Raw genomic sequence first — 55,977 nt, forward strand, 5'->3', positions numbered from 1 at the left:
CCAGGTAGTCGCGCTTGGTCATGCCTACGCCGTGCTCCGCGGAGATCGAGCCGTCATAGCGCTGCACGATCTCGAACACCCACTTGTTGACCTTGGCACAGGAGGCGAAGAAATCATCCTTGCTCATAGAGTCGGGCTTGAGGATGTTCAGGTGCAGGTTGCCGTCGCCGATGTGGCCATACCAGACCACTTCGTAGTCCGGGTAGTGCTCGGCGACAATGGCGTCGATGTCACGCAGGAAAGCCGGCACTTTCGAAACGGTGACCGAGATGTCGTTCTTGTACGGCGTCCAGTGGGAGATGGTCTCGGACAGGTACTCGCGTAGCTTCCACAGGTTCTTGAGCTGGGTCTCGCTCTGGCTCATCACCCCATCCAGCACCCAGCCCTGCTCGACGCAATGCTCGAAAGTGGCCAGGGCCTCGTTGGCGACGTCCTCGGTGCTGGCCTCGAATTCCAGCAGGGCATAGAACGGGCAGTCGGTCTCGAACGGTGCCGGAACATCGCCTCGTGCCATGATCTTGGCCAGGCCCTTGTCGGAGAAGAACTCGAAGGCGGTCAGGTCCAGCCTGGCCTGGAAGGCATGCAGCACTGGCATGATCGAGTCGAAGTCCGGTGTGCCCAGCACCATGGCAGTAAGGTTGCGCGCAGCGCGATCCAGGCGCATGGTGGCCTCGACCACGAAGCCCAGCGTACCTTCGGCACCGATGAACAGCTGGCGAAGGTCATAGCCTGTGGCGTTCTTGATCAGGTCCTTGTTCAATTCGAGCAGTTCACCCTTGCCAGTGACCACCTTGAGGCCCGCGACCCAGTTGCGGGTCATGCCGTAGCGAATGACCTTGATCCCACCGGCATTGGTGCCGATATTGCCGCCAATCTGACTGGAGCCGGAGGAAGCGAAGTCCACCGGGTAATACAAGCCATGTTCTTCAGCAAACAATTGCAGTTGGCGGGTGATGACACCCGGCTGACAGACCACGGTGCGGTCGAAGGCATTGAAGTCGAGAATCTGGTTCATGTAGTCGAAAGCGACGACGACTTCGCCGTTGGCCGCCACGGCGCCGGCAGAAAGCCCGGTCCGCCCGCCAGAAGGCACCAGCGCGACCTTGTGGCAATTGGCCCAGCGGACGATGGCCTGTACCTGCTCGACCGTCTTGGGAAAGACGATGGCCGAGGGTGCTGGGGGAAAATGCTTGGTCCAGTCCTTGCCGTATGTATCAAGGGAAGCCGCGTCGGTCAGCACCCGGCCAGGGTCGACCAGGGTCTTCAGTTCATCAATTACCGCCGGGTGGGTCATCGCCGGAACTCTCGACTTATTCATAGTCACCCTGAGCACTCTTCACCTGTCGGGATAAGCTCAGATTGTGTCGCGTATGCTAGCATAGCCCCCCTGCTGTTCGTGCTAAGGCCGACACCGCGCCGCTTTACCCCCTCGCCATTTTTTCTCCGGGATACAGGTTTACGCAGATGAGCAAGACTTCTCTCGACAAGAGCAAGATCAGGTTCCTTCTTCTTGAAGGTGTGCACCAGAACGCGGTGGATACCCTCAAGGCTGCCGGGTACACCAATATCGAGTACCACACTGGCTCGCTGCCAGAGGCGGAACTCAAGGAAAAGATCGCTGATGCCCACTTCATCGGCATCCGCTCGCGTACCCAGCTGACCGAAGAGATCTTCGACAGTGCCAAGAAACTGGTCGCTGTCGGCTGCTTCTGCATCGGTACCAACCAGGTCGACCTGAACGCTGCCCGCGAGCGCGGCATCGCCGTGTTCAACGCCCCGTACTCCAACACCCGTTCGGTGGCCGAACTGGTACTGGCTGAAGCCATCCTGCTGCTGCGCGGCATCCCTGAGAAAAACGCCTCGTGCCACCGTGGCGGCTGGATCAAGAGCGCGGCCAACTCGTTCGAAATCCGTGGCAAGAAACTGGGCATCGTCGGCTACGGCTCGATCGGTACCCAGCTGTCGGTCCTGGCCGAAAGCCTGGGCATGCAGGTCTACTTCTACGACCCGCTGACCAAGCTGCCGCTGGGTAACGCCACCCAGGTCACCAGCCTGCACGAACTGCTGGGCCTGGCCGACATCGTCTCGCTGCACGTTCCTGAGCTGCCCTCCACCCAGTGGATGATTGGCGAGAAGGAAATCCGTGCGATGAAGAAGGGCTCGATCCTGATCAACGCCGCCCGTGGCACCGTGGTCGAACTGGATCACCTGGCCGCCGCCATCAAGGACAAGCACCTGATCGGCGCCGCCATCGACGTATTCCCGGTCGAGCCTCGCTCCAACGACGAGCAGTTCGAAAGCCCGCTGCGTGGCCTGGACAACGTGATCCTGACCCCGCACATCGGTGGTTCCACCGCCGAAGCGCAGGCCAACATCGGCCTGGAAGTGGCCGAGAAGCTGGTCAAGTACAGCGACAACGGTACCTCGGTATCGTCGGTCAACTTCCCGGAAGTGGCCCTGCCAGCGCACCCAGGCAAGCATCGCCTGCTGCACATCCACGAAAACATCCCTGGCGTACTCAGCGAGATCAACAAGGTCTTCGCCGAAAACGGCATCAACATCTCCGGTCAGTTCCTGCAGACCGACGAGAAAGTGGGTTACGTGGTAATCGACGTGGACGCCGAGTACTCGGACCTGGCGCAAGAGAAACTGCAGCACGTCAAGGGCACCATCCGTTCCCGCGTACTGTTCTGAGTTTCCACCGCTAACGAAAAAGGCGACCTTCGATGAAGGTCGCCTTTTTTATTGCCTGTGTCCCGGCTCTTTCGCGAATGAACCCGCTCCGGCAGCTTCAGCATGCGAAAGGAGCAGCAATCATTTCACGGTTACCGTGATTTTCTTCGACTCGACGCTCGGCTTGAACGGCACGTGATACTGGTCGCCCAGCACCAGCTGCAAGGTGTGCTTGCCTGGGGTCAGGGTAATGGTCGCTTCGGTCTGCGCCTTGCCGAAGTGCAGCACTTGCGGGCCGGCCGGCAGCGGCGCGTTGTTCTCCGGCATCAGGCTGGTTGGCAATGGCTGATCGGCAGCCGGTGCTGTGTCGACATCCACCAACAGGTGGTGATGGCCGGTGTGCGGGGTCTGGTCGCCAGCGGGCTTGAGCGCCATGCCTTCGATACCGAACTTGACGGTAAAGGTCTTGTCGACCGTGGCACCATCGGCGGGGGAAACGATGAAGACCTTGGCATCCTGGGGCGGTTCCTGGCTCTTGAGCGCATCCGCAGCGCCGGCGAACACCGATACCCCCATCAGCAAACCGGCGACGGCAGCACGCGAAAATAGGCTGTTCATTCACTTCTCCTGTGATTCACTTATTGGCCGCCCCCAGTAAAACGAATGGCGGCGGTAATTCACCATAGCCCACAAAGAGAATTTTTTCAGTTAGGGTTAAACCTCGCCAAGGCTTCAAGGTCATAGGCTGCGCTCGACCGTGACGAGGAAGAAAGTCGCGGCGAAGGTTATTCATCTGCCAAATAAAAGGGGCATTCATGCGTTCGACCATAGGCGTACTGCTGGCAGTACTGATCACTCCATTGGCTCAGGCCGAGCTGATAGATGAAATCAACGACCGCGGCGAACTGCGCATTGTCGTGCAGGCTGATAACAAGCCTTACGCCTTCAAGGAAAACGACCGCCTGACCGGCTTTCAGGTCGAGTTTGGCCAGGACCTTGCCCGTGAGCTGGACCTGCGCGCCGAGTTCATCGAGGCGCCTGCTGCCGATGTGCTACCAGGCGTAGAAAGCGGGAAGTACGACGTCGCACTGACGGCGGAGCAAGCACAGACCGCCGCCAACGGCACCTTGGATGTCAGCCAGCCTTATGGCGAGAAGCAGCTGGTCATTCCGTTCCAGAAGGACAACCCGGCCTTCCAAAGCGCGCTGAACAATGCCCTTCAGCGCCTGAAGGACAGTGGCCGTACCGCACAACTCGAACAGAAGTGGTTCAAGGCGATTCAGACAGCCGAGCCAGCGCCCGCTGCGCTTGCTCCAACTCCAGCTCACTGAACACCAGCACGCCCTCGCGCCGCAGCAATGCCGCCGTGACGCCCTCCCCCGGCACCTTCACCGCGCTGAAGGTGCCATCGTAGGTCAAACGGTTGCCACACGAGGGGCTGCCGGCTTTGAGCACCGCCACGCCGATCGCGTGCTGGCGCACCAACGCCAGCGCCTGCCGCGCCCCAGCCAGAAAGGCACCGCTGACATCCTCCCCGGTGACTGTCAGCACCTGCGCCATGCCATCGAGTACCTGTCCGCCTTGCCCGCCCGGAATCTCCGCAGGAGGACGCGGCGTCGGCAAGCCGCCGGCCACTTCCGGACACAACGGCACTACACGGCCTTCGGCCTGCCAGCGCTGCAACTGATCGTGGTGCCCGCTGGCCCGGCCGTCGTAGCGCACCGGTTGCCCCAGCAGGCAGGCGCTGACCAGGACCTTCGGCAAGTCAGAAGGGTTCGTTGCCACGGCGGCGGAACCAGCCCGTCAGCGACAAGCGCTCGCGCCCGGCCGGCAAGACTTCATGGGGAACATCACCCGAGAGGAATACCACCAGGCTACCGGCCAACGGCAGGACGTCGTGCTCGACTTCGTCGGCCAGGAACATGCGCAACTGGCCGCCGTCCTGGGGCTGCCAGTCTTCATTGAGGTAGAACACCGCCGAAACGCTGCGGCGATCATCGTCGCGGAAACGATCCAGGTGCCGGCGATAGAATGCACCCGGTGGATACAGGGCGAAATGGCATTCGAAGTCCTCGAGCCCCAGGAACAGGCTACGGTTGATGGCCTGACGCAAGCAGTCCATGGCTTCGAGATAGCGATCGCAGGCGTCGGCCTGACCGGGGTCGATCCACTGGATCTGGTCGCCGCGAATGGCCTCGCGCACTTCCTGGGAAGCGCCCCGTCCAACCCCGGCAGGGTTGAGTTCGCCTTCGGCATGACGGCGCCGACACTCGGCCGCCAGGGCGCGCACCAGGTCCGCAGGCAAGAAAAGGGCCTGCTGCGACCAGCCACGGGTGGCGAGGTCATCGACGACGGCCGACAGCATAGGGTGTTCAGGAGAGATGTGCATGGCGCGCATCATATCCATTAGCCATGACCACGGACAGCGCCACTTGGCTGAGAACCACTCTGATATCTCGACAAAATACCGCCGAGCCAAGGACAATAGCCGCCTGCCGACAGGAGTCCTGAATGCGCCGTCTGTTTTCCCTGCTTCTGCTGATGATCTGCACCATGCCTGTCTGGGCAGACAGCCTCGATCAACTGTACAAGGCCGCCGGCTGGCCCGACCAGCGCGCCCATTTCAACGATGCCCTGACCGCTGCCCAGCAGCGCTACCGCAACAGTTTGCCGCCTGCCGTCTACCAGGCCCTGGTCAACAACAGCAACCAGCGCTTCCAGGCCCAGGCCATGGACCGCCGTGCCCAGGCGCAACTGCGCGCTACCCTGCCCAACCCTTCGCCAGCGCTGGCCTTTTTCCAGTCGCCACTGGGGCGCAAGGTGGTGGCGGCTGAACTTCAAGCTACCCGCAAGGACCAGTTGGCCAAGAATGCCAAGGGCCTGCCAAAGGTCCAGGCCAGCGACGACCGCCTGCTGATCATCGGCCACCTGGCCCAGGCCTTGCCGGCACGCGAGGCCGGAGCCGAAGTGAGCCTGGCGATCGCCGGCGTGGCCGCCGACAGCCTCAGCTCGATGATCCCCGGCCTGTTCGGGGGCGGGCAGGCCCAGGGCATGCTCGACGGCCAGCGCCAGCGCCTGATGTCGCAAATCGGCGAAGACCTGAACAACACGCTGCTGTATGTCTATCGCGACTTGTCCGATGCCGAGCTGGAGCAATTCGCCACCTTCGCCGAGTCGCCTGAAGGCAAGGCGTACTACCAGGCAGCCCTTGCCGCTGTGCGTGCGGGGCTGGCGGTGGGGCAAAGTACCGAGGATCTCAAGTAGTCACGCCCAGCCGCTGGTCGATGAATGCGAAGTAGCGCTGGCGGATGCCAGGCAACTCGTTGGCCAGGTGGTGTCGTGCTTCCGGCAGCATCAGAATCTGTGGTTCGCGGAATTTGGCCTTGAGCACCTTGAGGTTATGCTGCCAATCCACCGTGCCGTCTGCCTCGCCCTGCACGATCAGCGGTTGCCGCGTGCTGCGCGGCGCCGCCTCGATCCGCTTGACCCAAGCCGCCAACGCCCCGACCCAGGCCGTGGGCAGGCGCCGAGGTTGGAGCGGGTCCGCTTCGAGAAAGGGCAAGAAAGCAGGGTCGTTGGTGTTCTCGCTGAAGCGCCGCTCGATGCCATTGACGAAGTGGCGCAACACACAATAGCTCAACTTCGACCAGCGCCACCCCCTTGGCCGCACCAACGGCGCCAACAGAATCACTTGGCCATCGGACGGGCTATGCTCGCCCTTGCTCAACAGGTGGTCGATCACGATTGCCCCACCCGTGCTTTGCCCACACAGGTGCCATGGACGAGGTAGCTCAAGCATGCGCGCCTGCTCGAACAACGCATCGAGCACCTGCTGGTACAGCGCAAAATCCTTGATGCTGGCGCGCTCGCCGCTAGACAGGCCGTGGCCTGGCAGGTCGCAACTGATGACCGCATAACCCAGGCCCAGGGCCCATTCGATCACATGTCGGTACAGGCCCATGTGGTCGTAGTAACCGTGCATCAGAAATAGCGTTGCCGTCGGCTCCCTGGGTAGCCACACCTGGCCGACCACCTCGAAACCCGCTGCCTGGAAGCGGCCAAGCCAACTGCGGGCCGGCAGGTCCAGGCCGTAGAAGCGCTGGTATTGCTGGGCCTGCGCCGACAAACGCTCACAGGCTGTCAGCGGTGCAAGGCTGGTACGCAGGTGGTTGGGGTCGAAAACAGCGGGCATCAGGTGCATCCACGGTAGAGCAAGTATTGATCTGGGATATTCAGCTCTGCCTGGCGTCATGGCAAGCTTGCTGACCTTCGAACGCACTGCACTGCCGCTCGCACAAGGCTCCGGAAACCCCATGAACGCCCACATCATCAAGCCTGCAATCACCCTACTGGCACTTGCACTCTGCGCCGCCGGGCTGTGGTGGGCCTACGATAGTTTCCAGTCCCGTTACCTGCGCTCGTTCGACAACCAGGCCACCCTGTTCGACGGCAGCCAACTGCGCCTGCCTGCAGAGCTGGCGGGCCCCGGGCCGATCCGGGTGGTGCACTTCTGGGACCCAGCTTGCCCCTGCAACGTCGGCAACCAGCAGCACCTGGGTGACCTGGTCAGCCACTTTGCCGACCAAGGCGTCACCTTCTTCGTCGTGCACAAGCCAGGCAGCCACGGCCAGTTGCCAGCCAACCTCAGCAGCCTGAAACCTATCACCCGTCTTCCCGGCAGCGAGCAGCTGCCAGCCTCACCTGCCGTGGCGATCTGGGACCGCCAGGGCCGCCTGGCCTACTTCGGCCCCTATAGCGAAGGCGCGGTGTGCAATGCCAGCAACAGCTTCATTGAACCCATCCTCAAGGCGTTGCTCGACGGCCGCCCAGTCACGGCCTCCAACACCTTGGCCGTCGGCTGCTATTGCACTTGGGCCGGGTGACGCTCGCGCGCAGGGTTACCCACCACCACAGCACCCGCAGGCACATCGCGCGTGACCACGCTGCCCGCGCCGATCACGGCATCGTCACCGATGGTCACGCCTGGCAAGATGATCGCCGCCCCACCGATCCACACGTTGTTACCGATAGTCACCGGCCGACCACTTTCAAGGCCGGTTCGCCGCAGTGCCGGGTCGAGGGGATGGTCGGCGGTATAGATCTGCACGGCGGGTCCGACCTGGCAGTCGTCGCCGATCCGCACAGGCAGCACATCCAGAATCACGCAGTTGAAATTCATGAAGCTGTTGCGGCCGATGCTGATGTTGTAGCCATAGTCGCAATAGAACGGCGGCCGGATTACCGCACCTTCGCCAGCATGACCGAAGTGTTCGGCGAGCAGGCCATGGCGCTGTTCGTTGAGCAATTCGAAGCTGTTGTTGTATCGCTGCATCCAGTGTTTGTTGGCGATCTGCTCGGCCTGGAGTTCAGGACAACTGGCGTGGTAAAGCTGGCCACTGAGCATCTTCTGTTTTTCGCTGAGGGACATGGGTACGGCTCTCCAAGGGCTATGCTCTGTTCGCGAATCCGTCGATGATCGGACCACAGTTTTGGCGTTCATGCACGCAAGGAGTATCGATGAAGCGCAGCTTGACCGTGTTGGCCCTCGTCATGGCGGTGGCCGCGGGAGCCGGTTACTGGTACGTGCAAGGCAAGTTGCCGCGACGCGAGGGCGAGGTTGCCTTGGCCGGCCTGCAAGCGCCGGTCAGCGTGCGCTACGACGCCCGGGGGGTGCCGCACCTGCAGGCACGGAACGAGCAAGACCTGTACCGCGCCCTGGGTTATGTGCACGCCCAGGATCGGCTGTTCCAGATGGAAATCATGCGCCGGCTGGCCCAGGGTGAACTGGCCGAAGTGCTGGGCAGCAAGCTGGTGCCCACAGACACCCTGTTCCGCAGCTTGCGCATCCGCGAGCAGGCTGCGCTCATGGCGCGCCGCCAAGACCACAGCGCGCCGGCCTGGCAAGCCCTGCAAGCTTATCTCGATGGCGTCAACGCCTGGCAGAGCAGCCACCCCAAGCCCATGGAGTTCGACCTGCTAGGCATCACGCCGCGCCCGTTCACCGCCGAGGACACCCTGAGCATCGCAGGCTACCTGGCCTATAGCTTTGCCGCTGCGTTCCGGACCGAGCCTGCGCTGACCTACATTCGCGATCAACTCGGCCCACAGTACCTGACTCTGTTCGATCTGGACTGGAAGCCCCAGGGTGACTTGAATGCCCCCCTGGCGGCTGCCGACTGGACCAGCCTGGAAACCCTCGCCCGGCTCAGCCAAGAAGCGCTGGGCGATGCGGGCATCCCGCAGTTCGAGGGCAGCAACGCCTGGGCCATAGCCGGTAGCCGCACCCGCAGCGGCCTGCCCCTGCTGGCCGGCGACCCGCACATCAGCTTTGCGGTGCCGGCGGTGTGGTATGAAGCCGAGCTTTCAGCCCCCGGCTTCAACTTGTATGGGTATTTTCAGGCACTCAACCCCTTCGCCATGCTCGGGCACAACCGCGACTTCGGCTGGAGCCTGACCATGTTCCAGAACGACGATGTCGATCTGATCGCGGAGCGGACCAATCCGGCCAATGCCGAACACGTGATGGTCGATGGCAAGTGGCGCCCCCTCGAAAAGACAGAGCAGAAGATTGCAGTCAAAGGTGAAGCGCCAGTCACCCTCACCCTGCGCCGCTCCCCCCACGGCCCGATCGTCAACGATGTGCTCGGTGCCACCGCCAGCACCACGCCCATTGCCATGTGGTGGGCGTTCCTCGAAACCGAGAACCCAATCCTGGAAGGCTTCTACCAGCTCAACCGTGCGGACACCCTGGGCAAGATGCGCGAGGCGGTGGCCAAGGTGCAGGCGCCCGGCCTGAACTTCGTCTGGGCCAACGCGCGCGGCGACATCGGCTGGTGGGCGGCGGCGAAGCTGCCGATACGCCCCGATGGCGTGAACCCAACCTTCATCCTCGACGGCGCCAGCGCGCAGGCGAACAAGCTGGGCTTCTACCCGTTCAGCGTCAACCCACAGCAGGAAAACCCAGCCAGCGGCTACATCGTGTCAGCCAACTTCCAGCCACCCGCCACGGTGCCCGTACCGGGCTATTACAACTTGCCGGATCGGGGCCGCCAACTCGACCGCCGGCTGGCCGACCCTGATATCAAGTGGGACACCCGCAACAGCCAGTCCCTGCAATTGGACACCAGCAACGATTATGGCCCTCGCACCCTGGCACCACTGCTGTCGACCCTGCGTGCGGTGGCCCAGGGCGACGAGGAAAAAGAGCTGGTCGAACAGCTGGCCGCCTGGCGCGGCGATTACCCGCTGGACTCGATCAGTGCCACGCTGTTCAACCAGTTTCTCTATGAGCTGGCGTTCGCGGCCTTGCATGACGAACTGGGTGATACCTGGTTCCCGGTGTTGATCAGCACCCGTGCCATCGACGCCGCCCTCCCACGCCTGGCCGCCGACCCACAGTCGCCCTGGTGGAACCTGCGCGGCGGCAATGAACGCACCGACCGGACGGCCATCGTGCGCATGGCCTGGCAAAAGAGCCTTGTGCACCTGCGGGATACCTTCGGCAAGGACCCGGCGAGCTGGCAATGGGGCAAGGCCCACACCCTCACCCACAACCACCCGCTGGGAGCGAAGAAGCCGCTGAACCTGTTGTTCAATGTCGGTCCATTCGCGGCGCCCGGCACCCATGAGGTACCGAACAACCTCTCGGCGAAGATCGGCCCGGCGCCCTGGCCGGTCACCTACGGGCCTTCGACGCGGCGGTTGATCGACTTCGCAGACGCCTCGCAAGCGCTGACCAGCAACCCGGTCGGGCAGAGTGGCGTGCTGTTCGACACCCATTACGCCGACCAGGCCGAGGACTACATCGACGGCCGCTACGCCAAAGCGCAAATGGGCGTCATACCGGCCCAAGGCACGCTACGATTGAACCCGGCACATTAACCAGCAAGGCACCCCCATGCAGAAACACTTCATCGAAATCGACGGCGCCCGCATGAGCTACGTCGACCAAGGCCAGGGCTTCCCGGTCCTGCTGGGCCACAGCTACCTGTGGTCGGCCCAGATGTGGCAACCGCAGATCGAGGCGCTGTCACAACACTTCCGAGTCATCGTCCCCGAGCTGTGGGGCCATGGCGACTCCGACGCGCCACCGGCCACCACTACCGACATGGGCGCCCTGACTCGCCAGCACCTGGCGTTGCTGGATGCCCTGGATATTCCCAAGTGCCACCTGGTAGGCCTGTCGGTCGGCGGCATGTGGGGCGCACAGTTGGCCATCGAGCACCCAACGCGCATCGACCGCCTGGTGCTGATGGACACTTACCTGGGTGCCGAACCTGAAGCGACCCGGCTGAAGTACTTCGGCCTGCTGGATGCCGCCAGTGCAGCAGGCTGTTTCCCGGAGCCGCTGCTGGATATCGTCGTGCCGATTTTCTTCCATGCCGAAGGCCAGACGGTGCCAGCGGTTCGCGAGCGTTTCCGCGCGGACCTGAAGGCCAGCACCGCGCAGGCCATTCGCAACAGCCTGGACCCCATGGGCCGGGTGATCTTCGGACGCCCCGACCTGCTGGCGCGGCTGGGTGAACTGGCGGCGCACAGGACCATCGTCCTCTGTGGCGACCAGGACATCCCCCGGCCGCCGGCCGAGTCTGGCGAAATGGCAAGGATCATCGGCTGCCTGGCGGCGCAGATCCCGTTTGCAGGACACATCTCCAGCCTTGAGAACCCGCAGGTGGTGAATGATTTCCTGCTGAGCTGGTTGCCGCGCAGCGCCTGAGAAGAACGGCGCGCTCCTATCGGCCGAAAACGAAAACGCCGACACACAGGTGTCGGCGTTTTCACATCAGGCAACGCGTTAACGGCGCATCAGAACGCCGGCAACACTGCACCCTGGTACTTCTTGGTGATGAATGCCTTCACCTCGGGGCTGGTCAGGGCCTTGGCCAGCTTCTGGATGGCTTCGCTGTCCTTGTTGTCCGGACGCGCCACCAGGAAGTTCACATACGGCGAGTCGCTGCCCTCGATCACCAAGGCATCCTTGGCAGGGTTCAGGCCGGCTTCCAGCGCGTAGTTGGTGTTGATCATGTCCAGGTCGACCTGGTCCAGCACACGCGGCAGCATGGCCGATTCCAGCTCACGGAACTTGAGCTTCTTGGGGTTCTCGGCGATGTCTTTCGGCGTGGCCAGCGCGTTCTTCGGATCTTTCAGGGTAATCAGGCCAGCCTTCTGCAGGAGCAGCAGGGCACGGCCGCTGTTGCTGCCCTCGTTAGGGATCGCAATGGTGGCGCCTTCTTTGAGCTCGGCCAGGGACTTGACCTTCTTCGAATAGCCACCGAACGGCTCGACGTGCACGCCGATCACGGTTTCCAGGTGGGTACCCTTGCCTTCGTTGAAGTTCTGCAGGTACGGCAAGGTCTGGAAGTAGTTGGCGTCCAGGCGCTTCTGGTCGACCTGCACGTTGGGCTGGACGTAGTCGGTGAAGACCTTGATCTGCAGGTCGACACCTTCCTTGGCCAGGGTCGGCTTGATCAGCTCCAGGATCTCGGCATGCGGTACGGGGGTCGCTGCAACTACCAGTTTCTCGGCGGCGCAGGCCAGGCCGGCGAACGACAGCGCAGCGGCCAGGGCAGTGGTCAACAGAGTCTTCTTCATGGTGTTCCTTGTTATGAACCTGGGCCATCGGTGATGGCAAAGTCGGGTGCCCAACCGTTCTAGCGGGGGGGCGTGAGGCGGACAATACCGAGATTTTTTATACCGTAACAATATCTTTTAATTAGCTGCTTATTCCAAAATCAAAAAGCCATCACCCACTTTGCTTATGAGCCCTGTTGCCCGCCGTCTAGCGCGGGATATTCAGCAGGTCCAGGTGCTCCGGCAGGATCTCTTCACCGTCACAGACCAGCAACGCGAAGTGGATGACATTTTCCAACTCGCGGGTATTTCCAGGCCAGGCGTGGGCTTCGAGCGCGTGCTGCGCAGCCTCGCTGATCAGCGGCACAGCGCGCTGTTGCCGCACGCTGTAGATGCCGACGAAATACTCGGCCAGCGGCAGGATATCGCCACGCCTTTGGCGCAGCGGCGGCAGGTCCAGCGCGCCTTCGCGCAGGTACAGGTAAAGCCTCTCGTTGAATCGACCGGCCTTCACCACTCGCGCCAGATCGACGCTGGAGGCAGCGACCAGGCGTACATCAACCGCCTGCGGTTGCTGGGCGCCGACCCGGGTGACTTCACGGGTCTCGAGGGCGGCAAGCAGCTTGCCCTGAACAGCCAGCGGCAAGTCGGCTATCTCGTCCAGGTACAAGGTGCCGCCATTGGCCGACCCGAACCAACCGGCTCGACTGCTGGCGGTTCCACCATGGGCGCCGGCGCTGTAGCCGAACAGTTCGGCATCGGCATAGGTGGGACTGATGGCCGCGCAGTTGACCGACACGAACAGCCCGCTGCGATCACTGGCCCGATGGACCTGACGCGCCAGCAATTCCTTGCCGGTGCCGGTTTCACCCCGTATCAACACTGGCAGCGGTTGGGGGGCCAGTCGCTCCAGCGCCTGACGCAAGGCCTGCGAACGAGGGTCGATGAACACCAGCGCCTTGGCACGGATGCTCAGGGGGCTTTTGTCCAGTTCAGGAAAGGTCAGCAGCGGCTGGCCAAATGGGTTTTGAAGGGTCATGACGAACTCCCGCCCCAGACCTGCGATGGCCGGGCGTCAGGTGCAGCGGTAATCGGTAGGGTCGCTCAGGCGCGGCGCAGTGCGCGCTGTTCGACCCGGCTTTGCAGGCGGTACAGGTAGGCGAAGCCCTGCTCCCAGCGCTCATGTCCGGACTTCACGTTGATATGTCCGGCGTTGGCCAACAACCCCGCTTCGGCACCCCAGGCGCGAGCCAAGTACAGCGCACGGGGCACGCTCACCGCCGGGTCATTGTCGGAGCTGACCACCTGGCTGGGGAACGGCAGTGCCTGCAGCGGGATAGGCGCAAAGTTGCGCAGTGCCGGCGCACAGGTAGGGCGCTCGACATCGGCGGGCGCCACGAGCAATGCACCGCGCACTCGACGTAGCAGGGACGGGCTGGCGTGTGCAGCCCAATGGGCCACGGTAATGCAACCCAGGCTATGGGCAATGAGAATCACCGGCGAGCGTTCAGCGGCGATGGCCTGCTCCAGTGCTTGAACCCAATCATGGCGTTGCGGGGTCAGCCAGTCGTGCTGTTCGACCCGGGCACTGTTGGGCAAGGTACGCTGCCAGTGACTCTGCCAGTGGTTGTCTGGCGATCCTTGCCAGCCCGGCACAATCAGGTAACGAATCGACTCATTGCGCATGGGGACGCCTCCAGTAAGTTTGCGTGCTTGGAGACCAGTATAGGGAGGGAGTTATATTCGTAAAGGAATAAGAAGCTATTTATTAATAACCAAAATTACTGCCGTCCGTGAATGCAAAAAACCCGGGACATGCCCGGGTTCTTTGTTTCTGGCGGCTCAGATATCCGCCACCTTCTGCCAAACCTTCGGCCGGAAGAACAAGGTCTCCCCACGGGCCAATCCGGTAAGGCTGTCGTGATCCTTGACCACCTCTGCCTCGATCAGCTCGCTCTGCCCCTCCACCTTCAAGGTCACCCGGGTCGTGGCGCCCAATGGGCGAATGTCCCGCACCTCTGCCGCGTGATGTCCTTCCGTCTCGTGCCGCGACAGCGACACCTCGTGCGGGCGGAACAGCACATGGTGGCCTTCGCTCAAGCTCAGGCGGTTGGAGTCACCCAGGAAGTGATAGACGAAATCGTTGGCCGGCTTTTCGTACACCTCACCTGGCGAGCCAATCTGCTCGATCACGCCCTTGTTCATCACCACGATGCGGTCAGCCACTTCCATGGCCTCTTCCTGGTCATGGGTGACGAACACCGAGGTCAGGTTGATGTCCTCGTGCAGGCGCGCCAACCAGCGGCGCAGCTCTTTACGGACCTTGGCGTCCAGGGCGCCAAATGGTTCATCGAGCAACAGCACCTTGGGCTCTACCGCCAGTGCGCGCGCCAGGGCGATACGCTGGCGCTGGCCACCGGACAACTGCTCGGGGTAACGGTCGGCCAGCCAGTCGAGCTGAACCATGTTCAGCAGCTCGTGCACCTTGTCGGCAATCTTGCTTTCGCTCGGACGCTCGCCCTTTGGCTTCATGCGCAGGCCGAAGGCAACGTTGTCGAACACACTCATATGGCGGAACAGCGCGTAGTGCTGGAACACAAAACCCACGTTACGGTCGCGCACATCGTGGCCGGATACGTCCTCGCCGTGAAACACGATGCTGCCCTGATCCGGGGTTTCCAGGCCAGCGATGATGCGCAGCAGCGTGGTCTTGCCGCAGCCGGACGGGCCGAGCAAAGCCACCAGCTCACCGCTGTGGATATCCAGGTTGATGTTGTCCAGGGCCTGGAAGCTGTTGAAGCGCTTGCTGACGTTACGAACTTCGATCGACATGAATTATTCCTCCGCTGCGCTTTGGCGCAGGCGGTTAATACGGTTCTCGCTCCACTGCTTGAGCAGCAGGATGAAGAGCGCCAGGATCAGCAGCAGGCTGGCCACGCTGAAGGCCGCGACGTGGTTGTACTCGTTGTAGAGGATCTCCACGTGCAGCGGCAAGGTATTGGTGACGCCGCGAATATGGCCAGAGACCACCGACACCGCGCCGAACTCGCCCATGGCCCGGGCGGTGCACAGCACCACGCCGTAGATCAGGCCCCACTTGATGTTCGGCAAGGTCACGTGCCAGAACATCTGCCAGCCGTTGGCACCGAGCAGGCGTGCTGCTTCTTCTTCCTGGGTCCCCTGCTCCTGCATCAGCGGGATCAGTTCACGGGCCACGAAGGGCACGGTAACGAAAATGGTCGCCAGGACGATGCCCGGAAGGGCGAACACGATCTGGATATCATGGTCCTGCAACCAAGGCCCGAACAGGCCCTGTGCACCGAACATCAGCACATAGACCAGACCTGCGATGACCGGCGAGACCGAGAACGGCAAGTCGATCAGGGTGACCAGCAGGCTTTTGCCGCGGAAGGTGTACTTGCTCACGCACCATGCGGCGCTGACACCGAATACAAGGTTCAGCGGCACAGAGATGAACACCGCCAGCAGGGTGAGCTTGAGCGCCGACAGTGCGTCTGGCTCGAAGATTGCCTCGAAGAACGTACCGAAGCCATTCTTGAGTGCCTGCGACACCACGATGAACAACGGCAACAACAGGAACAGCGTGAAGACCAGCCAAGCCAGACCGATCAGTACCCGTCGCGAAGTAGCACTGCCACGACGGGCGGCGTTGGCGGCGGCAGCGGCGCCAATGGATGAACTAGACATGAGCCACGGCCTCCTTCAAGGGGTTTCGATGCGGCGCTGCAGCAGGTTGATCAGCAGCAGCAGGATGAAGGAAACCACCAGCATCAGCACGCCGATGGCCGTGGCGCCGGTGTAGTCGTACTGGTCGAGCTTGACCATGATCAGCAACGGCAGGATCTCGGTCTTCATCGGCATGTTGCCGGCAATGAAGATCACCGAACCGTACTCACCCACGCCACGGGCAAAAGCCAGGGCGAAACCGGTCAGCCAGGCGGGCAGCAGCGCTGGCGCCAGGATGTGGCGAAACACTTGTAGCGGCTTGGCACCCAGGCAGGCAGCGGCTTCTTCGACTTCACGCGGGATATCCGCCAGCACCGGCTGCACGGTGCGCACCACGAACGGCAGGGTGACGAAGGTCAGCGCAAGCGTGATGCCCAGCGGAGTGTAGGCGATCTTGAAGCCCAGATCGGTGGCGAACTGCCCTACCCAGCCGGCCGGTGCATACAAGGCCGTCAGGGCGATACCCGCCACCGCGGTGGGCAGGGCGAACGGCAGGTCGATCATCGCATCGATGATCTTGCGTCCCGGGAAGGTGTAGCGCACCAGCACCCAGGCCAACAAGGTGCCGATCACGCCATTGATGATGGCGGCGAACAGCGCAGTGCCGAAACTCAGCTTGAGCGCGGCAAGCACTCGCGGCGCGCTGACGATGTTCCAGAACTGTTCCCAGGTGAGCTGTGCGGCATGCACGAACATGGCGGCCAGTGGTATCAGCACTATCAGACTGAGGTACACCAAGGTGTAGCCCAGTGTCAGCCCGAAGCCGGGTATGACGGGGGAAATGCGACGCGACATAAATATCCCTGGTTTAACGCACTTGGCCCGGCAATTCTGCCGGGCCGGTGCAAGCTTCTGAATCACGCGGCCGCCGCCACAGGAGATCGCGATTCCTAATGGCAGCGGCCTCGTGTCGCGAAAGGGCTGCATAGCGGCCCCCGCGCTTTTTCATGACCCTTACTGTGCCTGATAGATCTGGTCGAATACACCGCCGTCATTGAAGAACTTAGGTTGTGCAGTCTTCCAGCCGCCGAAGTCCTTGTCGATCGTCACCAGTTCCAGTTTCGGGAACTGCTTGCCGAATTCGGCGGCCACCTTCGCGTCACGCGGACGGTAGAAGTTCTCTGCGGCGATCTTCTGGCCTGCAGGGCTATACAGATGCTTGAGGTACTCCTCGGCGATCTTCTCGTTACCCTTCTTCTGGGCGTTCTTGTCGACCACGGCCACCGGCGGCTCGGCCAGAATCGACAGCGAAGGCACGACGATCTCGAACTTGTCGCTACCGCCATCTTCCTTCAACGCCAGGAAAGCTTCGTTTTCCCAGGCCAGCAGAACATCGCCCTGACCATTGTTGACGAAGGTGATGGTCGAGCCGCGGGCGCCGGTATCCAACACTGGCACGTGCTTGAACAGCTCCTGCACATAGGCCTTGGCCTTGTCTTCACTGCCACCGGTTTTCAGGCCGTAGGCCCAGGCGGCCAGGAAGTTCCAGCGGGCGCCACCAGAGGTTTTCGGGTTGGGGGTGATGACCGAGACATCCTGCTTGATCAGGTCGCCCCAGTCCTTGATGCCTTTCGGGTTGCCCTTGCGCACCAGGAACACGATTGTCGAGGTGTACGGGGTGCTGGCATCCGGCAGGCGCTTCTGCCAGTCCTCGGGCAGCGACTTGCCAAGCTTGGCGACTTCGTCGATGTCTCCGGCCAGGGCCAGGGTCACCACGTCAGCGCGCAAGCCATCGATCACCGCGCGGGCCTGCTTGCCCGAGCCGCCATGGGATTGCTGGATCTTCACCTTGTCGTCCGGGTGAGCCTGCTGCCAGTGCTTGATGAATTCGGCGTTGTACTGCTGGTACAGCTCACGGGTCGGGTCGTAGGACACGTTCAACAGTTCGTAGTCCTTGGCGATGGCGGAACCGGCAAAAACAGCACTGGCCAGGGCGGCGAGCGCATAACGGCGGATGGACATGGTGAAGCTCCCGATTGGCATTTTTCTAGTTTTGAATGTGAATCGCGATCAGCCGGACTTGTTGCCAGGCTGCTGCAGGCGGAACTTCTCCTTGCGCTCGATCTGTACGACCTGCGCGTTGTGCACGGTTATCTCCACCGCACCGAAACGCAGATCGCGCAAGGCGCTCTGGATCTCACGCAGAATGGTGGCTTCGTCCTGACCGTCGATGCTACGCAGAGATGCACTCATGCTCGTTCTCCTTGGAGTGAGGTGCCGGGCAGAGGTTTGAAGGGGATGTACGCCTGGCTTGAGTGCAATAGTAGTGAGGTGGGTTTATTCTTAAAAATACTGTTTAAGAATTTTTATATAACCAAAATTAAATCGCGATTTTACACGCGACAAAAAGCCTCGGTGGGAGCGGGCGTGCCCGCGAATGCGGCAGTGAATCCACCATCGCATTCGTGGGCATGCCCGCTCCCACAGGGTTTAATGTTGGGTTTTAGTGCTGTGTTCAGGCTCGCGGATCTTGTACCAGGCCACATACAACGCCGGCAGGAACAACAGCGTCAGCAGGGTAGCCACGATGATCCCACCAATCATGGCGTAGGCCATCGGCCCCCAGAACACTTCGCGGGCAATCGGGATCATGCCAAGGCTCGCCGCTGCCGCCGTCAGCAGAATCGGCCGGCGCCGGTGGTTGGTGGCCTCCACCACGGCATCCCAGGGCGAGAAGCCCTGCGCCTCGAACTCGTCGATCTGGGTCACCAGAATCACCGAGTTGCGAATGATGATCCCGGCCAGGGCCAGAATCCCCAGGATTGCCACGAAGCCCATGGGCGTGCCGGTGGGCACAAGGGCGATGATGACACCGATCAATCCCAGCGGTGCCACGCTCACCACCAGGAACAGCTTCTGCACACTGTGCAGCTGGATCATCAGGAAGGTCGCCATGAGGAACAGCATCAGCGGAATGACTTTGCGGATCGGCCCCTGCGCCTTGGCGCTTTCCTCCACGGTACCGCCGGTGGCCACCTCGTAGCCGGTCGGCAGTTTGCTGATGAATTCGTCAATGCTCGGTTTGAGCTGGGTCACCAGGTCGGTGGGCTGTATGTCGCCGGTCACCGAGGACTTGATGGTGATGGTCGGCTTGCGGTCACGACGCCACACCAGCGGTTGCTCCAGCTCATAGCGCACGGTGGCGAAGGCCAGCAGCGGAATGGAAGTCCCGTTGGGGCTGACGATTTGCAGGTTCTGCAGGGTATCGGGCGAGCCTCGTTCGCTGTCTTCGGCGCGCGCGACCACGTTCACCAGGTAGATGTTGTCGTTGACCTGGGTGATCTGCACGCCGCTGACGATGCTGTTCATCACATTGGCTACATCCTCGGACGAAAGCCCAAGCTGGCGTGCCTTGTCCTGGGCAATTTCGATGCGCATCACCTTACCGGGCTCGTTCCAGTCATAGATCATTTCACCGATATGCTCGTTGCGGTCGAGCAAGGTCGCCAGTTCGATGGCGTGCTTGCGCACCTGGTCGATGTCCGGGCCGCTGATCCGGTACTGAATCGGCCGCCCTACCGGTGGGCCCATTTCCAGCGACTGGACGTTGGTACCGATGCCGACGAACTCCTCGCGCAGTAGCTTTTGCAGGCGGTCCATCATGGCCTGGCGCTCTTCGAATCCTTTGCTGACGATCACCAGCTGGGCGTAGTAAGGGTTCTGCAGTTGCTGATCGAGCGGCAGGTAGAAGCGAATGGCGCCCTGGCCGATATAGGTGCTCCAGTGCACCAGGTCCGGATCGTCCTTGATCTTGGCTTCCAGCCGGTCGACTACCTTGCGGGTCTCTTCGATCGAGGCATTTTGCGGCAGGTTCAGGTCGACCAGGATTTCCGGTCGGTCCGAGGAGGGGAAAAACTGGTTCTGCACGAAACGCTCGCAGAAGATGGCCAGGACGAACAGCAGCACGGTGCCGATGATGGTCAGCCAGCGGTTGCGCATGCACCACAGCAAGCCATTTTCGAAGGCCTTGCCCACCCGCCCCGGCTCGGCTTCATGGGGCTTCACCTGACTGCTGAGAATGTGCACACCCAACACCGGCGCAAAGAACACCGCCACCACCCATGACACCATCAGCGCGACGGCGATCACGGCAAACAAGGTGTAGGTATATTCACCGGCGGAACTGGCATTGAGCCCGATGGGCACGAAGCCCGCCACGGTCACCAAGGTGCCGGTCAGCATAGGAAAAGCGGTGGAGGTGTAGGCGAAAGTGGCTGCCTGCTCCTTGCTCTCGCCCATCTCGAGCCGCGTGACCATGACCTCCACGGTGATCATCGCATCGTCCACCAGCAGGCCCAGGGCGATGATCAGTGCACCCAGGGAAATCCGCTGCATGGTGATGCCGCTGTATTCCATGAACACGAACACCATCGCCAGCACCAATGGAATCGAACAGGCCACCACCAGGCCGGCACGCACCCCAAGGCTGACGAAGCTCACCCCCAGCACGATCACCACCGCCTCGAACAGGGCACTGGTGAAGCCACCGACAGCCTGCTTGACCACCACCGCCTGGTCGGAAACAGTGTGCACTCCGACCCCTATCGGCAAGTCTTCGACCACCTGATCCATGCGCTTTTTCAGCGCCGCACCAAACACCTGGATATTGCCACCGGCCTTCATGCCGATGGCCAGGCCGATGGCGGTTTGGCCGTTGTAGCGGAACATGGGCGATGGTGGGTCGACGTAACCGCGCTCGATGTCGGCAATGTCCGCCAGGCGGAAGAACCGGTCGTTGATGCGCAGGTTGACGGTTTCCAAGTCTTTCTCAGAGGCGAATTGCCCGGTGGTCCGCAGCGAAATGCGCTCCGGACCCGCCTCGATCACGCCCGCCGGCGTGACGGCGTTCTGCGATTGCAGGGCCTGCATGACCTGCCGCTGGTCTATGCCCAGCGCCGCCAGTTTGCGGGTCGAGAAGTTCAGGTACAGCACTTCGTCCTGGGTGCCGACCAGCTCGATCTTGCCGATATTGGGCACATCACGGACCTCGGCCCTGGCCTGCTCCACATAGTCACGCAATTGGCGCAGGGTGAGGCCATCGGCGGTGAAGGCGTAGATCGAACCGAACACATCGCCGAACTCGTCGTTGAAACCAGGGCCCTGGATACCCTGGGGGAACTGACCGCGTATGTCCTGGATCTTCTTGCGCACCTGGTACCAGATGTCCGGGATGTCCTTGGCCTTGGTGGTATCGCGAAGATAGACATAGACCGTGGACTCGCCGGGGCGGGTATAGCTCTTGGTGTAATCGAGCGAGTCGAGCTCCTCAAGCTTTTTCTCGATGCGGTCGGTGACCTGGTACAGCGTCTCGTCCTGAGTCGCCCCTGGCCAACGGGTCTGGATCACCATGGTCTTGATGGAGAAGGAAGGGTCTTCCTCACGCCCCAGGTTGAAGTACGAAAAGATCCCCATCAGCAAACCGACGAACATCAGGTACCAGACGAAGGACTGATGCCGGAGCGCCCATTCGGACAGGTTGAAGCTTCCTTTCATTGCGCGTCCTCATCGAAGGCGACCTTCTGGCCAGGCTTGAGACTGTTCACACCCGCCGTGACGACCCGCTCGCCGGGCTGAACGCCTGAGGCCAGAACGATGCTGTCGTGGGTGCGCTCGATCAGCTTCACGTCGCGGACAGCCACAGTCTTTTGCTGCGGATCGATCACCCAGACCTGCGGCTTGCCATCACGCTCGAGCAATGCGCTCAGGGGAAGTTCGCTGCGTGGCGTGATCGCCGAGCTCAGGGTCACGCTGATGGCAGTACCCAAATGGAAAGCCGCGGGCGTACTCGCCAAGGTCAGGCGTGCACGTCGTGTGCGGGTCGTGGCATCCGCCTGGGGCTCCAGTTCCCGTAGGGTGGCAGTGGTGCTGATAGTGGGATCGAGCTGAGAGGCCACGGTGAAGGTAACGCCCTTGCCGAGCTGGTCGGCCAGGCTGATCGGCAAGTCGATGACCGCCTCCTTGACGTCCGGGCGGGCCAGGGTGACCACGGCCTGACCGGCAGTGATGGTCTGCCCGGCTTCGGCCTGCCAAGCGGTGATGACTGCCGCGTGATCGGTGCGCAAGGTGCTGTAGTCGAGCTGGTCGCGAGCCTGGCTGACTGCCGAGCGCGCCTGCTCGAGCGCAGCGCCAGTCGTCTTGAGGTTGGTCTGGGCGATGTCCAACTGGGCCTGGGCGCCGACACCGCGATCATACAATTGCTGCTGGCGGCGGGCGTCGGCCTGGGCATTGATCCACTGCGCCTGCACCTTCGCCAGGTCGCCCTCGGCGGCACGCAACTGGTTTTGCTGGTCGGTCGGGTCGAGCGTGGCCAAGGTATCGCCTGGTTTCACCTGGGCGCCAACGTCCAGCCAGCGCCGGGCGATGCGACCGGAAACACGAAAGCCCAGGGTGCTTTCGAAGCGCGCCTGGATGCTCCCGGCAAAGCGCCCGAGCTGGGATTGTTCCAGCGGCTCGACCTTGACCGACAGTACTGGCCGGATCGGTTCAGCCACCTGTTGCTCATCGCCGCATCCGGCAAGCAGCAGGCCGGCCAATGGCAACAGCAGCAGGCGCTTCATAGCTCACCTCCTTCGGCCTTGGCGTCGATCTTCTCCACTTGCATGCCCGGGTGCAGCAGCTGCCCACCATTGACCACGACGGTCTCGCCGCTCTTGAGGCCGCTGGCGACCACGATCTTGCCGGTGAGGTAGCGGGTGACTTCGACCTTGCGCAGCTCGACCTTGTCGCCCTCGCCCACCACCCAGACCGCTGGCTCGTGCAGGGCTTTGGTCAGCGCGGCCCAGGGCAGCTCGATGCTCGGCCGGCCTTCGGCATTGGTGGTGGCGGTGACGGGTGCGCCCAGCTGCATGCCGGGCGGCACATCGCGCAGGCCTACCTTGACCTGTACCGTGCCGCTCTGCGCGGAGACGGTCGGGGTGATTTCCCGAACGAAGCCCCGCGCCTTCACCTTCGGGTTATCCAGCAGACTGACGATGACACCTGCATCGCTGGGCGGCGCTACCAGCAAAGATTCATAGACGTTGAACACTGCATCACGGTCGCCATCCTGGGCGAGGCTGAAAATCGGCATGGTCGCCTGCACCACCTGTCCGACCTCGGCCTGGCGCTCGGTGATGACGCCATCGGCTTCGGACACCAACGCGGTGTAGCTCAGTTGTTCGTTGGCGTTGGCCAGTTGCGCCTGGGCGGCCTTCAGCGCGCTCTGGTTGCTGCGCAGGGCGGCTTCGGCGGAGTCGTATTCGCTCTGGCTGGTATAGCCCTTGGGCAGCAGCTTCTGTTGCCGGACGAACGCCGCGCTGGTCTGCGTGACCCGAGCCTGGGCAGCGAACACCTCGGCCTTGGCCGAGTCGACGTTGTTCTGCAAGTCTTTCGGATCCAGCCTCGCCAGCACCTGGTTGGCCTTGACGTGATCCCCCACATCGACGCTACGCGAGATGATCTTGCCGCCGACCCGAAACGACAGGTCAGTCTGCACCCGCGCCTGTACATCACCGGTCAGCGTGACCCTGGCGGCGAAATCGGTTGGTTGGACCTCCAGTACCCCCACCCGAGGCAGTACCTCAGGCGTTTCTTCCTTGCTACAGCCCGTGAGCATGTACAACAGCCCCAGGCAGACGACCGACAGCAGACGCGTCACCGTCATGCAGGCCTCCTGGCTTGCGCGCGAACGATTCTTGGGATGCGACTGTTAGCGTAGATCAGGCTTTGGGAAACGGCACTGATGGCAGGAAGGTGGGGAAATCATGGCGGCTTCGAGGGCGCCTTCGCGGGGAAACCTGCGCTTGCAGATTCCGCATGAGCCCATCGCTACAGAAAACCTGCCCATGATTGGCCTGTGCGGCGGGAGAAACGTTTGGCGCATGTTGCGTCAGCGACCCAACCCCTCTGGGATGCGGCTTGGCTTTGAGTCCCTGGTGAGGTCTTCGCGGGTGAACCCGCTCCCACAGGCTCAGTGCAGCCTGCATGAGACCTGTGGGAGCGGGTCACCCGCGAAGAGGCCGGTCAGGCCGACGCAGTGGCCGGAGCCGGGCGCCGCACCTGGGGCTGCGATACGTTCGCCGCCGCACCTTCTTCGATCGCCTGCTGAATCGCCTTGCGACGACGCTCTTCGGCCTGGCGGCTGAAGTACCAGACCAGGAAGGTTACCAGCGACACCGACAGCAGGATCAGGCTGGCCACGGCGTTGATTTCCGGCTTCACGCCCAGGCGCACCGCCGAGAACACTTCCATCGGCAAGGTGGTCGAACCGGGGCCGGACACGAAGCTGGCCAGCACCAGGTCATCCAGCGACAGGGCGAACGACATCATGCCGCCCGCCGCCAGCGAGGGCGCGATCATCGGGATGGTAATCAGGAAGAACACCTTCCACGGCTTGGCACCCAGGTCCATCGCCGCTTCCTCGATCGACAGGTCCAGCTCACGCAAGCGCGCCGACACCACTACCGCCACATAAGCCGCACAGAACGTGGTGTGGGCGATCCAGATGGTGACGATGCCACGCTCCTGCGGCCAGCCGATCATCTGCGCCATGGCCACGAACAGCAGCAACAGCGACAGACCGGTAATCACCTCAGGCATCACCAACGGCGCGGTCACCAGGCCACCGAACAGCGTGCGGCCCTTGAAGCGTGTCACACGGGTCAGCACGAAGGCCGCCAGGGTACCCAGCGCCACCGCTGCCACCGCCGTGTAGCAGGCGATCTCCAGCGAGCGCATCACCGAACCCATCAACTGGCTGTTGTCCAGCAGGCCAACGTACCACTTCACCGACCAGCCGCCCCACACCGTCACCAGCTTCGAGGCGTTGAACGAGTAGATCACCAGGATCAACATCGGCAGGTAGATGAACAGCAAGCCGAGCACCAGCATCAGCTTGGAGAAACTGAAGCGCTTCATGCCCTGCCCTCCATTTCTTTGGCCTGGCTGCGGTTGAACAGCAGGATCGGCACGATCAGGATCGCCAGCATCACCACCGCCAAGGCAGATGCCACCGGCCAGTCACGGTTGTTGAAGAACTCCTGCCACAGCACCTTACCGATCATCAAGGTTTCCGGGCCACCCAGCAGTTCAGGAATCACGAACTCACCCACGACCGGGATGAACACCAGCATGCAGCCGGCGATGATGCCGTTCTTCGACAGCGGCACGGTGATCTTCCAGAAGCTGTTGAAGGTGCTCGAACCCAGGTCAGACGCGGCCTCCAACAAGCTCGGGTCGTGTTTGACCAGGTTCGCGTACAGAGGCAGGATCATGAACGGCAGGTACGAATAGACCACGCCGATATACACCGCCAGGTTGGTGTTGAGGATCTGCAGCGGCTGGTCGATCAACCCGGTCCACAGCAGGAAGCCATTGAGCAGGCCGTTGTTGCTGAGAATGCCCATCCAGGCATAGACGCGGATCAGGATCGCGGTCCAGGTCGGCATCATGATCAGCAGCAGCAGTACTGTCTGGGTTTCCTTCTTGGCGTTGGCAATCGCATACGCCATGGGATAGCCGATCAGCAGGCACAACAGCGTGCTGAAGAACGCCATCTTCAACGAACCCAGATAGGCCGAGATGTACAGCTCATCCTCGGTCAGCAGTCCGTAGTTGGCCAGGTTCAGCACCAGTTGAACCTTGTCTTCGACGTAGCTGTAGATCTCGGTGTACGGCGGGATCGCCACGTCGGCTTCGGCAAAGCTGATCTTCAGAACGATGAAGAACGGCAGCATGAAGAACAGGAACAGCCAGATGAAGGGCACGCCGATCACCAGATGCCGCCCCTCCGGGGTGATGCGCTTGAAGGCTCGCTTGAGCTTGCTCGGTTTCATGACCGCAGTACCACGCCGCTGTCGTCTTCCCACCATACGTACACTTCGTCGCCCCAGGTCGGGCGGGTACCCTGGCGCTCGGCGTTGGCAACGAACGACTGGACGACCTTGCCACTCGGCAGTTCGACGTAGAACACCGAATGGCCACCCAGGTAAGCGATGTCATGCACCTTGCCACGCGACCAGTTGTGCTCGCAGGTCGGCTGGGTGGTGGTGACCAGCAGCTTCTCCGGGCGCAACGCGTAGGTGATGTGCTTGTCTTCTACCGAGGTAGTGACACCGTGGCCGACATAGATTTTACGTTCGAGCTCCGGGCTTGCGATGATCGCGTGGCCTTCGGCGTCGTCGACCACCTCACCTTCGAACAGGTTGACGTTGCCGATGAACTCGCAGACCAGGCGGCTGGTCGGGGTCTCGTAGACGTCGATAGGGCTGCCGATCTGGGCGATCCAGCCCAGGTGCATGATGGCGATACGCTGGGCCATGGTCATGGCCTCTTCCTGGTCGTGGGTCACCATCACGCAGGTCACACCGACCCGCTCGATGATTTCGACCAGTTCAAGTTGCATCTGCGAGCGCAGCTTCTTGTCCAGAGCGCCCATCGGCTCGTCGAGCAGCAACAGTTTTGGGCGTTTGGCCAGCGAGCGGGCCAGTGCCACACGCTGACGCTGACCACCGGAAAGCTGGTGCGGCTTGCGCTTGGCGTACTGGGTCATGTGCACCAGCTTGAGCATCTCCGCCACGCGGGCTTCGATCTCGGCCTTGGGCATCTTGTCCTGCTGCAGGCCGAAGGCGATGTTCTGCGCCACGGTCATGTGCGGGAACAGCGCATAGGACTGGAACATCATGTTGATCGGCCGCTCGTAGGGCGGCATGTCGGTGATGTCGACGCCATCGAGGAAAATCCGCCCTTCGGTCGGACGCTCGAAGCCCGCCAGCATACGCAGGAGGGTCGATTTACCGGAACCGGAGCCTCCCAGCAGGGCGAAGATTTCACCCTTGCGGATTTCCAGGGACACATCGTCCACGGCTACCGTTTCGTCGAATTTTTTCGTGACCCGGTCGATCTTGACCAGCACCTGCTTGGGTTGCTGGCCACCCTCGAGGGCTTTTTTATAGGCACCGGAGGCAACTGCCATGAGTGAAACTCCCAACAAGATTTGTGTGCCCGCCCCGTCTGGCGCGGCAGGCCTGGATTGTTACTTGCCCGACTTGACCTTGGTCCAGCTGCGGGTCATCAAACGTTGCACCTTGGGTGGCAACTCACTGTTCACGAACATCTTGTCCAGCACTTCCTGCGGTGGGTAAACCGCAGCGTCAGTCCTCACGGCCTGGTCCATCAGGTCGCCAGCCTTGGGGTTCGGGTTGGCGTAACCGACGTAATCACTGACCTGGGCGATAACCTCAGGCTTCAGCAAATAGTTGATGAAGGCGTGGGCCTCTTTCACGTTCTTGGCGTCCTTGGGAATCGCCAGTACGTCGAACCAGAGGTTGCCGCCCTCCTTGGGAATCGCGTAGGCCAGGTTCACGCCTTTCTTCGCTTCTTCAGCGCGGGTCTTGGCCTGGAACACGTCACCGGAGAACCCTGCCGCGACGCAGATGTCGCCGTTGGCCAGGTCGGTGATGTACTTGGAGGAGTGGAAATACGTCACGTAGGGGCGTACCGCCAGCAGCTTCTTCTCAGCCTTGGCGTAGTCCTTGGCATCGGTGCTATTGGGGTTCAAACCCATGTAGTTGAGCACCGCCGGCAGCATTTCGTCCGCCGAGTCGAGGAAGGCCACACCGCACTTGGACAGCTTCTTCATGTTCTCGGGCTCGAACAGCACCGCCCACGAGTCGATGGTGTCCACGCCGAGCGCGGCCTTGACCTTGTCGACGTTGTAGCCGATTCCATTGGTGCCCCACAGGTACGGCACGGCGTACTGGTTGCCCGGATCGTTCTTTTCCAGGCGCTTCATCAGCGCCGGGTCCAGGTTGGAATAATCAGGCAGCAGGCTCTTGTCGAGCTTCTGGAACGCGCCCGCCTTGATCTGCTTGCCCAGGAAATGGTTGGACGGCACGACTACGTCGTAGCCGGTGTTACCGGCCAGCAGCTTGCCTTCCAAGGTTTCATTGGAGTCGAAGACGTCCTGCACCGGCTTGATACCGGTCGCTTTCTCGAAATCCGCGAGGGTGTTAGGGCCGATATAATCGGACCAGTTGTAGAAGTGCACCGTAGGCGCCGCTTGGACGCTGCATGCCAGCGTCAGGCCCGCTCCAGCCATCAAGGCCTTGCGTAAAACAGAAATAGACAAGTGGGTGGTCCTCACAATCAGTGCCTCGGTGACGGCTCGCTTCATGGGTACGAGCGCTGCCGCACACGTAAAACCGGCGCGCAACTTACCTTCGCAGCCTCGATGCCGCAATCATCAATTGCCTTTCACTGCCTCTGGGCCGGAAAGCCCCGGCCCAGAGGGTTCAGCATCGGGTTTACTTGCCCGACTTGATCTTGGTCCAGCTGCGAGTGATGACGCGCTGGGCGGCGGCTTCTGGAGCAGCAATCGCGTACAGCTGTTTCTTCACTTCGGCAGGCGGATAGATGCTTGGGTCGCTGGTGATGTCCTTGTCCACGAACTGGGTCGCGGCCTTGTTGCCATTCGGGAAGCGCACGGCGTTGGTGATCTCGGCCATGATCTCCGGCTGCATCAGGAAGTCCATGAACTTGTAGGCAGCGTCCTTGTGCTCGGCATCCTTCGGCATGGCGACCATGTCGTAGAAGGTACCGGCGCCTTCTTTCGGAATGACGTAGTCCAGCTTGACCTTGTCGCCCGCTTCATGGGCACGCGCCTTGGACTGCTCCAGGTCACCCGAGTAACCGACGGCGACGCAGATGTTGCCGTTGGCCAGGTCACCGATGTACTTGGACGAGTGGAAGTAGGTGATCGAAGGACGGATGCTCAGGAACAGGTCCTCGGCGGCCTTCAGGTCTTCCTTCTTGGTGCTGTTGGTCGGCTTGCCCAGGTAGTGCAGTGCGGCCGGCAGCATTTCGGTCGGCGCATCAAGGAAGCTCACGCCGCAGCTCTTGAGCTTGGCGATGTTCTCTGGCTTGAACACGGCGTCCCAGGAGTCGATCTTGTCGACGCCCAGCGCGGCCTTGACCTTCTCAGGGTTGTAGCCAATACCGATCGAACCCCACATGTAGGGGAAGGCGTATTTGTTACCCGGGTCGCTGGCATCGCCGACGGCCTTGAGCAGGTCTTCGTCGAGGTTTTTCCAGTTCGGCAGCTTGGAACGGTCCAGCTCCTGATACACACCAGCCTTGATCTGCTTGGCCAGGAAGTTGTTGGACGGCACAACGATGTCGTAACCGGACTTGCCCGCCAGCAGCTTGGCTTCCAGGGTTTCGTTGCTGTCGAAGACGTCGTACTTGACCTTGATGCCAGTCTGCTTCTCGAACTTGGCGACCGTTTCCGGAGCGATGTAGTCCGACCAGTTGTAGACGTTCAGGACTTTGTCTTCAGCCTGCACAGCGGTGGCCATGGCACCCATCAGGGCTGCGGCCAGCAACGTCTTGCCCATTTTCTTCATGCGTCATGCTCCAGATTTTTTTGATTAGCCATCCGTTCAGCTGCCAGGTCCCGCAGTACACGCGTTGGGCGACTGAAACAGTCGCTAGTCTGGCAAGTTCCAAGGCGCTGTTTCAAGGAAAGCAGAGCCTTGTCCGCAACTAATGTCACAACGCTAGCCTAGCAGGCGCTCACTTGATCGCTTCATAGGTCAGGTCCAGGCACTTGCGCGCCTTCTCTACCAACTCGTCCACCTCTGCATGGCTGATGACCAGGGGCGGGGCGATGATCATGGTGTCGCCGACCGCACGCATGATCAGGCCGTTCTCGAAGCAGAAGTTGCGGCAGATCATGCCTACGCCCTTGCCTTCGTAACGGCTGCGGGTGGCTTTGTCCTTGACCAGCTCGATCGCACCGAGCAGGCCCAGGCCGCGCACTTCGCCAACCAGCGGGTGGTCTTGCAGCTCTCGCAGACGCTTTTGCAAGTAGGGTGCCACATCTGTGCGAGCCTTCTCGACGATCTTCTCGTCGCGCAGGATGCGCAGGTTTTCCAGGCCCACCGCCGCCGCAACCGGGTGGCCGGAGTAGGTGAAGCCGTGGTTGAAGTCACCACCTTCGCTGAGCACCTGGGCGACTGTGTCACGCACGATCACACCGCCCATGGGGATGTAACCGGAGGTCAGGCCCTTGGCGATGGTCATCAGGTCTGGCTTGAGGTCGTAGTAGTCCGAACCGAACCACTCGCCGGTACGGCCGAAACCGCAGATCACTTCGTCGGCGACGAACAGGATGTCGTACTTGGCAAGGATCTCCTTGACCTTCGGCCAGTAGGTCACTGGCGGAATGATCACGCCGCCAGCGCCCTGAATCGGCTCGGCGATGAAGGCCGCGACGTTGTCTTCGCCAACCTCCAGAATTTTCTTCTCCAGTTGCTCGGCAGCCCAAACCCCGAATTCATCAGGGGTCATGTCGCCGCCCTCGCCGAACCAGTACGGCTGAGGGATGTGCACGATGCCCGGGATCGGCAGGCCGCCCTGCTCGTGCATGCCGCTCATGCCACCCAGGCTTGCACCGGCGACAGTGGAGCCGTGGTAACCGTTGATGCGGCCGATGATGGTCTGTTTCTGCGGCTTGCCCTTGAGCGCCCAGTAATGACGGACCATGCGCAGCACGGTGTCATTGCCTTCGGAGCCGGAACCGGTGAAGAACACATGGGTCATGCCCTTCGGCGCCACGTCGGTAATGGCCTTGGCCAGCTCCAACGCAGGTGGGTGGGCGGTCTGGAAGAACAGGTTGTAGTACGGCAGTTCTCGCATCTGCTTTTCTGCCGCCTGCACCAGCTCTTCACGGCCATAGCCGACTGCAACGCACCACAGGCCAGCCATGCCGTCGAGGATCTTGTGCCCCTCGCTGTCCCACAAATGCACACCCTGCGCCTTGGTGATGATGCGCGGCCCTTTCTCCTTCAACTGCTTGTAGTCAGAGAAAGGTGCAAGGTGGTGCTCGCCGCTCAGGGTTTGCCATTCACGGGTTTGCGGGTTGTTGACGCTCATGTGCCTCTCCATTTTCCGGCGGCCGCCCTTGAGCGGCCTCAGGGTTGATCAGACAGCGAACAGCAGGAACTCACGTTCCCAGGAGCTGATGACGCGTTTGAAGTTTTCATGCTCGGCGCGCTTGGTGGCGACGTAGCCGGTGATGAATTTCTTGCCCAGGTACTGGGTCAGCGCGCGGCTGATTTCCATACGCTCAAGGGCATCCTCGATGGTCAGCGGCAGGCGCAGGTTACGCCGCTCATAGCCTCGGCCCACCACCGGTGCGCTGGCTTCGATACCTTCGACCATGCCGATGTAGCCGCACAGCAGGCTCGCCGCGATGGCCAGGTAGGGGTTCGCATCAGCACCGGGGAGGCGGTTTTCGACACGCCGGCTCTGTGGCCCGGCATCCGGCACCCGCAGGCCAACCGTGCGGTTCTCTTCGCCCCATTCGACGTTCACCGGCGCCGAGGTATCGGGCAGGAAACGACGGAACGAGTTGACGTTGGGAGCGAACAGCGGCAGCGCTTCGGGAATGAATCTCTGCAAGCCACCGATGTGGTGGAGGAACAGCTGGCTCATGCTGCCGTCTTCATTGGAGAAGATGTTCTTGCCGGTGTGCACGTCGACCACGCTCTGGTGCAAGTGCATGGCACTGCCCGGCTCGCCGGTCATCGGCTTGGCCATGAAGGTCGCGGCCACATTGTGCTTGAGCGCCGCCTCGCGCATGGTGCGTTTGAACACCAGGATCTGGTCGGCCAGGTGCAGGGCGTCGCCATGACGGAAGTTGATCTCCATCTGCGCCGTGCCGTCTTCGTGGATCAGCGTGTCGAGGTCCAGCTGCTGCAGCTCGCACCAGTCGTAGACATCTTCAAACAGCGGGTCGAATTCGTTGGCTGCCTCGATGGAGAACGACTGCCGACCGGTTTCCGGGCGGCCCGAACGGCCCACCGGGGGCTGCAGCGGGAAGTCCGGGTCTTCGCTACGCTTGGTCAGGTAGAACTCCATCTCGGGCGCGACGATCGGCTGCCAGCCCTTGTCGGCATAGAGTTTGAGCACTTTTTTCAGGACGTTGCGCGGCGACAGTTCGACCGGGTTGCCCTTCTTGTCGTAGGTGTCGTGAATGACCTGGGCGGTTGGCTCGATGGCCCACGGCACCAGGAACACGGCGTTCTCGTCCGGGCGGCAGATCATGTCGATGTCGGCAGGATCGAGCAGTTCGTAATAGATGTCGTCGTCGACGTAGTCGCCGGTCACGGTTTGCAACAACACGCTCTCGGGCAGGCGCATGCCTTTTTCGGCGATGAACTTGTTGGTGGGCGATATCTTGCCGCGCGTGATGCCGGTCAAGTCGCTGATCAGGCACTCGACTTCGGTGATCTTGTGCTCTTTCAACCAATCGGTGAGCTGGTCGAGGTTGTTACTCATAAATACCTCAGGAGGTAAGGTGGTCCGCGCTCTGATTCTGGATGGAGTACATTGCTAAAGCAAAAACCCGCGCGCAGGACCGCAGTGGATACACTGGAAACAGGCGTATCCGTAATGAGTTCGATGGGCAGAAAGGCGAAAAGAGGTGCGATAGACCGCTACGGGGCGTGGTCCGCGAAGGCCAGGCGTCAATTATTGCGGCCAGTGCAGCCGACCAATCGTCGGGGCGCGCAAATAGGACGGAGATACCCGATGGTGCTGCACTGGCAGCACGTACAGGTCGCGACAAGCGGACCATGTGACCCTCGTATTATTGTGTTCTGGGTTGAGACCGAGCTTAGCCTTGTTCATTTTTTTACACAACACCTCCGTAAAAAATAAAACACGGCGTGTCGGAGATAGCCCTTCGCAGCGGAAATAGCGGATAATGGATTGCCCCGATATGCAGCAAATCTGCCGTCGATGTGCCATTTCAGGGCATCATGGGGTTGGCTTGACATCAGTATGTCTTTTCGATTGACTGGACCTGCAAGCCCCCCTTGATTGATATTTTTAACAACAAAGGTGTTGCATCATGTCGGTACCCCCGCGTGCCGTTCAGCTTAACGAAGCGAACGCGTTCCTTAAGGAACATCCTGAGGTTCTCTACGTTGACCTTCTGATTGCAGATATGAATGGTGTGGTTCGTGGCAAGCGAATCGAACGCACCAGCCTCCACAAGGTTTACGAGAAAGGCATCAACCTGCCGGCCTCCCTCTTCGCCCTGGATATCAACGGTTCCACCGTTGAAAGCACCGGGCTGGGCCTGGACATCGGCGATGCCGACCGCATCTGCTACCCGATTCCCGGCACCCTCTCCAACGAACCCTGGCAGAAGCGCCCCACCGCTCAGCTGCTGATGACCATGCACGAGCTCGAAGGCGAGCCGTTCTTCGCCGACCCGCGCGAAGTGCTGCGTCAGGTAGTGAGCAAATTCACCGAGATGGGCCTCACCATCTGCGCAGCCTTCGAGCTGGAGTTCTACCTGATCGACCAGGAGAACGTGAACGGCCGTCCACAGCCACCGCGTTCACCCATTTCGGGCAAGCGTCCGCAGTCGACCCAGGTGTACCTGATCGACGACCTCGACGAATACGCCGACTGCCTCCAGGACATCCTCGAAGGTGCCAAGGAGCAAGGTATTCCGGCCGACGCCATCGTCAAGGAAAGCGCCCCGGCGCAGTTCGAAGTCAACCTGCACCACGTCGCCGACCCGCTCAAGGCCTGCGACTATGCCGTGCTGCTCAAGCGCTTGATCAAGAACATCGCCTACGACCATGAAATGGACACCACCTTCATGGCCAAGCCCTACCCGGGCCAGGCAGGCAACGGCCTGCATGTACACATCTCCGTGCTGGACAAAGATGGCAACAACATCTTCACCAGCGAGGATCCCGAGCAGAACGCCGCGCTACGTCACGCTGTCGGCGGTGTGCTCGAGACCCTGCCCGCGTCCATGGCGTTCCTCTGCCCGAACGTCAACTCGTACCGCCGCTTCGGCGCCCAGTTCTACGTGCCGAACGCGCCGAGCTGGGGTCTGGACAACCGCACCGTGGCCCTGCGCGTGCCGACTGGCTCGCCAGATGCCGTGCGCATCGAGCATCGCGTTGCCGGTGCCGATGCCAACCCGTACCTGATGATGGCGGCCGTCCTGGCGGGCGTGCACCATGGCCTGACCAACAAAATCGAGCCAGGCGAGCCGATCGAAGGCAACTCGTACGAGCAGCTGGAACAGAGCCTGCCGAACAACCTGCGCGATGCCCTGCGCGAGCTGGACGACAGCGAGATCCTGAACAAGTACATCGATCCGAAGTACATCGACATCTTTGTCGCGTGCAAGGAAAGCGAGCTGGAGGAGTTCGAGCACTCGATCTCCGACCTCGAGTACAACTGGTACCTACATACCGTGTAAACGAAAACGCCGCCCACAAGGGCGGCGTTTTTCATTGCGGGCCGCGAAGCCGGCAAGCACAGGCTTACAGGGATTTCTCGAAAATCTTCGAATTGCGCTGATAGTTGTACAGCGAAGCTCGCGCCGCAGGCAGCCGCTCGACCCCACTGGGCGCGAACCCACGCTCGCGGAACCAGTGCGCGGTACGCGTCGTCAACACGAACAAGGTATTCAACCCCAACTGCCGCGCCCGGCTCTCGATGCGCTCCAGCAACTCGTCCCCGCGCCCGCCATGGCGGTACTCTGGGTTGACCGCCAGGCACGCCAGTTCGCCCGCTTCGGAATCGGCTATCGGGTACAACGCCGCACAGGCGATGATCATGCCCTCACGCTCGACCACGCTGAACTGCTCGATCTCCCGCTCCAGCACCTCGCGCGAACGACGTACCAGAATGCCCTGCTCTTCCAGCGGACTGATCAACTCCAGCAAGCCGCCGACGTCGTCGATGGTAGCCTCGCGCACCACCTCGAACTGTTCCTGGGAAACCAGCGTACCGCCACCCTCACGGGTGAACAGCTCGGTCAACAGCGCGCCATCTTCGGCATAACTGACGATATGACTGCGCGCCACGCCCCCCTTGCACGCCTCGGCGGCAGCATCGAGCAACTCGCCCTGGTAATCGCTGCCCAGACGGGCCAAATGCGGTGCGACCTGTTGCGGGCGCAGCTCGCGCACCAGCTTGCCGTTCTCGTCCAGCAAACCCGGTTCGGCGCCGAACAGCAGCAGCTTGTCAGCACCCAATTCGATGGCCGCCCGGGTGGCGACGTCTTCGCAGGCCAAATTGAAGATTTCACCCGTAGGCGAATACCCCAGGGGCGACAGCAGCACGATGGAGCGCTCGTCGAGCAAGCGGCTGATGCCCTTGCGGTCGATCCGACGCACTTCGCCGGTGTGGTGGAAATCGACGCCTTCGAGTACGCCGATCGGCCGTGCGGTGACCAGGTTGCCGCAGGCCACACGCAAGCGCGAGCCCTGCATCGGTGAGGCGGCGATATCCATCGACAGCCGCGCCTCGATGGCAAGACGCAAGGCGCCGACTGCATCGATCACACAGTCCAGGGTGGCCGCGTCAGTGATGCGCAAGCCGCGGTGGTAGTGCGGCGTCAGCCCGCGAGCCGCCAGGCGGCTTTCGATTTGTGGACGCGAGCCATGCACCAGTACCAGCCGCACGCCAAGACTGTGCAGCAGTACCAGGTCATGGACGATATTGCCGAAGTTCGGGTGCTCCACACCATCGCCGGGGAGCATGACCACGAAGGTGCAATCGCGATGAGCATTGATGTACGGGGAGGCATGACGCAGCCAGTTGACGTATTCGGGCATGACAGGGCCTGTGGATAAAGTGGACGGAGAACGGTGGATCACACGGCGTTCAGGATCATCGTCGGAACAGGCTTGCGGTCACGCGCGGTCTCCTCTAGGCAAGAACGAATCAGCTCGATTGACGTTTAATTCAGGCAATAGTGCCGGATCAGGTCACGCAATAGACGCACGGTAGGCTCGATTCGTGACATTTCAAGGTATTCGCCCGGCTGGTGAGCACAGGCGATGTCACCGGGGCCGAGCACGATGGTCTGGCAACCCAGCTGCTGAAGATAAGGCGCTTCGGTGCCGAACGCCACCGCTTCGGCGCGATGCCCGGTCAGACGTTCGGCTACCTGTACCAGCTCGGCATCGGCGGCCTGCTCGAACGGTGGCACTTCCGGGAACAGCGGCGCGTAGTCGATACGCACCTCATGGCGCTCAGCCAGCGGCACCAACTTCTCGCGGATGGCCGCGCGCAACTGCTCCACGTCCATGCCAGGCAAAGGACGCAGGTCGAACTCCAGCGCGCACTGGCCACAGATGCGGTTAGGGTTGTCGCCACCGTGGATGCAGCCGAAGTTCATGGTCGGTGTCGGTACGGAGAACTGCGGGTTGCGGTAGGTTTCCTGCCATTGCCGGCGCAAGCCCATCAACTCGCCCATGACCGCATGCATGGCCTCCATGGCGCTGCGCCCCAGGCTTGGGTCGGAGGAGTGGCCGCTGCGCCCGAGGATGTCGATTCGGTCCATGAGAATGCCCTTGTGCATGCGAATCGGCCGCAGGCCCGTGGGCTCGCCAATCACCGCCGCACGCCCAAGAGGCTGCCCGGCTTCTGCCAGGGCGCGGGCCCCAGACATGGAGCTTTCTTCGTCGCAGGTGGCCAGGATCAGCAACGGCTGCTTGAAGTCGTGCTCCAGCAACGGCAGCACCGCTTCGATCACCAAGGCGAAAAAGCCCTTCATGTCGCAACTGCCAAGCCCGACCCAGCGACCATCGACCTCGGTCAGCTTGAGCGGATCACTCGCCCACAGCTGCGGGTCATAGGGCACCGTATCGCTGTGACCTGCCAGTACAAGGCCGCCAGGGCCGGTGCCACGACTGGCCAACAGGTTGAACTTGCCGGGGCTGACTGGCTGAATGTCGCACTTGAACCCCAGGTCGGCCAACCAGCCTGCCAGCAGGTCGATGACCTGGCGGTTGGACTGGTCCAGCGCGGGCTGGGTGCAACTGACCGAGGGCGCGGCAACCAAGGCGGCGAACTGGTCTTTGAGCGTCGGCAACGGCATGCGCATACTCCTCGAAAGCGTTGCCCATCATAGCAACGCATTCCTGCTCGCGGGCAACCCGCTGGCCCTGTGGAAGTCCCCTTGCGTCGCCAAAGCAGGGCAAAGCCCTGGCAAACTCAACAGTCCACAGCCGACTCCTGTAGACTCACCGCCAACCACGCCCCTCCCTTCGAGCCTGTGATGCACAAAGAAACCGAACTCAAGCTCCGCGCCAGCCGCGAGACCCTTGCCGCCCTGCGCGAGCACCCCCTGCTGAAGAAGCGCAACAAGTCCGGCTGGCAGACCCGCGAGCTGCTCAACCAGTACTTCGATACCCCCGAGCGCGACCTCTCGGCTGCCCGCGTCGCCCTGCGCCTGCGCCGTGACGGCGATGTGATCATCCAGACCCTCAAGTGCCGTGGCCAAAGCGTTGCCGGCCTGTCCGAGCGCAACGAATTCGAATGGCAGCTGGACAAGGTCAAGCTGGACCTGAAAAAGTTCGACGCCACCTGCTGGCCCGAGCAACTGGCCGACCTGGACAAGAAAACCATCAAGCCGCTGTTCACCACCGACTTCACCCGCGAATACGCTGAAATCGCCTGGGGTCGGGGCAAGAGCAAGGTGGTGATCGAAGCCGCGCTGGACCAGGGCTTCGTGATCGCCGGCAAACGCAAGGAAGAGATCTGCGAGCTGGAACTCGAACTGCGCGAAGGTGCCCCGGAGGCATTGCTCGAACTTGCCGCCGAGCTGGCCGCCAGCCTGCCACTGATGCCCTGCGACATCAGCAAGGCCGAGCGCGGCTACCGCCTGCTGGATCCCGACAGCTACGAGTTGGGCCTGCCCCACACCGAGCTGGACGCCGAAATGGCCGTGGACGACGCCTACGCCGCACTCGCCTGGCAACTGCTGGGCAGCAGCCAGCGCCTGGCTGAGCAATACCGCCACAACGGTCACTGGCGCTTGTTGCAGGAATGGGTCCTGTGCCTCAGCGAACTGCGCGCCCTGACCAGCAGCCTGGGCCAGGCCGCACCACGCCCGACTACTCGCGCCCTGCGCACCCGCCTGGACGCACTGCTGGAAGACTGGCGCCCGCTGGTTCAGGCCGGCAACGATGACGAAGACATCCGCCGCGCCGCGCCCGAGCAGTTCGCCGAAGAGCTGGAAGACATCCGTTGGGGCCAGTTCTCGCTGGAAACGTCTCGCTGGCTGCTAGCCCGTAGTTGGACTCTGGATCGTAAAGGCCGTGGCGAGCGCCAGGGCAAGGCGCAACTGGCCAGCTGGCTGGGCCACCTGCTGGGCGAGGAAGGCCGCGCCCTGAAGCTGCCGCTCTACACTCAGCGCCCAGAAGACCTGGCCGAGCAGTTGCCGCGTCTCGAACAGCTGCTGGCCTGGCTGCACCACGCACGCCAGGTGCTCGAAGCGCCGCAGATGGACCGCCTGTATGGCGACCTGAAGAAACTGCACGAGCTGGCCGAACAACCCCTGTCCGATGAGCTGCTCGAAGCGCGCATCGAGCAGGCCCGCGCGGTGGATCAGAGCCGCGGTTGGAAGTATCTGATCAAGGCTTGAGTCAGCGTAGACCCCGCCGGCTAGCCGCTCCTGCAGGGGCTGCGATGATTTGCGGATCATCGCAGTCGCTCAACGCGCCAGCGGCAGGCTGGTCGTGGACTTGATCTCGGACAAGGCCACGATCGAATTGACCTCCTGGATCCCCGGCACATTCGACAGCTTCTCGAAGAAGAACCGTTCGTAGGCTTCGATGTCCGGCGTGACGATGCGCAACAGAAAGTCCACCGACCCCATCAGCACATAACACTCCAGCACTTCCGGAAAGCCGCGAATCGCTTCGGTGAACTCGGTGAAGTTGGAGCGCCCGTGAGCGTTGAGTTTCACCTCGGCGAAAATCTGCGTGTTGAGCCCGACTTTCTTGCGATCGAGCAAGGTCACCTGGCCCCGAATCACCCCCTCCTCCTTCAGGCGCTGAATGCGACGCCAGCACGGCGATTGCGAAAGCCCGACACGCTCGGCGATCTGTGCGCTGGACAGCGAGGCGTCCTCCTGCAGCAGCTCAAGAATGCGTCGGTCGTAGGCGTCCAGCTCGCCATGCATTTTTAATTCTCTCATAGAGTGTTTTTTGAATTGATCAATTCGCCTCAACGGCGAAATCCACCCATCATAGCGAAAAAATGCCTTTGGAAACGTGCAAGAATTCTTCCCACTCTTGCGGAGAACAGCATGAACGCACAGCCCCGTACCGACGTCTGGGCGGCCAACAACGCCCACAGCACCGTCAACTATCGCCTGCAGGCCGAGGCCGAACCCGACAGCCTGTGCCGGGTACTCAACCTGTTTGCCCTGCAGTTCCTCACGCCACACAGCGTGCAGGTCAGCCAGCAGGATGACTGGTTGAACATCGAGGTGGGCATCGGTGGACTGAGCTGGCACCGGGCCGAGGTGATAGCGCAAAAACTGCGTAACCTGGTGTGTGTGGGTGAGGTGAGCCTGACCAACCAGCAGTGGCTCGTCAGGTCGTCACGATCACTGTAAGCGCCGTCTCGCCAATGACCGGGCAGTGACAGGCCCTGCAAGATCCAGAAACCCTTCATGTTCGGCAACCTCCCCCCGCCCGGCTAGCCTGAGCAGCACCTCCATCAGGCACGGACGCCTCCATGCATAGCCAAGACAATCCGGCACTCGACCTCAGGCGCGTGCTCGAAGCCCTGCTCACCGACCAGCACCTGCACGCCAACGACACCCTGCAGGTGCTTAGGCACGCCGCCACCCAACCCGCCCGCCATCCGTTGGAACAAATCGCCGCCTGTGGCCTGCAAGATCGCCAGCAGCCAGGCCAACGCCTTGATCTGGACCGCCTCTGCCAATGGCTTGCGAACAAGGTCGGCCAGCCCTACATGCAAATCGACCCCATGCAGCTCGACCTGTCCCAGGTCACGGGTCTGGTTTCCCCAGCATTCGCTCAACGCCATGGCATCCTGGTCGTGCACGCCGATGCCCAGCGCGTCACCGTCGCCAGCGCCCAACCTTTTCAGGACAGTTGGCAGGCCGACCTGGCGCGCAGCCTGGGTAAACCCATTCGCCGCGTGCTGGCCAACCCGGTGCAACTCCGCCAGCTAGGCCAGTCGCTCTTTCGCCTGGCCCATTCGGTAAAGGGCGCGCAGCATCAGCAATCGGCCAGCCTGGGCGACCTGGAGCAGTTGCTGGAGCTGGGCAAGCGCCAGGCCGAAGCCTCGGCTGACGATGCCCATATCGTGCACATCGTCGATTGGCTGCTGCAGTATGCCGTCGAACAACGGGCCAGTGACATCCACCTGGAGCCCCGCCGCGACCAGGGCCGACTGCGCTACCGCATCGACGGCCTGCTGCACACGGTCTATGCCTTCCCTGCCGGCGTGACCCTGGCGGTCGTCAGCCGCCTCAAGCACCTAGGGCGCATGGATGTCGCGGAAAAACGCCGGCCTCAGGATGGTCGACTTAAGAGCCGTCTGCCTGGCGGCGAAGAAGTCGAGCTGCGCCTTTCGTCCCTCCCTACCCCGTTTGGCGAAAAACTGGTGCTGCGCCTGTTCGACCCGCAGCAATTGCATGAGCGCTTCGACAGCCTGGGTCTTGAAGGCGAACAGCTTGCCCTGTGGCAAGCACTGTTGCGTCGACGACAGGGCATCATCCTGGTCACCGGACCCACCGGCTCCGGCAAGACCAGCACCCTGTACGCGAGCCTTAAGTCGCTGGCCACGCCCGAGGTCAACCTGTGCACCATCGAAGACCCTGTCGAGCGCCTGGAGCCTGCGTTCAACCAGTTGCAAGTCCAACCAAGCCTTGACCTGAGCTTCGCCAACGGCGCCCGCGCCCTGCTGCGCCAAGACCCGGATATCATCATGATCGGTGAAATTCGCGACCGCGAAACGGCGCTGGTGGCGGTTCAGGCGGCCTTGACCGGGCATCTGGTGCTGTCCACGTTACACACCAACGACGCCTGTAGCGCCATCACTCGGCTGCAAGAGCTGGGCGTCGCCGATTACCTGATCAAGGCAACCCTTATCGGCGTCATGGCCCAGCGTCTGGTGCGCACCTTGTGCGACGAGTGCAATGGACGTCCGACGATGGGAGAAGGCCAGCCATGCCGCCGCTGCCGTGGCACTGGTTTCCAAGGCCGAACCGGTCTTTTCGAGCTGCTGACCCCAAGCGACGAGCTTCGCGCGCGGATAAGCCCGGGCACCGACCTTGCAGCATTGCGTGACCAGGCCAGGGAGGATGGACTAAAGGATCTTCGAAGCTGCGGGGAAGCGAAAGTGGCGCTGGGTCTGACCAGCCTCGAGGAGGTCCTGAGGGTCTGCACCTGAGCAAAAAAAGCCTTGTATTCAAGGAACTTGCGTCAGTGCGGCAGGATCAAAGCGGGCATCTTCAACCCCCACCCTTTGAGGTGTTTCATCATGCGTCTCAAAACCGCCATCGCAGCTACTGCCTTGCTGTCGCTGCCGATTGGCTCCGCCATGGCCGATGAGTTCTTGCGTAACCTCATGACGACAGGTGCGACCACAGCGTCGAGCTACCTGACGTCCAGAGATCACAAGCTGGTATTGGCGGCACAGGATGATGCCGGCAGCTTCGTCGCCAGTGAAGGCGCCATTCGCGGACCTTTCCTGGAGGCAGCCCTGCACCAGGTACGCACCGAGAACCCAGGGATTGAAGCCAGCGACATGGAACTGGCCAATGCCATTCTTGCCAAGAATGCAGTAGCCGAGTAAGCGTGGGGGGCTGCAACGCAGCCCCTTCTCTCAGCGGTAGGCCTCCACCGGCACACACGCACAGAACAGATTCCTGTCCCCATAGACATTGTCGACCCGGTTCACCGCTGGCCAATACTTGTGCTGGCGAACGTGGCCACTGGGGGCGACGCCTTGCTCCAGGCTGTACGGCCGATTCCACGGTGCGAGGACATCAGCCAGCGTATGCGGCGCGTGCTTGAGCGGGTTGTCCTCCGCCGGCCAATTACCCTCCTGCACCTCGCCGATCTCGGCGCGAATTGCCAGCATGGCATCGACAAAGCGATCCAGCTCCGCCTTCGACTCGCTTTCGGTCGGCTCCACCATCAACGTGCCAGGCACCGGGAACGACATGGTCGGGGCATGGAAACCGTAGTCCATCAGGCGCTTGGCCACGTCTTCCTCGGTGATGCCGGTCTGCGCCTTGAGCGGGCGCAGGTCGAGAATGCATTCGTGCGCCACCCGCTGGTTGCGGCCGCGATACAGCACGGGGAACGCGCCACTCAGCTGGCTGGCCAAATAGTTCGCCGAGAGGATCGCCACCTCGCTGGCGTCAGCCAGCTGCGGGCCCATCATGGCGATGTACATCCAGCTGATCGGCAAGATGCTCGCGCTGCCCCACGGCGCGGCGCTGACCGCGCTGTTGTTCGGGTCCAGCCCAGGCACCGGCACTACCGGGTGGCTGGCGACGAACGGCTTGAGGTGGGCGCGAATCCCAATTGGCCCCATGCCTGGGCCACCCCCGCCGTGGGGGATGCAGAACGTCTTGTGCAGGTTCATGTGCGAAACGTCTGCGCCGATGTCCGCCGGCCTGGTCAGGCCAACCTGGGCATTGAGGTTGGCGCCATCCATGTACACCTGGCCGCCGTGCTGGTGGATCACGTCGCAAATCTCGCGAATACCCTCCTCGTACACCCCATGGGTGGACGGGTAGGTGATCATCAGGCAGGACAGCCGGTCGCCAGCCGCTCGGGCTTTGGCCTTGAGGTCGTCGAGGTCGACGTTGCCCTCGTCATCGCATTCGACGATCACCACCTCCATCCCCGCCATCTGCGCCGAAGCCGGGTTGGTGCCGTGGGCCGATGAGGGTATCAGGCACAAGGTGCGGTGGGGCTGATGACGGCTGTGATGATATCGGGTGATGGCCATGAGCCCGGCATATTCACCCTGGGCGCCCGAGTTGGGCTGCATGCAGATGGCGTCGAAGCCGGTAATGGCGCACAACCAAGCCTCCAGCTCGTCGATCATCGCCTTGTAGCCCGTCACCTGGGCGGCCGGCGCGAAGGGGTGGATGTTGGCAAAGCCCGGCCAGGTGATGGGAATCATCTCGCTGGTGGCGTTGAGCTTCATGGTGCATGAGCCCAGTGGGATCATCGACTGGTTCAGCGCCAGGTCCTTGTTCTCCAGGTGCTTGAGGTAACGCAACATCTCGGTCTCGCTGTGGTGCAGGTTGAACACCGGGTGAGCGAGCAAGGGCGTGCGCCGTACCAACGCGGCAGGAATACCCTCGGGCAAGGCATGCTTGTCGAGTTCAGCGATGTCCAGGCCATGGTCCACACCGAGGAAGATGTCGAACAGCCGCAGTACCGTCGCTTCGTTGCAGGTCTCGTCCAGGCTCACGCCCAGGTGCCCGCGTCCAAGAATTCGCAGGTTGATCCGGGCATGTTCGGCACTTTCGATGATCGCGGCCTGGGCGCCACCGACATCCAGTGTAAGGGTGTCGAAGAAATGCTGGTTGAGGCGCTTTATACCCTTGGCCTCAAGCCCTGCTGCCAGGATAAACGTCAACCGATGGACCCGCTGGGCGATGCGCTGCAGGCCTTCCGGGCCGTGGTAGACGGCATAGAAACCGGCGATGTTGGCCAGCAGCACCTGGGCCGTGCAGATGTTGGAGTTGGCCTTCTCACGGCGAATGTGCTGCTCGCGGGTCTGCAGCGCCATGCGCAGCGCGGTGTTGCCGCGGGCATCGCGGGAGACACCGATGATGCGCCCCGGCATGGCGCGCTTGTAATCATCGCGGCAGGCGAAATAGGCCGCATGGGGGCCGCCGTAGCCCATGGGCACGCCAAAGCGCTGGGTCGAACCCAGCACTACGTCCGCACCCCACTCGCCGGGCGGTGCCAGCACCACCAGGCTCAACAGGTCGGCCGCTACACAGGCCAATGCCTGCTGGCTGTGGAGCTGGTCGACCAGCGGACGCAAGTCGCGCACCTCGCCGTGGGTATCCGGGTATTGCAGCAGCGCGCCGAATACCGAGTGCTTGGCGAGGTTATCCACGCAGTCCACGATCAGCTCGAAGCCAAACCCTTCGGCGCGGGTTTTCAGCACCGAGAGGGTTTGCGGGTGGCAATGCTCATCAGCGAAGAACGCGTTGCTCTTGCTGCGCGCCACACGCTTGGCCAAGGCCATGGCTTCGGCGGCAGCGGTGGCCTCGTCGAGCAACGACGCATTGGCCAGGGCCAGCCCGGTCAGGTCGATGATCATCTGCTGGAAGTTCAACAGCGCCTCCAGCCGGCCTTGGGCGATTTCCGGCTGATAGGGCGTGTAGGCGGTGTACCAGCCGGGGTTCTCCAACACGTTTCGCAGGATCACCGTCGGCGTGACCGTGCCGTGATAGCCCATGCCGATCAGACTGGTCCATACCTGGTTCTGCTCGGCATAGCCAGCGAGCTTGGCCAGTGCAGCCTGTTCATCCAGGGCCGGCGGAAGGTCGAGCGGACGGTTCAGTCGGATTCCAGGGGGGACAGTCTGCTCGATCAGCTCACTGCGGCTGGCAACGCCCAACGTGGTGAGCATGGCCTGCTGCTCCGAGGCATCAGGCCCCAGGTGGCGACGCAGGAAAGGGTTGAGCTCTTGCAGTTGATGCAGGGATGGCGACTGGGACATGACGACGCTCTCTTCCTAGACCAGGCCTCATGGAGACTTATAAGTCTAGGAAGGATTGCCGATTCTGCGGGAATTCTTGGGGTTGCAGTACCGGGCTCCTGCAGGAGGGTGCCTGCTGCAGGAGCCAGCGACCAGGCGATTACTCGCCGATGGCAGCCTTGTAGCCGGCGGCATCCAGCAGCTTGTCCAGCTCGGACGTGTCGCTTGGCTTGAGCTTGAAGATCCACGACTCGTAAGGTTTTTCGTTGAGCAGCTCGGGGCTGTCGGCCAGTTCTTCGTTGACGGCGATGACTTCGCCACCGACCGGGGCGTAGATGTCGGAAGCGGCCTTGACCGACTCCACAACGCCGGCAGCGTCGCCAGCGGCGAACACCTTGCCAACTTCCGCCAGCTCTACGAACACCACATCACCCAGGGCTGCCTGGGCGTGATCGCTGATGCCCACGGTGACGGTCCCGTCAGTTTCCAGGCGTGCCCATTCATGGCTTTCGGCATAACGCAGGTCGGCGGGGATATTGCTCATGTCTTGTATTCCTCGATTGGCTCAGCGGTCGGTCCGCCGTTGATTGTTCAGATCAGAATCTTGCCGTGGCGCACGAAAGTGGGTTTTACCACACGCACCGGGTACCACTTGCCGCGAATTTCGACTTCGGCGCGGTCGCCAGTGGCCATGGGCACGCGCGCCAAGGCGATGGACTTGCTCAGCGTAGGCGAGAAACTACCACTGGTGATCTCTCCTTCGCCAATCCCAGCGACACGTACCACCTGATGGGCACGCAACACGCCACGTTCTTCGAGCACCAGCCCAACCAGTTTTTCCTTCACGCCACTCTTGATCTCGTCCTGCAGCGCAGTGCGGCCAATGAAGTCGCGCTCGGCAGGTTCCCAGGCAATGCTCCAGCCCAGGTTGGAGGTGAGCGGCGTGTGGTTTTCGTCGATGTCCTGGCCGTACAGGTTCATGCCGGCTTCCAGTCGCAGGGTATCGCGGGCGCCAAGGCCGCTGGGGGCGATGCCGGCACCGACCAGGTCGTTGAAGAATGCAGGGGCCTGATGACCGGGCAAGATGATCTCGAGGCCGTCTTCACCGGTGTAACCGGTTCGGGCGATGAACCAGTCACCTTCGGCCATGCCTTCGAACGGGCGCAATTCGCGGATCAGCGCGGCACGCGAGGCACTGACCAGCGCGGCGACCTTCTCGCGGGCGTGGGGGCCCTGAATGGCAAGGATGGCCAGGTCGGAACGCTCATCCACACCCACCTCGAAACCCGCGCTGCGTGTCGTCAGCCAGGACAGCACGCTGGCTCGGGTCGCGGCATTGGTCACCAGGCGGTAGCCGTCCTCGGTGCGATAGACGATCAGGTCATCGATGACCCCGCCTGCGTGGTTCAACAGCGGGCTGTACAGGGCTTTGCCGGGGCTGTCCAGGCGAGCGACATCGTTGGCCAGCAGCTGTTGCAGCCAAGGCGTGGCGGCCCTGCCATCGATGTCGATGACGGTCATGTGGGACACGTCGAAAACCCCGCAGTCGCTACGCACCTGGTGGTGCTCTTCGACTTGCGAGCCATAGTGCAGGGGCATATCCCAACCGCCGAAATCGACCGTCTTGGCGCCGAGCGCCAGGTGCAGGTCATACAAAGGCGTGCGCTGTCCCATGGGTTTCTCCTTCCGGGCTTGGCGAAGCGGCAGCGGGCGATGACGTTTGGTCGTCAACTCTTGTTATAGGACCCGCCGCTGCGAATGCCGCGCATTGTAGCCGCAAGGGCGCGGGCTGGCATCCTTACTGACTGTGACCGGGACGTCTGGCCGAACGGCGGATCAAGCCGATGACCGGTAGCAGCCCAACCAGCACAAGGGTCAGCGCGGGTAACGAAGCACGCGCCCACTCCCCTTCGCTGGTCATCTCGAACACCCGCACCGCCAACGTATCCCAGCCGAAAGGACGCATCAGCAAGGTTGCCGGCATTTCCTTGAGCACATCGACAAATACCAGCAAGGCCGCGCTGAGAGCACCTGGAACCAGTAATGGCAGATACACCTTGCAAAACAATCTCGCGCCACCGACACCCAGGCTGCGCGATGCCTCCGGCAGCGAAGGCCGGATACGCTCCAGGCTGCTTTCCAAGGGGCCGTAAGCCACTGCGATGAAACGCACCAGATACGCCAGCAGCAGCGCCGCCAGGCTGCCCAGCAACAGTGGCTTGCCTGCGCCCCCCAGCCACTGGGACAGCGGCACCACCAACTGGTTATCCAGATAGCTGAAGGCCAGCATGATGGACACCGCCAACACCGACCCCGGCAACGCGTAACCCACGTTGGCCAGGCTCACGCCAGCACGGATGACGTGCGTCGGCGCCTGACGTCGGGCAAAGGCCAGCACCAACGCCACACCAACGGTGATCAGCGCCGCCATGGCGCCCAGATACAGGGTGTGCAGTACCAGGCTGACGTATCGCTCATCCAGGTCATACCGCCCGCGCTGCCAGAACCACGCCAGCAATTGCAGCAGCGGAATGACGAAGGCACAGGCGAATACGAGCAGGCACCAGCCACTGGCCAGCAGCGCCTTGCCGCCGCGTAAATGGTAAAGCGCCCGCCCTCGTGGCCGCTCGTTGCCATGGTGACTGGCACCCCGGGCACGACGCTCGCCATACAGCACCAGCATCACCGCCAGCAGCAGCAGGCTGGCCAACTGCGCCGCGCTGGAGAGGCTGAAGAAACCGTACCAGGTCTTGTAGATGGCCGTGGTAAAGGTGTCGAAGTTGAATACCGCAACTGCGCCGAAGTCGGCCAGTGTCTCCATCAACGCCAAGGCAATACCCGCACCGATGGCGGGTCGGGCCATTGGCAACGCGACCCGCCAGAACGCTTGCAGCGGCGACAGCCCCAGCACCCGCGCCGCTTCCATCAGGCCCTTGCCCTGGGCGAGGAACGCCGTGCGCGCCAGCAGGTAGACGTAGGGGTAGAACACCAGCACCAGCACGACGATCACCCCGCCCGTGGAGCGCACACGGGGCAAGCGCATCGGCCCAAACATTTCGCGCAGGGCAGTCTGCACCGGGCCGGAGAAATCCAGCAGGCCGACGAAGACGAAGGCCAGCACATACGCCGGAATGGCGAATGGCAGCATCAACGCCCAGTCCAGCCAGCGTCGGCCGGGGAATTCACAGAGGCTGGTGAGCCAGGCCAGGCTGACGCCTAACACGGTGACCCCGACGCCGACCCCGAGTACCAGGGTGGCCGTGTTGCCCAGCAAGCGGCTCATCTGGGTATCGAGCAGGTGCGACCATATTTGCGGGTCGATCGACTGCCACGACAGCAACAGCACGCTCAGGGGCAAGAGCACCAGGGCGGCGGTCATCAAGACCGGGAGGTACCAACGGCGTTGGGGCGTGTGCGGCAAGTTGACTGTCTCTGAGGCTGAATTGCGACCGCTTTGGGGTCATTCGCGGGTAAACCCGCTCCCACAGGGTGCGGCGCCGCTCTTGATGACGGCGAAATACCTGGGGGAGCGGGTTCACCCGCGAAAGGGCCTTCGCAGGCCCCCGAAAGGATAAGGCCTGGGGCTTAGTTCCAGCCAGCCCGGTCCATCAAGCGAATCGCTTCGGCCTGGCGCTTGCCGGCGACTTCAACCGGAATGCTGTCGGCCTTGAAGCTACCCCAGGCCGCCACCTCGTCCGATGGCTTGACCTTTGGGTTGGCCGGGAATTCCTGGTTGATATCGGCGAACAGCTTTTGCGCTTGCTCGCCGGTCATCCACTCGACCAGCTTCTTCGCCGCTTCAGGATGCGGCGCATGCTTGGTCAGGCCGATACCCGAGAGATTGACGTGCACGCCTCGGTCGCCCTGGTTTGGCCAGAAGATCTTCACCGGCAGTTGTGGATTCTGATTGTGCAGACGCCCGTAGTAGTAGGTGTTGACCACCCCCACATCGCACTGGCCTGCCGCGATGGCCTGGATCACCGCGTTGTCGTCGGAGAACACGTCCGTGGACAGGTTATTGACCCAGCCTTTGATGATTTGCTCGGTCTTGGCCTCACCGTGTGTCTCGATCATCGTGGCGGTCAGCGACTGATTATAGACCTTCTTCGCCGTCCGCAGGCACAGGCGGCCTTCCCACTGCTTGTCGGCCAGAGCTTCGTAGGTGCTCAACTCTTCAGGCTTGACCCGCTCGGTGGAGTAGATGATGGTCCGCGCACGCAGGCTCAGGCCGGTCCAGTCATGGGACGACGCGCGATACTGCGGGGGGATGTTCTTGTCGATGATGTCCGACTTGATCGGCTGCAGGATGCCCATCTGCTCGGCTTGCCACAGGTTGCCGGCATCGACGGTAAGCAGCAGGTCGGCCACACCATTCTCGCCCTCGGCCTTGATGCGCTGCATCAGCGGGGCTTCCTTGTCGGTGATGAACTTGATCTGGGTGCCGGTCTTGGCGGTATAGGCGTCGAAAACTGGCTTGATCAGCTCGTCGATGCGCGAGGAGTACACCACCACTTCGTCCGCTGCCTGGGCAGTGCCGCCCAGCAGGGTCAAGGCCAGAACGGCCAGTAGGGGCTTGCGTGGCAACATGAAAAGCACTCCTCGAATGGTATGAGAGGTGCAAATGGTAGTGAATCCCATTTTGCAGCTCATCCTCGGAGCCGTTACCGGATGTTGCAAAGCCCCAGCACCACCAGAAGCCGGCTTGCCGGCAATGAGGCCGCCAAGCGGCACCCACGCATCAGGCCTTGGCCAACTCAGGCAGATCCCCACTCAAGCCCAACGCCTGGCGCACGAACATCGCCTTGGCCTCCGGCATCTGCTCCACCAGCTTCAAGCCGGTGTTACGCAGCCAGCGCAACGGCAGCGGATTGGCCTGGAACAGCCGCTCGAAGCCCTCCATGGCCGCCATCAGCGCCAGGTTGTGCGGCATACGCCGGCGCTCGTATCGGCTCAGCACCTTCACATCCGCCAACCGCTCACCACGCTCACAGGCATTGACCAACACCTCGGCCAGCACGGCGGCGTCGAGGAACCCCAGGTTGACGCCCTGCCCGGCCAACGGATGAATGGTGTGCGCGGCATCGCCAATCAGCACCAGGCCTTCATCCACGTAGCGCTTGGCATGGCGTTGGCGCAGCGGCACGCAAACACGCGGGTCGGCCTCCAGCACATCGCCCAGTCGCCCCTCGAAGGCTTCCTGCAGCGCCCTGCGGAAGGCGTCGTCCTCCAACGCCATGATCTGCTCGGCTTGTTCAGGCGTGGTCGACCATACGATCGAGCACCACTGCTGGTTGCCATCGCGCGATAAAGGCAGAAACGCCAGCGGCCCCTCGTCGGTAAAACGCTGCCAGGCGGTGGCTCGATGCGCCGCGCTGCAGCGCACACTGGTCACGATAGCGTGGTGCAGGTAATCCCATTCACGGGTCTGGCAACCCGCCAGGCGTCTCACCGCCGAATTGGCGCCGTCGGCGGCCACCACCAGAGGAGCTCGCAGGCTGCGACCGTCGGCCAAGGTCAGCAGCCACTCGTCACCGGAGCGGCGCAGCTGCTCCAGGCGTGCATTGGGCAAGAGGCCGATATCGCTGTCGTGCAGGCGCTCCAGCAACCCATCCTGCACCACCCGGTTCTCGACGATGTGGCCAAGTACCTGGGCATGCACGCTGGCCGCCGAGAAATGAATCTGGCCGGTGCCGCTTCCGTCCCAGACCTGCATGTCCGAATAGGGCGACACGCGTCGCCCAGCGATGCCTTCCCAGGCCCCCAGGCGCTCCAGAATTCGCTGGCTCGCTGCGGACAAGGCGCTCACCCTGGGCTCGAACGGCGCCTGGGCATCGAAGGGTTTGACCGACAGCGGGCTGCCGTCGAGCAGGAGAATATCCAGGCCACTGTGGCGCAAGGCCAGGGCCAGGGCGCTACCGACCATACCGGCACCGACAATCAGTACATCTGCGCGCATTTCCATGCTTTACGCCTGCCTCGCTTGCGGCTTGAGCCGCACGTATAGGGTTTTATCGACCCGCGCCACCAGCTCGCCGGCGCCATCGCGTACATCCACCTGCAAACGCGGCAGGTACTTCTTGCCGGAAGCGGTTTGCTGGCGAATGTCGTCCAGCAACGCATCGTCGAGGTGGAACTCGGCGTACACCGGTCCTTTGCCCGGGGCGATGAAGTCGATGCTGGCAGCCTTGTCCCAGACGATGTACTCGCGGCCCAGCTGTTCGATCAGCAGCAACATGTAGAACGGATCGACCATCGAGTACAGACTGCCACCGAACTGGGTACCGACGTAGTTGCGGTTCCAGCGGGTCAGTTTCATGCGGACCTTGGCGCTGCGCATGTCCGGGCTGATGTGCTGCACGCGGATACCGGCGCCGAGGTAGGGAGGGTACAGGTTCAGCAACCAACGCAGCATGCGAGCCCGGCGAGCCAGGCGGCGTGAATCGCTCATGCCTGGCCCCGCGCGTCAGGGCGGGTGCCCAGGCCCATGGCCTGGCGCGCGAACCAACTTTTCGCCGGCGGCAGCAGGTCAAGCCCGAGCAATCCGATGTTTCGCCCTGCCGCCAGCAATGGCTGGCTGCTGCCGAACAGGCGGGTCACCTGGTCGGAAAAGCCGATGGTCAGCGCCTGGTCGAGTCGCTGGCGCTGGTGATAGGCCTGCAGTGTCGCAAGGTCGCCCGGATGTTGCGGGCCAGCCAACAGCGCGTCGGTCAGTGCCTGCACATCGCGCAATGAAAGGTTGAAGCCCTGGCCGGCTATCGGGTGCAGGCTGTGCGCAGCATTGCCCAGTACCACCAGGTGCGGTCGCACCTGTTCCTCGGCCTCCACCAGCGCCAGCGGATAAAGGTGCCGCGCGCCCACCTGACGCAGGGCGCCGAGGCGATAGCCAAAGGCGTCCTGCAGCTCACGCAGGAAATGGCGCTCGTTGATATCCGCCAGGCGCTGGGCGTCCATTCCCTGGCGGGTCCAGACGAGCGCGCAGCGATTGTCCGGCAATGGCAGCAGGGCCATCGGACCTTGTTCGGTGAAACGCTCGAAGGCTTGCCCGCGATGGGCCTCACCCGGTGTGATATTGGCGATCAGTGCACTTTGTTCGTAGGGCCTGCGACGCACATGGATGCCCAATTGCTCACGCAGACCCGAGCGGCCGCCGTCGGCCAGAATCGCCAGGTCGCATTCCAGGCTGGTGTCATCGTCCAGTCGCAATCGGTATCCACCGTCGATGGCCTGCATCGACCGGACCTCCGCCGGACAGCGCCAGCTCACCACCTCGCTGTCCAACCCTTGCCACAGGCACTGGCCAAGCCAGGCGTTCTCCACCACGTAGCCCAGTGCCGGCACACCTTCTTGCGAAGCATCCAGGCGTGTTGCGCCAAAGCGTCCACGGTCGGAGACCTGGATCTGCAGGATGGGTTCGGCACGTCGGCTGATGGTCGGCCACAGGCCCAGGTGATGGTAGATCTGTTGGGTACCAAACGACAGCGCGGATGAACGTGCGTCATAACTGGGCTGGAAGCTATCACCCGGGGCAAACGGCTCGATCAGCAGAATCTTCCAGCCTCGTGCCTTGGCACCTGCCTGCAGGGCCAAGGCCAGGCTTGCACCGACGAGGCCGCCGCCGATGATCGCCAGGTTGACCCGGCTCATGCTGCATCCCTGCGCGCGGCCGCCATCAGTGCCTCGATTTCAGCGACTGTCCTGGGCACATCCGACGTCAGAATTTCACAGCCCTGCCTGGTCACCACTACATCGTCCTCGATTCGCACACCAATGCCACGCCACTTCTTCGCCACCGTCTGATTGTCGGCAGCAATGTAGATACCTGGCTCTACCGTCAGCGCCATGCCGGGCTCGAGCACCCGCCACTGGCCACCGACCTTGTACTCGCCCACATCGTGCACATCCATGCCCAGCCAATGTCCGGCTCGGTGCATGTAGAAGGCGCGATAGGCCTCGCTTTCGATCAACGCCTGCACCTGGCCCTTGAGCAGCCCCAGTTCCACCAGGCCCTCGGTGATGACCCGCACGGTCGCCTCGTGGGCGTGATTCCAGTGCTTGCCCGGAGCGATCTCGGCGAACGCGGCCTCCTGGGCCTTGAGCACCAGTTCGTAGATCGCCTTCTGCTCGGGGGAAAAGCGTCCACTGACCGGGAAGGTGCGGGTAATGTCGCTGGCATAGCAGTCGATCTCACAGCCAGCGTCGATCAGCACCAGGTCGCCATCCTTGAGCAGGGCGTCATTTTGCTGGTAATGCAGAATGCAGCCATTGCGCCCGGCCGCGACGATCGAGCCGTAGGCCGGCATTTTGGCGCCACCTTTGCGGAATTCGTAATCCAACTCGGCTTCCAGGCTGTACTCGTGCAGCCCCGCCCGGCAGACCTGCATGGCCCGCACATGGGCGCGCGCGGAGATTTGCGCGGCAGCACGCATGACCTTCACCTCCGCCGCCGATTTATACAGGCGCATGTCATGCAGCAGATGATCCAGCGCAACGAACTCGTTCGGTGGCTGGGCGCCCAGACGGGCCTTGGAACGGATCACGTTGATCCAGTCCATGAGCCGGCGATCGAACTCGGGGTTACTGCCCATGGCGCTGTACACCCGCTCGCGCCCTTCGATCAGGCCCGGGAGGATCTCGTCGATGTCGGTGATCGGAAAGGCGTCATCGGCTGCAAAGTCGCGAATCGCCCCTTCCTGGCCGGCCCGCACACCGTCCCACTGCTCACGCTCGGGGTTGCGCTCACGGCAGAACAACACGTACTCACCGTGCTCGCGCCCAGGAATGAGCGCAATCACGGCTTCAGGCTCGGGGAAGCCGCTGAGGTACTGGAAGTCGCTGTCCTGGCGGTACACATGCTCGACGTCGCGGTTGCGAATGGCGACTGCAGCGGCAGGCAGGATGGCGATGCTGTTGGGAACCATCTGCGCCATCAGCGCCTTGCGCCGACGGGCATACTCGGCCTTGGGTATGTGGCTCATGGACAAGACTTCCCCCCAGGGTGATCGAATCAGTGCAGCGATGGCTTGGGTGCGGGTGCGGCGGGTGCGGCCAGCTCCGTATAGAGCAGCAGCGGCGCGACACGCAGATACTCCATCACTTCCATGTAGTCGCTTTCGCCATCCTCGGACTCTTCCAAGGCTTCCTGGACTTGAGAAATGGCGACCAGGTCCTGCAGGACCTCTTTCGCATCGGTGGACAGGTCCTTGCCGCCAGCGTTCAGACCAAAGCCGGTAATGAAACCTTGGCACCATTGGCCCAGCGCGGTGGCGCGCTCGGTCAGCGGGGCTTCGTCGCCTGGCAGCAGCAGGACGATGGCGATGTCCTCGCCAGTGAGTTCGGCCTTGACCATTTCCTGCAGGCCAACCAAGGCATTGCGCACGGAGTCCGCGGGCTCGCTTTCCAGCGCGCCTGCGGCATCGGCCAGCCAGGCTTCGGGGTCGAAGCCCGCGCCAGCGCAGCTGCGGCCGATCAGCAGACCATGCAGTTCGGCGGGAGATACAGGGTGACCGTTGCTCGAAAGCAGCGAGGCGAAAGCGGTGTAAGGCGATTGAGTATTAGGCATGGGCAGCTAGGCGCCAGGCGGCGCAATGACTAGAATGAAGACCTTGTATCCTAGCACCGGCAGGCGCGCCAAGACCATCGGCACTGGCCGCCATTGCCCAGGGAGAGGCATCATCGCCAGGTGAGTCAACGACGGAGCGAATCGAGTGCAACCCATGCAAGAGAAAGACCTGCAAGCGCTGATGAGCCGGTTCGAGTTGCTGATCGAACGTGTCGAGCAACTTAAACGGCAAAATGCACTCCTAATTGCTCAGGAAAAATCCTGGCGCGAGGAACGCGCCCACCTCATCGAAAAGAACGAAATCGCCAAGCGCAAGATCGAGTCGATGATTTTACGCCTGAAGGCCCTGGAGCAAGACTCATGAGTTCAAGCAATAGCGTTACCGTGCAGATCCTCGACAAGGAGTACTCGATCATCTGCCCTCCGGAAGAACGCAACAACCTGGTCAGCGCCGCACGCTATCTGGACAGCAAGATGCGCGAGATCCGCAGCAGCGGCAAGGTCATCGGTGCCGACCGCATCGCCGTCATGGCGGCCCTGAACATCACCCACGAGCTGCTGCACCGCCAGGACACCCCGGAAACGGCCAGCACAGGCACTACCCGTGAACAGGTACGCGACCTGCTGGAACGGGTCGACCAAGCGCTGTCCGACGACGCGGATACCAAAATCGGCTGAGATTGGTATACTGGCGCCACTCCCTGGGGGATGCGCCAGTCGGTTATGTCCCTGAGCCGATACGCACAACCACGGGGGTTGCACGCTGGGGCCGGTGTGCATGTCCGCCCGACGGAAAGCCTTAACGCCCCCTGCAATCTCCACCTTGAACTTTCGGGTTCAAGGGCTACACCGATAGCGGTCTTATCGGGGAGCCTGAATTCGCTTGCCCGCCTCCTCTGGCGGGCAATTCGTTTTGGCCGGCCCAGTCGGCCAGCACACCTGGGAACGCCCGTGCCATGACCGACACCGCGCCGCTAACCCGCCCCCAGCTTCGTCGCCTGCTTCGCGATGCCCGCCGCGCCCTGACGCCGGCACAGCAACATCGAGCCGCACGTGGCCTGTATCGCCAACTGGCGCAGCACCCGCTGTTCCGCCGTGCCCGGCACATTGCCCTGTACCTGCCCAACGATGGCGAAATCGACCCGCAGTTGCTACTGCGCGAAGCCCAGCGTCGTGGCAAGCGCACCTACCTGCCAGTGCTGCACGCCTGGCCGCGCACGCGCATGGTGTTCCAACGCTTCGAGCACGGCGAAAAACTCAAACGCAATCGGTTTCGCATTCCAGAACCGGTCACCGACCGCAAGCGTCAGCGTCCGATCTGGTCGCTGGATCTGATCCTGCTGCCACTGGTGGGGTTCGATGAGGTCGGCGGACGCCTGGGCATGGGCGGCGGTTTCTATGATCGCAGCCTCGCCTACCAGGCTCGTCGTCAAACCTGGAAAAAGCCACTGCTGCTGGGGCTGGCCCATGAGTGCCAGAAAGTGGAGCGACTGGCTCAGGCCAGCTGGGATGTACCGCTACAAGGCACGGTCTCGGACCGCGGCTGGTACATGGCGCCGAACTGATCGGCGCCAGCGGGGGAATCAGCGCTGCTGCTGGCCGGCGTCGACTGGCGCCTGGTAAGCGGCATCGAGCTTGCGCTCCCAGATACCCTGCGCATAACCGGTGGTGACCACGCCAAGTCCAAAGATGAATACCAGGATCCAAAGCAGATCTGGTTTACGTTGGTTCATCGAAAATTGCCCCCCTAGGCAATGGTCAGGCTCGGCGACCTTCTTGGTGTCGCCGGAGCGTCTAGCGTTAAAATCGGCGCATTTTCCGACAACCTGAGTCGACACGCAAACGTTGACGCCAACCGACTGTCGGTTTCATGCAACAGGTTATTTCAAACTTTTTCAGGAGCAGCA

53 protein-coding genes and 1 other RNA gene (1 of these 54 cut by a window edge) are annotated in these 55,977 nt (G+C 62.2%); 15 read left to right on the forward strand and 39 right to left on the reverse strand.

All coding sequences use genetic code 11. The annotated features are described in order from the left end of the window. Window positions 1-1,294 carry the 5' portion of an FAD-binding oxidoreductase gene (locus P3R38_RS23880; protein ID WP_023382919.1) on the reverse strand. It extends 104 nt beyond the left edge of the window, so only the first 1,294 of its 1,398 coding nucleotides appear in the window; it begins with the start codon at window positions 1,292-1,294; its stop codon lies beyond the left edge, outside the window. Window positions 1,295-1,464: 170 nt separating this feature from the next. Here P3R38_RS23880 and serA point away from each other — a divergent pair, with 170 nt between their 5' ends. After that, window positions 1,465-2,694, forward strand: coding sequence for a phosphoglycerate dehydrogenase (gene serA, locus P3R38_RS23885; protein ID WP_023382920.1), 1,230 nt, complete (start codon window positions 1,465-1,467; stop codon window positions 2,692-2,694). Between the two features lie 120 nt (window positions 2,695-2,814). Here the strand turns inward: serA and P3R38_RS23890 are convergent, their stop codons facing one another. Together P3R38_RS23890 and P3R38_RS23895 are read right to left on the reverse strand one after the other, a co-directional pair. Further along, on the reverse strand, window positions 2,815-3,291 hold the full coding sequence (locus P3R38_RS23890) for a DUF4399 domain-containing protein (RefSeq protein ID WP_023382921.1): 477 nt from the start codon (window positions 3,289-3,291) through the stop codon (window positions 2,815-2,817). 16 nt (window positions 3,292-3,307) lie between these two features. Next, window positions 3,308-3,502 carry a hypothetical protein gene (locus P3R38_RS23895; RefSeq protein WP_158491103.1) on the reverse strand — a complete coding sequence of 65 codons (195 nt, stop codon included), beginning with the start codon at window positions 3,500-3,502 and terminating at the stop codon, window positions 3,308-3,310. Between P3R38_RS23895 and P3R38_RS23900 the strand changes: the two genes are divergently transcribed. Next, a complete protein-coding gene (locus P3R38_RS23900; RefSeq protein ID WP_023382922.1) occupies window positions 3,489-4,004 on the forward strand; it encodes a transporter substrate-binding domain-containing protein in 516 nt (171 codons plus the stop codon). The two genes, P3R38_RS23895 and P3R38_RS23900, sit on opposite strands and share 14 nt — an antisense overlap. Here P3R38_RS23900 and P3R38_RS23905 read toward each other — a convergent pair. Continuing rightward, on the reverse strand, window positions 3,943-4,458 hold the full coding sequence (locus P3R38_RS23905) for a DUF523 domain-containing protein (protein ID WP_027907219.1): 516 nt from the start codon (window positions 4,456-4,458) through the stop codon (window positions 3,943-3,945). The two genes, P3R38_RS23900 and P3R38_RS23905, sit on opposite strands and share 62 nt — an antisense overlap. Further along, window positions 4,439-5,071: a 2OG-Fe(II) oxygenase gene (locus tag P3R38_RS23910; RefSeq protein ID WP_081669665.1), complete on the reverse strand. Its 633-nt coding sequence runs from the start codon at window positions 5,069-5,071 to the stop codon at window positions 4,439-4,441. Before P3R38_RS23910 ends, P3R38_RS23905 begins: the two co-directional genes overlap by 20 nt. Window positions 5,072-5,184: 113 nt before the next feature. Here P3R38_RS23910 and P3R38_RS23915 point away from each other — a divergent pair, with 113 nt between their 5' ends. After that, window positions 5,185-5,937, forward strand: a complete 753-nt coding sequence (locus P3R38_RS23915; protein WP_023382925.1) for a DUF2059 domain-containing protein — start codon at window positions 5,185-5,187, stop codon at window positions 5,935-5,937. Here P3R38_RS23915 and P3R38_RS23920 read toward each other — a convergent pair. Further along, window positions 5,930-6,865: an alpha/beta hydrolase gene (locus tag P3R38_RS23920; RefSeq protein ID WP_023382926.1), complete on the reverse strand. Its 936-nt coding sequence runs from the start codon at window positions 6,863-6,865 to the stop codon at window positions 5,930-5,932. The genes P3R38_RS23915 and P3R38_RS23920 overlap by 8 nt on opposite strands. A 121-nt stretch (window positions 6,866-6,986) precedes the next feature. Here P3R38_RS23920 and P3R38_RS23925 point away from each other — a divergent pair, with 121 nt between their 5' ends. Next, window positions 6,987-7,556 carry a DUF6436 domain-containing protein gene (locus P3R38_RS23925; protein WP_104882326.1) on the forward strand — a complete coding sequence of 190 codons (570 nt, stop codon included), beginning with the start codon at window positions 6,987-6,989 and terminating at the stop codon, window positions 7,554-7,556. Here the strand turns inward: P3R38_RS23925 and P3R38_RS23930 are convergent. Then, complete coding sequence (locus tag P3R38_RS23930; protein WP_023382928.1) at window positions 7,535-8,101, reverse strand: sugar O-acetyltransferase; 567 nt, start codon at window positions 8,099-8,101, stop codon at window positions 7,535-7,537. The genes P3R38_RS23925 and P3R38_RS23930 overlap by 22 nt on opposite strands. Window positions 8,102-8,190: 89 nt before the next feature. On the opposite strand from P3R38_RS23930, the gene P3R38_RS23935 reads away from it, so the two are divergent. Further along, on the forward strand, window positions 8,191-10,554 hold the full coding sequence (locus tag P3R38_RS23935) for a penicillin acylase family protein (protein WP_277686669.1): 2,364 nt from the start codon (window positions 8,191-8,193) through the stop codon (window positions 10,552-10,554). A gap of 16 nt (window positions 10,555-10,570) precedes the next feature. Further along, entirely contained in the window at window positions 10,571-11,389 is an 819-nt protein-coding gene (locus P3R38_RS23940) for an alpha/beta hydrolase (protein ID WP_023382930.1), read from the forward strand. Between the two features lie 89 nt (window positions 11,390-11,478). Here P3R38_RS23940 and P3R38_RS23945 read toward each other — a convergent pair whose 3' ends face one another. The 18 genes from P3R38_RS23945 to P3R38_RS24030 form a co-directional block, all read right to left on the reverse strand. Beyond that, a complete protein-coding gene (locus P3R38_RS23945; RefSeq protein ID WP_023382931.1) occupies window positions 11,479-12,264 on the reverse strand; it encodes a MetQ/NlpA family ABC transporter substrate-binding protein in 786 nt (261 codons plus the stop codon). A 187-nt stretch (window positions 12,265-12,451) separates the two neighbouring features. Continuing rightward, window positions 12,452-13,282, reverse strand: a complete 831-nt coding sequence (locus tag P3R38_RS23950) for a sigma 54-interacting transcriptional regulator (RefSeq protein WP_023382932.1) — start codon at window positions 13,280-13,282, stop codon at window positions 12,452-12,454. 65 nt (window positions 13,283-13,347) lie between these two features. Next, window positions 13,348-13,929: an alpha/beta hydrolase gene (locus P3R38_RS23955; RefSeq protein ID WP_023382933.1), complete on the reverse strand. Its 582-nt coding sequence runs from the start codon at window positions 13,927-13,929 to the stop codon at window positions 13,348-13,350. Window positions 13,930-14,085: 156 nt separating this feature from the next. Further along, window positions 14,086-15,075 (reverse strand): sulfate ABC transporter ATP-binding protein, encoded by a 990-nt coding sequence (locus tag P3R38_RS23960; protein WP_023382934.1) that lies wholly within the window; start codon window positions 15,073-15,075, stop codon window positions 14,086-14,088. 3 nt (window positions 15,076-15,078) lie between these two features. After that, a complete protein-coding gene (gene cysW / locus P3R38_RS23965; RefSeq protein WP_023382935.1) occupies window positions 15,079-15,951 on the reverse strand; it encodes a sulfate ABC transporter permease subunit CysW in 873 nt (290 codons plus the stop codon). A gap of 15 nt (window positions 15,952-15,966) precedes the next feature. After that, window positions 15,967-16,785 (reverse strand): sulfate ABC transporter permease subunit CysT, encoded by an 819-nt coding sequence (gene cysT, locus P3R38_RS23970; RefSeq protein ID WP_023382937.1) that lies wholly within the window; start codon window positions 16,783-16,785, stop codon window positions 15,967-15,969. A gap of 159 nt (window positions 16,786-16,944) precedes the next feature. Further along, window positions 16,945-17,952, reverse strand: a complete 1,008-nt coding sequence (locus tag P3R38_RS23975) for a sulfate ABC transporter substrate-binding protein (RefSeq protein ID WP_023382938.1) — start codon at window positions 17,950-17,952, stop codon at window positions 16,945-16,947. 48 nt (window positions 17,953-18,000) lie between these two features. Then, a complete protein-coding gene (oscA, locus tag P3R38_RS23980) occupies window positions 18,001-18,183 on the reverse strand; it encodes a sulfur starvation response protein OscA (RefSeq protein ID WP_016489716.1) in 183 nt (60 codons plus the stop codon). Window positions 18,184-18,420: 237 nt separating this feature from the next. After that, window positions 18,421-21,483: an efflux RND transporter permease subunit gene (locus tag P3R38_RS23985; RefSeq protein WP_277686670.1), complete on the reverse strand. Its 3,063-nt coding sequence runs from the start codon at window positions 21,481-21,483 to the stop codon at window positions 18,421-18,423. Further along, the gene (locus P3R38_RS23990; protein WP_104883131.1) at window positions 21,480-22,547 is read right to left on the reverse strand and encodes an efflux RND transporter periplasmic adaptor subunit; all 1,068 of its coding nucleotides are present in this window, start codon (window positions 22,545-22,547) and stop codon (window positions 21,480-21,482) included. The genes P3R38_RS23985 and P3R38_RS23990 overlap by 4 nt, the downstream gene beginning before the upstream one ends. Further along, complete coding sequence (locus P3R38_RS23995) at window positions 22,544-23,632, reverse strand: efflux RND transporter periplasmic adaptor subunit (protein WP_027907215.1); 1,089 nt, start codon at window positions 23,630-23,632, stop codon at window positions 22,544-22,546. Before P3R38_RS23995 ends, P3R38_RS23990 begins: the two co-directional genes overlap by 4 nt. A gap of 359 nt (window positions 23,633-23,991) precedes the next feature. Beyond that, window positions 23,992-24,885, reverse strand: a complete 894-nt coding sequence (locus P3R38_RS24000; protein WP_023382944.1) for an ABC transporter permease subunit — start codon at window positions 24,883-24,885, stop codon at window positions 23,992-23,994. Beyond that, the gene (locus tag P3R38_RS24005; RefSeq protein ID WP_023382945.1) at window positions 24,882-25,802 is read right to left on the reverse strand and encodes an ABC transporter permease subunit; all 921 of its coding nucleotides are present in this window, start codon (window positions 25,800-25,802) and stop codon (window positions 24,882-24,884) included. Before P3R38_RS24005 ends, P3R38_RS24000 begins: the two co-directional genes overlap by 4 nt. After that, on the reverse strand, window positions 25,799-26,941 hold the full coding sequence (potA, locus tag P3R38_RS24010) for a polyamine ABC transporter ATP-binding protein (RefSeq protein WP_023382946.1): 1,143 nt from the start codon (window positions 26,939-26,941) through the stop codon (window positions 25,799-25,801). Before potA ends, P3R38_RS24005 begins: the two co-directional genes overlap by 4 nt. A gap of 60 nt (window positions 26,942-27,001) precedes the next feature. After that, window positions 27,002-28,096 carry a polyamine ABC transporter substrate-binding protein gene (locus P3R38_RS24015; protein ID WP_023382947.1) on the reverse strand — a complete coding sequence of 365 codons (1,095 nt, stop codon included), beginning with the start codon at window positions 28,094-28,096 and terminating at the stop codon, window positions 27,002-27,004. 175 nt (window positions 28,097-28,271) lie between these two features. Continuing rightward, window positions 28,272-29,369, reverse strand: coding sequence for a polyamine ABC transporter substrate-binding protein (locus P3R38_RS24020; protein ID WP_027907214.1), 1,098 nt, complete (start codon window positions 29,367-29,369; stop codon window positions 28,272-28,274). Between the two features lie 169 nt (window positions 29,370-29,538). After that, window positions 29,539-30,900 (reverse strand): aspartate aminotransferase family protein, encoded by a 1,362-nt coding sequence (locus P3R38_RS24025; RefSeq protein ID WP_023382949.1) that lies wholly within the window; start codon window positions 30,898-30,900, stop codon window positions 29,539-29,541. A 48-nt stretch (window positions 30,901-30,948) separates the two neighbouring features. Then, a complete protein-coding gene (locus tag P3R38_RS24030; protein WP_023382950.1) occupies window positions 30,949-32,307 on the reverse strand; it encodes a glutamine synthetase family protein in 1,359 nt (452 codons plus the stop codon). 574 nt (window positions 32,308-32,881) lie between these two features. On the opposite strand from P3R38_RS24030, the gene P3R38_RS24035 reads away from it, so the two are divergent. Further along, on the forward strand, window positions 32,882-34,258 hold the full coding sequence (locus P3R38_RS24035) for a glutamine synthetase family protein (protein ID WP_016712594.1): 1,377 nt from the start codon (window positions 32,882-32,884) through the stop codon (window positions 34,256-34,258). A gap of 64 nt (window positions 34,259-34,322) precedes the next feature. On the opposite strand, the gene argA is transcribed toward P3R38_RS24035, so the two are convergent. Both argA and argE read right to left on the reverse strand, forming a co-directional pair. After that, window positions 34,323-35,621, reverse strand: coding sequence for an amino-acid N-acetyltransferase (gene argA / locus P3R38_RS24040; RefSeq protein WP_023382951.1), 1,299 nt, complete (start codon window positions 35,619-35,621; stop codon window positions 34,323-34,325). A gap of 125 nt (window positions 35,622-35,746) precedes the next feature. Beyond that, the gene (gene argE, locus P3R38_RS24045; RefSeq protein ID WP_023382952.1) at window positions 35,747-36,889 is read right to left on the reverse strand and encodes an acetylornithine deacetylase; all 1,143 of its coding nucleotides are present in this window, start codon (window positions 36,887-36,889) and stop codon (window positions 35,747-35,749) included. 180 nt (window positions 36,890-37,069) lie between these two features. Here argE and P3R38_RS24050 point away from each other — a divergent pair, with 180 nt between their 5' ends. After that, window positions 37,070-38,437, forward strand: a complete 1,368-nt coding sequence (locus tag P3R38_RS24050) for a CYTH domain-containing protein (protein WP_277686671.1) — start codon at window positions 37,070-37,072, stop codon at window positions 38,435-38,437. 69 nt (window positions 38,438-38,506) lie between these two features. Here the strand turns inward: P3R38_RS24050 and P3R38_RS24055 are convergent, their stop codons facing one another. Next, window positions 38,507-38,977 (reverse strand): Lrp/AsnC family transcriptional regulator, encoded by a 471-nt coding sequence (locus P3R38_RS24055; RefSeq protein WP_023382954.1) that lies wholly within the window; start codon window positions 38,975-38,977, stop codon window positions 38,507-38,509. A 126-nt stretch (window positions 38,978-39,103) separates the two neighbouring features. Between P3R38_RS24055 and P3R38_RS24060 the strand changes: the two genes are divergently transcribed. The 3 genes from P3R38_RS24060 (at window position 39,104) to P3R38_RS24070 (ending at window position 41,628) form a co-directional block, all read left to right on the forward strand. After that, entirely contained in the window at window positions 39,104-39,415 is a 312-nt protein-coding gene (locus tag P3R38_RS24060) for a hypothetical protein (RefSeq protein ID WP_023382955.1), read from the forward strand. Between the two features lie 122 nt (window positions 39,416-39,537). Next, a complete protein-coding gene (locus tag P3R38_RS24065; RefSeq protein ID WP_202675746.1) occupies window positions 39,538-41,223 on the forward strand; it encodes a GspE/PulE family protein in 1,686 nt (561 codons plus the stop codon). 90 nt (window positions 41,224-41,313) lie between these two features. Next, entirely contained in the window at window positions 41,314-41,628 is a 315-nt protein-coding gene (locus tag P3R38_RS24070) for a DUF2388 domain-containing protein (protein WP_023382957.1), read from the forward strand. Between the two features lie 30 nt (window positions 41,629-41,658). On the opposite strand, the gene gcvP is transcribed toward P3R38_RS24070, so the two are convergent. The 10 genes from gcvP to P3R38_RS24120 form a co-directional block, all read right to left on the reverse strand. After that, complete coding sequence (gcvP, locus tag P3R38_RS24075) at window positions 41,659-44,532, reverse strand: aminomethyl-transferring glycine dehydrogenase (protein ID WP_023382958.1); 2,874 nt, start codon at window positions 44,530-44,532, stop codon at window positions 41,659-41,661. Window positions 44,533-44,671: 139 nt separating this feature from the next. After that, entirely contained in the window at window positions 44,672-45,055 is a 384-nt protein-coding gene (gcvH, locus tag P3R38_RS24080; RefSeq protein WP_027907211.1) for a glycine cleavage system protein GcvH, read from the reverse strand. A gap of 47 nt (window positions 45,056-45,102) precedes the next feature. Then, on the reverse strand, window positions 45,103-46,185 hold the full coding sequence (gcvT, locus tag P3R38_RS24085) for a glycine cleavage system aminomethyltransferase GcvT (protein ID WP_023382960.1): 1,083 nt from the start codon (window positions 46,183-46,185) through the stop codon (window positions 45,103-45,105). Between the two features lie 124 nt (window positions 46,186-46,309). Then, on the reverse strand, window positions 46,310-47,890 hold the full coding sequence (locus P3R38_RS24090) for an iron ABC transporter permease (RefSeq protein WP_023382961.1): 1,581 nt from the start codon (window positions 47,888-47,890) through the stop codon (window positions 46,310-46,312). 206 nt (window positions 47,891-48,096) lie between these two features. Next, window positions 48,097-49,098 carry an extracellular solute-binding protein gene (locus tag P3R38_RS24095; RefSeq protein ID WP_027907209.1) on the reverse strand — a complete coding sequence of 334 codons (1,002 nt, stop codon included), beginning with the start codon at window positions 49,096-49,098 and terminating at the stop codon, window positions 48,097-48,099. A gap of 151 nt (window positions 49,099-49,249) precedes the next feature. Then, a complete protein-coding gene (locus P3R38_RS24100; RefSeq protein WP_177429861.1) occupies window positions 49,250-50,467 on the reverse strand; it encodes a 2-octaprenyl-3-methyl-6-methoxy-1,4-benzoquinol hydroxylase in 1,218 nt (405 codons plus the stop codon). Window positions 50,468-50,476: 9 nt separating this feature from the next. Next, window positions 50,477-50,959, reverse strand: a complete 483-nt coding sequence (locus tag P3R38_RS24105; protein ID WP_023382964.1) for a DUF4442 domain-containing protein — start codon at window positions 50,957-50,959, stop codon at window positions 50,477-50,479. Next, a complete protein-coding gene (gene ubiH / locus P3R38_RS24110) occupies window positions 50,956-52,155 on the reverse strand; it encodes a 2-octaprenyl-6-methoxyphenyl hydroxylase (protein WP_023382965.1) in 1,200 nt (399 codons plus the stop codon). The genes P3R38_RS24105 and ubiH overlap by 4 nt, the downstream gene beginning before the upstream one ends. Beyond that, window positions 52,152-53,486 carry a Xaa-Pro aminopeptidase gene (gene pepP / locus P3R38_RS24115; protein WP_277686672.1) on the reverse strand — a complete coding sequence of 445 codons (1,335 nt, stop codon included), beginning with the start codon at window positions 53,484-53,486 and terminating at the stop codon, window positions 52,152-52,154. The genes ubiH and pepP overlap by 4 nt, the downstream gene beginning before the upstream one ends. A 29-nt stretch (window positions 53,487-53,515) precedes the next feature. After that, a complete protein-coding gene (locus P3R38_RS24120) occupies window positions 53,516-54,070 on the reverse strand; it encodes a YecA family protein (protein WP_023382967.1) in 555 nt (184 codons plus the stop codon). Window positions 54,071-54,224: 154 nt separating this feature from the next. Between P3R38_RS24120 and P3R38_RS24125 the strand changes: the two genes are divergently transcribed. From P3R38_RS24125 to P3R38_RS24140, 4 genes are all read left to right on the forward strand, one after another. Then, window positions 54,225-54,434 (forward strand): TIGR02449 family protein, encoded by a 210-nt coding sequence (locus P3R38_RS24125; protein ID WP_023382968.1) that lies wholly within the window; start codon window positions 54,225-54,227, stop codon window positions 54,432-54,434. Further along, window positions 54,431-54,748 (forward strand): cell division protein ZapA, encoded by a 318-nt coding sequence (locus tag P3R38_RS24130; RefSeq protein WP_023382969.1) that lies wholly within the window; start codon window positions 54,431-54,433, stop codon window positions 54,746-54,748. The genes P3R38_RS24125 and P3R38_RS24130 overlap by 4 nt, the downstream gene beginning before the upstream one ends. 17 nt (window positions 54,749-54,765) lie before the next feature. Continuing rightward, window positions 54,766-54,945, forward strand: a non-coding RNA gene (ssrS, locus tag P3R38_RS24135) — 6S RNA. 81 nt (window positions 54,946-55,026) lie between these two features. Then, complete coding sequence (locus P3R38_RS24140; RefSeq protein WP_023382970.1) at window positions 55,027-55,635, forward strand: 5-formyltetrahydrofolate cyclo-ligase; 609 nt, start codon at window positions 55,027-55,029, stop codon at window positions 55,633-55,635. Between the two features lie 18 nt (window positions 55,636-55,653). Here P3R38_RS24140 and P3R38_RS24145 read toward each other — a convergent pair whose 3' ends face one another. Next, window positions 55,654-55,803 carry a hypothetical protein gene (locus P3R38_RS24145; RefSeq protein ID WP_023382971.1) on the reverse strand — a complete coding sequence of 50 codons (150 nt, stop codon included), beginning with the start codon at window positions 55,801-55,803 and terminating at the stop codon, window positions 55,654-55,656. Window positions 55,804-55,977: the final 174 nt, after the last annotated feature.

The sequence above is a fragment of the Pseudomonas sp. NyZ480 genome (assembly GCF_029537255.1).
Lineage (GTDB): Bacteria > Pseudomonadota > Gammaproteobacteria > Pseudomonadales > Pseudomonadaceae > Aquipseudomonas > Aquipseudomonas taiwanensis.

Excerpts from the sequence above, each read along its gene's own strand:
- serA (WP_023382920.1), top strand. The coding sequence starts at position 1,465 with ATGAGCAAGACTTCTCTCGACAAGAGCAAGATCAGGTTCCTTCTTCTT.
- P3R38_RS23890 (WP_023382921.1), bottom strand. The coding sequence starts at position 3,291 with ATGAACAGCCTATTTTCGCGTGCTGCCGTCGCCGGTTTGCTGATGGGG.
- P3R38_RS23900 (WP_023382922.1), top strand. The coding sequence starts at position 3,489 with ATGCGTTCGACCATAGGCGTACTGCTGGCAGTACTGATCACTCCATTG.
- P3R38_RS23895 (WP_158491103.1), bottom strand. The coding sequence starts at position 3,502 with ATGGTCGAACGCATGAATGCCCCTTTTATTTGGCAGATGAATAACCTT.
- P3R38_RS23910 (WP_081669665.1), bottom strand. The coding sequence starts at position 5,071 with ATGCGCGCCATGCACATCTCTCCTGAACACCCTATGCTGTCGGCCGTC.
- P3R38_RS23915 (WP_023382925.1), top strand. The coding sequence starts at position 5,185 with ATGCGCCGTCTGTTTTCCCTGCTTCTGCTGATGATCTGCACCATGCCT.
- P3R38_RS23920 (WP_023382926.1), bottom strand. The coding sequence starts at position 6,865 with ATGCCCGCTGTTTTCGACCCCAACCACCTGCGTACCAGCCTTGCACCG.
- P3R38_RS23925 (WP_104882326.1), top strand. The coding sequence starts at position 6,987 with ATGAACGCCCACATCATCAAGCCTGCAATCACCCTACTGGCACTTGCA.
- P3R38_RS23930 (WP_023382928.1), bottom strand. The coding sequence starts at position 8,101 with ATGTCCCTCAGCGAAAAACAGAAGATGCTCAGTGGCCAGCTTTACCAC.
- P3R38_RS23935 (WP_277686669.1), top strand. The coding sequence starts at position 8,191 with ATGAAGCGCAGCTTGACCGTGTTGGCCCTCGTCATGGCGGTGGCCGCG.
- P3R38_RS23940 (WP_023382930.1), top strand. The coding sequence starts at position 10,571 with ATGCAGAAACACTTCATCGAAATCGACGGCGCCCGCATGAGCTACGTC.
- P3R38_RS23945 (WP_023382931.1), bottom strand. The coding sequence starts at position 12,264 with ATGAAGAAGACTCTGTTGACCACTGCCCTGGCCGCTGCGCTGTCGTTC.
- P3R38_RS23950 (WP_023382932.1), bottom strand. The coding sequence starts at position 13,282 with ATGACCCTTCAAAACCCATTTGGCCAGCCGCTGCTGACCTTTCCTGAA.
- P3R38_RS23955 (WP_023382933.1), bottom strand. The coding sequence starts at position 13,929 with ATGCGCAATGAGTCGATTCGTTACCTGATTGTGCCGGGCTGGCAAGGA.
- P3R38_RS23960 (WP_023382934.1), bottom strand. The coding sequence starts at position 15,075 with ATGTCGATCGAAGTTCGTAACGTCAGCAAGCGCTTCAACAGCTTCCAG.
- cysW (WP_023382935.1), bottom strand. The coding sequence starts at position 15,951 with ATGTCTAGTTCATCCATTGGCGCCGCTGCCGCCGCCAACGCCGCCCGT.
- cysT (WP_023382937.1), bottom strand. The coding sequence starts at position 16,785 with ATGTCGCGTCGCATTTCCCCCGTCATACCCGGCTTCGGGCTGACACTG.
- P3R38_RS23975 (WP_023382938.1), bottom strand. The coding sequence starts at position 17,952 with ATGTCCATCCGCCGTTATGCGCTCGCCGCCCTGGCCAGTGCTGTTTTT.
- oscA (WP_016489716.1), bottom strand. The coding sequence starts at position 18,183 with ATGAGTGCATCTCTGCGTAGCATCGACGGTCAGGACGAAGCCACCATT.
- P3R38_RS23985 (WP_277686670.1), bottom strand. The coding sequence starts at position 21,483 with ATGAAAGGAAGCTTCAACCTGTCCGAATGGGCGCTCCGGCATCAGTCC.
- P3R38_RS23990 (WP_104883131.1), bottom strand. The coding sequence starts at position 22,547 with ATGAAGCGCCTGCTGCTGTTGCCATTGGCCGGCCTGCTGCTTGCCGGA.
- P3R38_RS23995 (WP_027907215.1), bottom strand. The coding sequence starts at position 23,632 with ATGACGGTGACGCGTCTGCTGTCGGTCGTCTGCCTGGGGCTGTTGTAC.
- P3R38_RS24000 (WP_023382944.1), bottom strand. The coding sequence starts at position 24,885 with ATGAAGCGCTTCAGTTTCTCCAAGCTGATGCTGGTGCTCGGCTTGCTG.
- P3R38_RS24005 (WP_023382945.1), bottom strand. The coding sequence starts at position 25,802 with ATGAAACCGAGCAAGCTCAAGCGAGCCTTCAAGCGCATCACCCCGGAG.
- potA (WP_023382946.1), bottom strand. The coding sequence starts at position 26,941 with ATGGCAGTTGCCTCCGGTGCCTATAAAAAAGCCCTCGAGGGTGGCCAG.
- P3R38_RS24020 (WP_027907214.1), bottom strand. The coding sequence starts at position 29,369 with ATGAAGAAAATGGGCAAGACGTTGCTGGCCGCAGCCCTGATGGGTGCC.
- P3R38_RS24025 (WP_023382949.1), bottom strand. The coding sequence starts at position 30,900 with ATGAGCGTCAACAACCCGCAAACCCGTGAATGGCAAACCCTGAGCGGC.
- P3R38_RS24030 (WP_023382950.1), bottom strand. The coding sequence starts at position 32,307 with ATGAGTAACAACCTCGACCAGCTCACCGATTGGTTGAAAGAGCACAAG.
- P3R38_RS24035 (WP_016712594.1), top strand. The coding sequence starts at position 32,882 with ATGTCGGTACCCCCGCGTGCCGTTCAGCTTAACGAAGCGAACGCGTTC.
- argA (WP_023382951.1), bottom strand. The coding sequence starts at position 35,621 with ATGCCCGAATACGTCAACTGGCTGCGTCATGCCTCCCCGTACATCAAT.
- argE (WP_023382952.1), bottom strand. The coding sequence starts at position 36,889 with ATGCCGTTGCCGACGCTCAAAGACCAGTTCGCCGCCTTGGTTGCCGCG.
- P3R38_RS24050 (WP_277686671.1), top strand. The coding sequence starts at position 37,070 with ATGCACAAAGAAACCGAACTCAAGCTCCGCGCCAGCCGCGAGACCCTT.
- P3R38_RS24055 (WP_023382954.1), bottom strand. The coding sequence starts at position 38,977 with ATGCATGGCGAGCTGGACGCCTACGACCGACGCATTCTTGAGCTGCTG.
- P3R38_RS24060 (WP_023382955.1), top strand. The coding sequence starts at position 39,104 with ATGAACGCACAGCCCCGTACCGACGTCTGGGCGGCCAACAACGCCCAC.
- P3R38_RS24065 (WP_202675746.1), top strand. The coding sequence starts at position 39,538 with ATGCATAGCCAAGACAATCCGGCACTCGACCTCAGGCGCGTGCTCGAA.
- P3R38_RS24070 (WP_023382957.1), top strand. The coding sequence starts at position 41,314 with ATGCGTCTCAAAACCGCCATCGCAGCTACTGCCTTGCTGTCGCTGCCG.
- gcvP (WP_023382958.1), bottom strand. The coding sequence starts at position 44,532 with ATGTCCCAGTCGCCATCCCTGCATCAACTGCAAGAGCTCAACCCTTTC.
- gcvH (WP_027907211.1), bottom strand. The coding sequence starts at position 45,055 with ATGAGCAATATCCCCGCCGACCTGCGTTATGCCGAAAGCCATGAATGG.
- gcvT (WP_023382960.1), bottom strand. The coding sequence starts at position 46,185 with ATGGGACAGCGCACGCCTTTGTATGACCTGCACCTGGCGCTCGGCGCC.
- P3R38_RS24090 (WP_023382961.1), bottom strand. The coding sequence starts at position 47,890 with ATGACCGCCGCCCTGGTGCTCTTGCCCCTGAGCGTGCTGTTGCTGTCG.
- P3R38_RS24095 (WP_027907209.1), bottom strand. The coding sequence starts at position 49,098 with ATGTTGCCACGCAAGCCCCTACTGGCCGTTCTGGCCTTGACCCTGCTG.
- P3R38_RS24100 (WP_177429861.1), bottom strand. The coding sequence starts at position 50,467 with ATGCGCGCAGATGTACTGATTGTCGGTGCCGGTATGGTCGGTAGCGCC.
- P3R38_RS24105 (WP_023382964.1), bottom strand. The coding sequence starts at position 50,959 with ATGAGCGATTCACGCCGCCTGGCTCGCCGGGCTCGCATGCTGCGTTGG.
- ubiH (WP_023382965.1), bottom strand. The coding sequence starts at position 52,155 with ATGAGCCGGGTCAACCTGGCGATCATCGGCGGCGGCCTCGTCGGTGCA.
- pepP (WP_277686672.1), bottom strand. The coding sequence starts at position 53,486 with ATGAGCCACATACCCAAGGCCGAGTATGCCCGTCGGCGCAAGGCGCTG.
- P3R38_RS24120 (WP_023382967.1), bottom strand. The coding sequence starts at position 54,070 with ATGCCTAATACTCAATCGCCTTACACCGCTTTCGCCTCGCTGCTTTCG.
- P3R38_RS24125 (WP_023382968.1), top strand. The coding sequence starts at position 54,225 with ATGCAAGAGAAAGACCTGCAAGCGCTGATGAGCCGGTTCGAGTTGCTG.
- P3R38_RS24130 (WP_023382969.1), top strand. The coding sequence starts at position 54,431 with ATGAGTTCAAGCAATAGCGTTACCGTGCAGATCCTCGACAAGGAGTAC.
- P3R38_RS24140 (WP_023382970.1), top strand. The coding sequence starts at position 55,027 with ATGACCGACACCGCGCCGCTAACCCGCCCCCAGCTTCGTCGCCTGCTT.
- P3R38_RS24145 (WP_023382971.1), bottom strand. The coding sequence starts at position 55,803 with ATGAACCAACGTAAACCAGATCTGCTTTGGATCCTGGTATTCATCTTT.